We start from the raw sequence: 56,814 nt of genomic DNA on the forward strand, positions 1-56,814 counted from the left end.
AGCTCATGGTTGCAATCTCACTTTGGCGGTGGATAGTAGCTTTGATGCTAGCGCATCTAGGCCTCTTTTTCACCTGCTCTTTGATATTGCACTTCATGTGTTAATCTAAGAAGTAAAAAAGCGCCTATCTCATTAAATGAGATAGGCGCTTTTTATGGCACAGTTTTTACGAGTAAAACTATTTGCCGCTTACTTTTGCTATTACTTCTTCACGGCTTAGCATCTGCTTTTCTGTCTCACGGCGATTGACGTACTCGTATTTGTCCTCTGCAAGATTGCGATCAGAGACGACGATACGGTGCGGAATACCAATCAATTCAAGATCAGCAAACTTAACGCCTGGACGCTCGTTACGGTCATCGAGTAGCACGTTGATACCTTGAGCCTTTAACTCGTCATACAGGGCAGTAGCGGTCTGCATGACGGTCTCTTCTTTTGACTTCATCGGTATGATAGCGACTTCAAAAGGTGCAATCGAATCGTCAACGGTCGGCGTTTTTGGCCACATGATACCGTTTTCATCGTTATTCTGTTCGATAGCAGCAGCGATAATACGGCTGACACCAATACCGTAGCAACCCATCATTAGAGTGACTGGCTTGCCATCTTCACCAGATACGGTCGCATTCATCGCTTGCGAGTACTTATCACCGAGCTGGAAGATATGACCCACTTCGATACCGCGTTTGATTTTTAGACTGCCTTTACCATCAGGAGAAGGGTCGCCTTCTTGCACGTTACGCACATCAACAATACGCGTGATACGAGTGTCTCTTGCCCAGTTCATACCGATGGTGTGTTTATTGACTTCATTCGCACCGCAGACAAAATCTGATAGTGCTGCTGCCGAACGATCGACAAACACCGGCATATCTAAATCAACACCTATATAGCCTTTGTGCAGACCTGCGGCTTTTAGCTCTTCATCAGATGCCATGGTCAATGGGACGTTGGCTTCTTCGATTTTCTCCGCTTTGATCGTATTTAATTGATGATCACCGCGCAGTACGATCGCTATAAGCTGTGGCTCATCATTCTCATCATGACCATGAACGATTAACGTTTTAACCGTAGTGGCTAATGGGACATCCAGATGTTCCGCAACCATTTTACAACTGGTCATCTCCTCAGTTAACACGTCTTCGCGTTCCATTTTGGGTGGCTGACGCTCAGCAGTGCTTACAGATTCAGCTAGCTCAACGTTTGCTGCATAATCGGACGAGTCAGAGAAGGCGATATCATCTTCGCCACTGTCTGCTAAGACATGAAATTCATGCGACGCAAAACCACCGATAGAGCCAGTGTCTGCTTGTACCGCGCGAAAATCTAAACCCAAACGGGTAAAGATGCGCGTGTAAGCGTCATACATATCATGATAGGTCTTGGCCAATGAGGCCTGATCAACATGAAATGAATAGGCATCTTTCATAGTAAATTCGCGTGCGCGCATCACACCAAAGCGTGGACGAATCTCATCACGGAATTTGTTTTGAATTTGAAAGAAAGTAATCGGTAGCTGTTTATAACTACGTAGCTCGCCTTGCGCAAGATTAGTGATGACTTCTTCATGGGTCGGACCAAGCACAAAGTCGCGATCATGGCGGTCTTTAAAGCGCAATAGCTCAGGGCCGTAATCATTAAAACGACCGGTCGTTTGCCAGAGTTCTGCTGGCTGAGTCATTGGCATGAGCACTTCTTGCCCGCCAATATTCTGCATCTCTTCACGAACAATACGTTCGACTTTTTGCAAGACGCGTAGCCCCATGGGCAACCAAATATATAACCCAGAAGCGATTTTACGAATAAGACCGGCGCGCACCATTAATTGGCTTGAAGCGATATCGGCATCACTTGGGGTTTCTTTTAGAGTAGCAAACAAAAATTGACTGGCTTTCATAAATAAAGCGTAACCTTATCAACGATAAAAAATAAGAAGTAGTAGGATGTTGAGCATGTTGCTGAAAGTCTCAGAACCGCCGCAAGCTTACCTTTATTACTTGGTAATAGGCTAGGACATTGCCTAGCGAAAGAAGGCTTTCACAAAAAGCACTTTAGTAACCACATCCTGCACACAGCAGGGCGTAGTTGTAGTTGATGCATCAATATATCGGGCTATGCAAACACAAATATTCAGACTAAAAGCCTGAAGAATAAATATATGCTGGCATTTTGTTCATGCAATCTGACTATGTTAGGTAAAGTTTGCCTAAGACGCAATGACTTTTTGTTTTTTCAGAGCGAACATCGTAGAAACAGCTCAGTCTCACCTCAATCATCTGATGATTTACTGATTTTAAAGACATTTGTATAAAGATCTCTACTCTTTTTATGTAGGGATATTTGTCAACAATTATGTAGAGGATTGGTAGTTATTACTTGAAGTAATGGTTCAAAAACATCATCTAAGTCACACCATATTTACGGACTCTATTCATAAAAAGCTGATTAAGCGAATGATCAAACACAGTTTCTAGAAGAGGCTTTTATATAAGACGTGTCCATAAATAAAGCTTTTGATAAACATATGATAAAACTCTAACAATAAACGATGAAACCTTAAGGTGGCTTAAATGATCAATCCTGATAAACGTTCTTCTGCCAGCAATAACACCACTGCTCAGCCAGTAAAAAAGCCCATTGCTCTGATGTCGTGGCTGGTATTACTTATTGGTCTGGCCGCCATCGTTTTTGCGATTTATACTGTGCAAAATCTGAATAAAGAGGCGCCAATAGAGACCATTACTCGTGAGGGTGTGGTCACGCAAATCCAGCAGCTCAATCGGCTACAAACGGTCGCCTTTAGTGTAGATACCGTTATCACAAGCGAGCGCCCAGGGAGTTGGATGAAACTTTGGCAAGATGAACAAAAAGGGTTGTTTATCGCCCGCGGCCGCGTAGAAGCAGGGATTGATTTGAGCGACTTGACGCCTGAAATGGTGCAAGTGGTTCAACCTGATATTGAGATAGATGAAGCAAAGCAGGCCGATGTTAATACGCCAGTCTCAATGATGCCGCAGATTAATATTACCTTACCACCGTCAGAGATATTCTCTGTCTATCTAGACGACATCGAGATTTATGACTGGCAGACGGGCGCTTTTGGCATGATGCAAGTGGATCCTAAAATCTGGGAGCAAGCGCAAAGTATGGCAAAAAAAGAAGTGCTTGAGCGTGCTTGTCGCGGCGATGTCATGAACATGGCACTAAAAAACGCCCAGACCCAACTACAACAGCTGTTTGCGTTGACAGGAGCTGTGGTCACGGTCACCACGCAGGGCGCAGGGGCGTGCCAATTGCCAACAAGTACGTCGTAGATTTAGAGACCTAAATGCTTATTGAGGGCTCTAATCAGGGTGTATCTTCATTTTTAGCCTGCTTAGTTGCTTCTATTCAGATTTAGCACACGCCCTAACATTTTTAGTTCAAAATTATCGATAACCACGCTATCATAGTGGTATATAATGAATCTATTCTAAAAAAAGAATAAAGTACTGCTGAAACTGATTTTTCAAAGCCTACGTCTAAATTGCACATAGCAGACTAGGGCGTGTCATCAATTAGCACATGAATACATTTAGTGGTCTTAAAATGGCTAAATTTTGCCAAGTATCGTCAGAAATCTTGTCAATATGTTCATATTTACGGTAATTTCTTCCTTGTTTGGCTGCAATTTGCCTCACTCTACGCCTCACAATCTAAATGATGACATGCCCTAGAAAAATTTATACCAGTCTTATAAATATTGATGATAAGAAAGCTCATATAATATAAGAGGTAATGCATATGACAATTTTCAATAATCAACCTGCTACTAATGATAAGCGCGATAAATTAAATAAAAACCTCAAGCTAACAGAAAGACTTTCGTTTGCGACATGGATATTGTTAATTATTAGCTTCACCTTATTAGCATTTGCTTTATATAGCATCCTAACAAAAACATTAGAGACGCCCAATAACACTCACAATGTTGATGTTCCGGAAAGCACTATGACGGAAGTTAAGTAGCGAAACGGCTAATGGTTATGATTCTTTTACCTAATAGACCTTATTCTATGAATATTGGTCTCCTTATGACGGCCTAATCTTTATTTTTTAAATTCAGCAATCGCCAGTTGCCGTACCGCTTTGTGTTCGACCATCGGGACTGGGTAATCTAGCTTCGCAAACATACCGTCGGTGTTGATTGCTTTACGCAGTTTCTCTTCGCTATGCAAGATGCTGGCAGGCATATCCTTTAATTCAGGTAACCATTCCTTTATGAATTCCCCATCAGGGTCATGAGTTTTGGCTTGGCTAAAGGGATTCATAATACGGAAGTAGGGCGCAGAGTCCGTACCGGTCGAGGCGCTCCATTGCCAGCCACCATTATTTGAGGCAAAGTCACCGTCTATTAGCTGCTGCATAAAATAAAGCTCGCCTAAGCGCCAATCAATCAGTAAGTCCTTGGTCAAAAACATCGCGGTGACCATGCGTAAGCGATTGTGCATAAAGCCCGTCGCATTTAAGCAACGCATCGCGGCATCGACTAAAGGCACGCCAGTCCTACCTGTACACCACGCATCAAAATCATCCTCATTGTATGACCAATTAATCTTAATGTCGGTCTCGTGTTTATAAGCCTGATGCTGAATAAGCTCTGGTTTATCCGCTAAGACATGGCGATAAAAGTCTCGCCATGCCAGCTCACTGATCCAGCGATTGATGTCTTCATTGTCACCATTATTACCATGCAATTGTTCTTGTTCTTGTTCTTGTGCTTTAGCTGCTTGCAAATAGCAAAGTCTGGGACTGATGGCCCCAATTGTCAGATACGCTGACAACTGACTGGTGGCATGTAAGCTTGGCACATCGCGGCTCACATCATAGTTATGAATATCATCTGCAACGAATTGATCCAAGCGGTGACAAGCGGCCACTTCCCCAGCAGGATAGGCAGCACGTGCGTTAGTAAGCTGTGCCTCGCTATCAATATGACTGAGCTGGGTATTATTTGCTAATGACTGTTGATAATCTTTAACCACTTTTTGGCTTAATGCTTCTATCGTGTTGGCAGTATTGACGGTCTGTTTCGATATTTTTAAAGTAGCGTTATCACTATTGATTGCTAAAGCTTTATGCAGTTGTATGTTGCTAACTTCCAAGGTATGCCGCCATTTTTTATAAAATGGCGTAAATACTTGATACATACTGTCGTCATTGGTAGTGATGCTTTTCGGTGGTAAAATACATTGATCATGCCAGCGTATAAACTCGATGTCACTTTTTGCAAGCAGCTGGCTCAATTGTGCGTCGCGCTCAATCTCATTGCCCTCATATTCATGATTGGCCATGACGCAGCTAATATTATTGGCTGCACATAAGGCGTCTAATGAATCCACACAATCAGAGAAACTATCGCAAACCTGTACATGCAAGGTGATATTTAACTGTTTGTGCAAGTCATTTGCCAATATTGGCAAGGTACGGGCGATATGATCGAGTTGAACCAAGGACATGTCGTGCGTTTGCCATTGCTCAGGGGTGAGGAAGAACACAGCGCTTACTGATGCGTCATTATCACGGGCACGCTCACAAAGCGCTGCTAAAGCGGTGTTGTCATGTAGGCGTAGATCACGGCGAAACCACATCAAATAATGGGCAGAGGTTAGGCTGGTATTATCATCGTTGCTATTATTATTGCTATCGTTGTCATCAATGGTAGTGGTAGTTGCCGACGCAGTGTTAGACATTAAGTATCCTCATATTAATCAATCGCAATCATAAACAAAACTATGAATAAAAGTATGCTAGGATAAGTTTTTGGATGCAATTGATTTACTCATTGAGTAACAAATCCTCATCATTTTATGCTTAATCGCTATGACAGCCAATCTATGGCTGCTGTATTTTAAGGTCACACCATGCACGTGAAGTTTTGCGGGTTTACCGACGTAGCTGATATTCATACTGCCACCCAATTGGGTGTCGATGCGGTCGGCTTGGTATTTTATCCGCCCAGTCCACGTGCTGTGACCATGGAACAAGCCCAAACCTTAAGCATCGCCGTTCCTGCCTTTGTCAGCGTCGTCGCCTTGGTGGTTAATATGTCACACGAAGAGTTGGTTGAACTGGCGAACCATGTTGCATTTGATATCATTCAATTCCACGGTGATGAAAGCCCTGAGCAGTGCCAACAACTGGCAAATGCGGTCAATAAACGCTGGATAAAAGCCTTACGCATCAATGCGGAGAAAGATACCCTTGCTAGCGTAAGCGCGCGTATTGATAGCTTTGCAGCGGCAGGGGCGAGTAGTATTTTGCTCGATGCTTATCATCAGCATAAATATGGTGGTACAGGCGCGCGCTTTGATTGGAGCCTTATTCCTCACCATAGCTCGTTACCGATTGTCTTAGCGGGCGGTCTTGATGCTCAAAACGTCGCTGCGACGACAGAGTTACCCATTTACGCTGTTGATGTCAGCGGTGGTATCGAGGCGGCTAAAGGCAAAAAAGATGCTGCCAAAATGCGCGCCTTTATGAAAGCGGTCAAACGCGATCGATGGCAAAGCGTGACGGTCACTGACGCCATCTAAGCGATTCATAAAGCACCTTTATCCTTATTTGGTCGTTATTCCGATTTTCTGCTCAAATCTTATTTTTTCGTTCTCCACTATTTATATTAAAAAATACCACTTATTACAGTAGGAATTATCATGAGTCATGTCGCTAACAAAGATTTATCAGCCACGGCACAAGCCGTCAATACTTTTACCAATCCAGCTGATGTGCAAGACTTCAATCAGTATCCCGATGCTCGTGGGCACTTTGGTGTGCATGGCGGTCGTTTTGTTTCTGAAACATTGATGGCAGCACTAGAAGAGCTAGAAGCGTTATATACCAAAGTCAAAGCCGATCCTGCATTCTGGGAAGAGTACCATAACGATTTGGTCAATTACGTCGGTCGCCCAACACCGCTTTATCATGCCAAGCGTCTCAGTGATGAGATTGGTGGTGCGCAAATTTACTTTAAGCGTGAAGACCTTAACCATACTGGTGCGCATAAGGTAAATAACACTATTGGTCAGGCACTGCTTGCCAAGATGAGCGGCAAACAACGTATCATCGCTGAGACGGGCGCAGGGCAACATGGCGTAGCGACGGCGACGATTGCCGCACGTTTAGGGTTAGAATGTATCGTCTATATGGGTGCTGATGATGTCGAACGCCAAAAGATGAACGTCTACCGTATGCGTTTATTGGGTGCGACGGTGGTGCCAGTCACTTCTGGCTCACGTACCCTTAAAGATGCGATGAATGAAGCGATGCGTGATTGGGTTACCAATGTCGATAGCACTTATTACATTATCGGTACGGTCGCTGGTCCGCATCCTTATCCGCTACTCGTGCGTGATTTTCAAGCGATTATCGGTAAAGAAGCACGTATTCAGCATTTGCAAATAACTGGTAAATTACCTGATGCCTTGGTCGCTTGTGTCGGCGGTGGCTCAAATGCGATTGGTTTGTTCTTTGATTTCTTAAATGATACTGATGTCAAAATGTATGGTGTCGAAGCGACAGGTGATGGTATCGAAACGGGTCGTCATTCAGCGCCACTTGCTGCTGGTCGTATTGGCGTATTGCACGGCAATCGTACTTATCTAATGGCAGATGATGACGGACAGATTCAAGAGACGCATTCTATCTCTGCGGGTCTTGATTACCCTGGCGTTGGTCCTGAGCACAGCTTCTTAAAAGATATGAAACGTGTTGAATATGTAGGCTGTACCGATAAAGAATCGCTAGAAGGTTTCCATGAAGTGACGCGTAAAGAAGGCATCATCCCTGCGCTTGAGTCTGCTCATGCCGTTGCTTATGCGCTAAAGCTGGCTAAAACTATGACCCCTGATCAAACCATCATTGTGAATATGTCGGGTCGCGGTGATAAAGATTTGCATTCAGTGATGAAAGCGGAAGGAATTGAGTTGTAAAAGGACGTTTTTTTGAAGACAGATATGGTGGACTTAGTAAACTTAATAAACCATAGGTTTATTGAGTTTACAAGGGAGCAGGTATTTTCTAAAGAAACCGATGACTTTCTAGGCTTTGCTCAACAAAAATTTAAGCTAAATTCGAAAAATGATTGGAACGAAATTATTGCTTCTGAGGATATTTTAGAAGACTCTAATGAAGCCTTAAAAAGTTTTTTGAAGTTTGGTTTATCAGGTCCTACCAAATATAATGATTTGGGTGAGAAGTATCTGAGATTATATGGAGTTTTGAATGCTGTTTACCAACAGCAACAAGCTATTCTACATATATTTAAGCTATTCAATTGTCCAAATCCAAAATTTATAAAACAAGAATTCAATAATTTAACTATAACGCAAGCTCGTCATAAGCTAGGTGCTCATAGTATTAATTATACTATCCAAGGTGATTCTGAGACTGAAATGTTTGTACCTGTTAGATTACAGTTCGATGATTATGAGCTGACATATTTTAACCCTAAAAATGACGAAAGTAATAATATTGACTTTAAGTTAACTATTGAAGAGCATAGCAAACTAATCTGTAAGACTTATTTATTGATAGCTAATAAAGTTATTAAGACAGTCTACAAGGGTAATATCAGTAAGCAGGAACAGGTATTATCTGGTTTCAATAATCTAGAAAAGGTTATGAATGGAGCATGGTTAGTACAAGGTCAAAATGGCGACACTATTATCAATATAAAATTTAAATAATAACTTGTCTGAAGAGATAGATAACTAAAGAGAACACTATGACCCGAATTGAAAGCATTTTTAAAACGTTAAAAGCACAGAATAAAAAAGCCCTGATTCCGTATGTCATGGCAGGCGACCCCAATCCTAGCAGCACCGTTGGTTTGCTTCATGACTTAGTCAAGCATGGCGCAGATATGATTGAGTTGGGCTTACCATTCTCTGATCCGATGGCAGATGGTCCGACGGTTGCTTTAGCAGGCGAGCGCGCTTTAGCAGCAGGAACGAGTACGCGTGATGCGCTAAAAATGGTGGCTGAGTTTCGTCAGCAAGACAGCCAAACCCCAATCATTTTGATGGGCTATCTCAATCCCGTTGAAATCATCGGTTATGACAACTTTGTCGCATTATGCGAGCAGTGCGGCGTCGATGGTATTTTGATGGTTGATTTGCCACCAGCAGAGGCGGGCAGCTTCACCCAGCATTTGACTGACAACTCGATGAATGAGATTTTCTTATTATCGCCGACCACTTTGCCGGAGCGCCGCGAGCAAGTATTGACCCATTGTGGCGGCTATATTTATTACGTTTCGCTAAAAGGCGTCACCGGTTCAGCAACGCTCGATACAAATGATGTAGCGACTCAAGTGCAAGCGATTAAAGCCGAGACCGATTTGCCAGTATGCGTGGGTTTTGGTATTCGTGATGCGGCATCTGCCAAAGCAATCGGTGAGCATGCCGATGGTATTATTGTCGGTAGTGCGTTGGTGCAAAACTTTGCCGATATAGATGCAAGTGATGCGACTGCTGTTGCGGCGGCTCAGCAAAAAATCATGGCTAAGATGGACGAGCTACGCGGCGCGTTGGATAGCTTGAGCGCTTAGATTTATATAGTGATTGCCTGATATACTGATCGCTTATAAAAATTATCAGTAGAGTGAATCGTGGACTTGATTCGCGAAATGAACGTATTTAGCGTCGCTATCCATCCAATATCTATCATTTAACATCTGCTATCAATACTGTATGGGTTTTATGGTCTTAACTTGAGAAATGGTCAATAGCGTAGCCACCTTAATTTACGGTTTATAAAGACTTATTATTTATGAGCGCTTAGTGTTTATAAGCACTTAGTATTTATAAACACAAAGTTAAATGACTTTGCTAAATTTAGTTTACGAGTGTAAACTAATATAATTATAATAGTGGTTGTTAAAATAGCATTTATTGATCGTTCTATAGATTGCTTGATATCGATAAGCATAATAGGTATCAATAAGTACAATAGACTGTCATATATGTACCTAAAGATAGATACGTAAAGATAGGTACGTAAAGATAGGTACGTAAACGTGTCGCATAACGGCTCATGTTATGCTGGTATTTGACGTTTGGTCTAGACAACCATTAAACTCTCAAGGACAAGGGAATGAGCCAACTTGTCGATAAGCCTTTGATGATGGCAAATAATATGACTGATACAATAACAAAACCTGACATGACTACGCCGAACAATACTGAAAAAACCAATGCCGAGCCGAACGGGAACACCGCTGGGCAATCGTGGTTTAATCGCCCGATACCGGGTATCAAGCAGCAATTGACAGCGCCTTTGACAGCAGTAGAGACTGAGCCGTCAACCAAGTGCAGTAATTGTCATTCGATGATTACTAACACGGCGCTGATTTTTAACTGTTATGTGTGCCCGCACTGCGATCATCATTTACCGATGAGTGCTCGTGAGCGTCTGCATTGGATATTGGATCAAGTAGATGGTGAGCTTGGGCAAGAATTTACGGCAAAAGATCCGCTAAGATTCGTCGATAGTAAGCCATATCCAAAGCGCATGAGTGAAGCGCAAGAAAAAACAGGCGAATCTGAAGCGCTGATTGCTATGTATGGTAAGCTGCGCAATCTTGACGTCGTGGCTTGTGCTTTTGATTTCCGCTTTATGGGTGGCTCGATGGGCTCAGTCGTTGGCGATCGATTTGTTCAAGCGGCGGAAAAAGCCCTTGAAGAGAAAAAGCCGTTACTTTGCTTTGCAGCTTCCGGTGGTGCGCGTATGCAAGAAGGGCTATTGTCTTTGATGCAAATGGCTCGTACCGCAGCGGCGATTGAACGCTTAAGAATTGCTGGCGTGCCGTATATTGTGGTGCTGACCAATCCCGTTTATGGCGGTGTGACGGCATCGCTCGCTATGCTCGGTGATATTCATCTGGCAGAACCAAAAGCCATGATTGGCTTTGCTGGCAAGCGCGTGATTGAGCAAACGGTTCGTGAGACGCTAGAAGAGCCCTTCCAACGTGCCGAGTTCTTGTTAGAGCATGGCGTGGTCGATGAAGTGGTACATCGTCATCAGCTTATCGATACTATTTATCGCTTGCTAGCGAAATTATGTGGTGTTCCTAATGTTGATGCTTAGCACAGAATAATAAGCATGAGCAGCTGATTCAGTTTATAACTGGCTAGCAGCGTGCTAATATCTCTAAAATATGCAAAACTCCTTAATAGCATTTATCGTCATATAACGGTAAATGCTATTTTTGGTTTTAGTTAGCAAATATACGGTCTTTATTTTCATAAAATTATATATAGGTTTGCGCCATGTCTGATTCTCTAGCCCCTAATCCTGATAGCCCTAATGACAAAGCCAGCCTAACGGAATGGCTAGATTATATGCAGCAGATACACGTCTCGGCGATAGATATGGGTTTATCACGAGTATTGCCAGTCGCTGAAGCATTGGGTGTGGTAAAGTCAGCGCAAGATGATGCTTATGTATTTACTGTGGCAGGTACCAACGGTAAAGGCTCAACGACGGCAGTGATTGCACAGATGTGCCAAGCAGCGGGTTACAAGACAGCTCTCTATCAATCACCGCATCTGAGTGCTTTTAACGAGCGTGTACGTATCAATGGCGAAATGGTCAGCGATGAGATACTAATCAACGCTTTTTGCAAAGTAGAAGCGGCGCGATTACAGTGCGCTTTGACGTTGTCGTTTTTTGAGATGACCACATTGGCTGCATTATTGATATTTGCCGAAGCCGACTGTGATGTATGGGTGCTAGAAGTGGGACTCGGTGGTCGCTTAGATGTCGTCAATATTATTGACCCTGATATGGCAGTCATTACCAATATTGGCATCGATCATGTCGATTGGCTTGGTGACAATGTCGAAGATATTGGCCGCGAAAAAGCAGGTATCTTACGCAATGATATGCCTCTGATTTACGGCGCTACCGACATGCCAACCAGTGTGCAGCAGGCTATCGATAAGAATCAGGCGACTTGTTATCAAGTTGGCAAAGACTTCCATTATCGCGAGATCGATGCAATTACTTGGCAATATAGTAATGCTGCTGTTACTCTACAGTTGCCACGACCAGCACTGTCACTAACCAATACTGCCAATGCCTTATCAGCAGTGCTGGCCAGTTCATTGGCTGTCGATATCGCTGCTATTGAGCAGGCGCTACAGACCGTTAAGCTTGCAGGGCGCTTTGACTATCGAGAGTTAGAGAATCGTCACTGGTTGTTTGATGTGGCACATAATGAGCAAGGCGTTGAGTTTTTATTAGCGCAATTACTACCGCTCTGGCAGCAACATGTGGCGAAGCAAAATAGTGATGAACAAACCAATAGCGCACCTGCAACTATCAAAATGCTCTTTTCTATGCTGGCGGATAAAGATATCGACAAGGTCGTTCAACGTTTGACCGAATCAGGCTTGCCGATTAGCGACTGGTTCATCGCTGAGATTGACTATCCGCGTGCGGCGAGTACTGAGCAGCTGCAACGTATCTTGAGCAACTATGTGGATAGTGCGCAAATACATGAATTTAAACGTTTATCAGAAGCGACCGATGCCGTTATAAATGGCAGTCAGGCGCAAGACCTCATTGTCGTTTGTGGTTCGTTCCATACCATTGGTGAGGTATTGGCAGCGTTTGAAGAATGAGAAATTAAGTGAAAATATGACCAGTTTAATGTTAGGGTCTATTGAACATTCAAGTATTAGGACTGCCAGTGCCACATTTGAATGTTCAATAGACCCTTATCTTAACAGCAGCGTGAGAGCAGACAGCATGAAAAATATACTTTATAATCAAAGAGCTTTTGCAAACAAATAGATTTATTATAAGATGCTTTATAAAAGGTATTTTCATAAAAAAGCGTTTTCATAAAAACGTGCTGTTATAAATATGACATAATCTTTGAGAGATGATGGCAGTAACGGGCGGCAGCGGCTAATTATCAAAACCACTGGTAGGATATTAGCCGATAGGGTTTTAACAATAACCGTGCCGACCAATCAACCTTATTACCAACTAAGAGACGTAAACGGATGAACTTTTCGAGACAAGCCTTATTGGGCATTGGGATGATTATCGGCGGTAGCGTAATGCTATATGCCATGGTGCAACAAATTGGTGACGGTAATAAACCTGAGCCCGTGACCGCGATGGTCGATAAGCCCAGTACCGAGCAAGCGGCACCGCAGCCACTCACCACTGACATCGACACTGAAAAACGTATCCTAGCGCAAAAGCAAAAAGAACGGGCGGCGCGGGTAGCTGAGCAAGAAAAGCGGGCGCAGCAGTTTTTGACGGAGCAAGAGACCGCGGAGGCGCAAGCCTTGGCAAAATCGCGGGCGGAAAATCAGCAGTATATAGCCAATAGCGCGCCTGCTGCCGAAGATGACAATAGTTCAGCAGCTGCTCAAAATGTGGTTCAACCCTCAAGCGCACAGCCTAGTACCAATAATGAAGCAACTGTCGCTACGAGCGACAATGACAAGCAACAGGCCGCTCAAGCCCAGCAAAAAGAAGCCAAAAGACAGGCCGCGCTAAAAGAACAAGCCGCTGCCAAAAAAGAAGCGGAAGCAAAGCGACAGGCTGAAGCCAAACGCCAAGCGGAAGCAAAAAAGCAAGCTGAGGCTCAGACTATGGCTGAGAAAAAGAAACAAGCGGTTGAACAAGCAGCAGAAGCTGCCAAGAATGAACCACCAAAATCGCCTTCTGACTATCAAGTAAAAAGAGGTGATGGGTTGATAAAACTGGCGCGGCAATACAACATGCCTGTAGAAGTCTTAGCACAAGCGAATAATCTTTCGCCATCGACATCGTTACAACTGGGTCAGAGTATTACTATTCCATCGCGTAAGCAGGTAGATCGTTTAGCACGTGAAGCAGCAGCAGCCGAACAGGCTCGTGAAGAGAAGCGTCAAAAAGAAGAGGCGCTCGCCAAGAAGTCGACTGATGCCAAACGTGAAGCGCAGCAGAAACTCAGTGAAGCCCGTAAAGAAGTCAAAGAGACAGACGCTAAAGGTAGCTTTGGGGTACAAGTTGCCCTGGCGAATGACCAAGCCAAAGCCGATGAATTGGCCAAAAAATTCAAGTCAGCAGGCTATCAAGTGAAGACTAGCGCTACCAGTCGTGGCGTCCGAGTCGTCGTCGGTCCTGAACGTGGTAAAGTCGCTGCCTTGGCACTAAAAGACAAAATCAATAGTGATCCCAAGGTAAATACGACGAGCGCTTGGGTACTTTACTGGCGTTAAAATAGTGTGAAAATCACTATAATCGGATGACTATTGTTGCTAAATAAACAGCAGAGTCTTGGTTAGATTTTATTGTTTTATCTGAGTTTTATTCAAACACGACATTTATTGTCGTGTTTTTTGTTTTAGTGTTTGCTGATTGGCGCAAGCTTAGCTACGATGTGCGCCGATTGCCCCTGATTTTTTCTGTATAACGGGTCAGCCTATAAGGGCTGCCCTGTCGCAGTTGAGTATGTATGTCACTTTATGGAAGTCGTCATACATATTTGGCTGCCTTAATCATGTATAAGGTAAAACCATGTCATTTGGTGTTATATTTTTAATATTGGCCGTTGGGTTTTTAGGGCTGATTACCGTACCAAAGCTGTTGAAAAGACCTCCAGTTGTTGAGCCTGATCCAAAGCCAGTACGCGGTGATGAGTTGGCTATTTGGCCGTTTGCGCCGATGCCGATTATGACGGATACGGAAGTCATTTTCTTTAATAAGCTAAAAAGTGCGTTGCCGGAATATCATATTTTCGTTCAAGTTCAACTGTCACGCATTATCGAAGGCAATAGCAGTGAGGCGTCCGAGCGTAGCTTTTGGTTCAATCGTATCTGCCGTCAAAGCGTCGATTATGTGATTGTGGATATGGATGCTCAGACCACGCTGATTGCTATCGAGCTTGATGATTGGACGCATAGTAGTAAGGCACGGCAAAAGGCGGACGATAAAAAGGACAAAGCTTTAGCCAGTGCTGGCATTGCTATCGTGCGCTTTCACGCTGAGCGTATGCCCAGTGCCGATATGCTCAGATATGAGCTGATGCAGGTGCTTGAGACTTATTGAGCGTTAATATAGTCAGTGAAAAGTAATATCGAACCATCACGTACAGCTGATATTCATTTTTCTTGCTTGGTTGCTGTGCTTACCTAGACAGAGACGACAAAGAATGGATATCAGCAATACCATCAGGTCTTTAGGATATTTTGACTATAGATAAAACCTTTACGAGGAATGCTTCATCAGTCGCTTTTCTCATCGTGCTGCTTCGGATAAATGACGATGGGTCTATTACCTTCAAAGTATAATCCTGTTTTTAAGATACCGTTTTCAGAATGGATAAGTGCCGACGGACGTCCATCATAAAAGTCGCGTTTGCTAAACCATTCAATATAATGGGCGGCGCGCAATGCGCTGATATCAAGTATCGCGAGAGTGCTCGTGTCGTACTTATCGCACCATTCGTGCATGGGAAAGCTTGGTGCTAGCCAAGATGGATAGACGAGATTATTGAGGCCCATTGGTAAAAAGAATCGCCCTTTGATCAAGCCATAACGCTTATCAATTTTAACCTGACCTTTATCCTTGGTATCTACCCACACTGTCCGAAATTGCTTGGTCTGCATATGTGTCATCTTGCGCTGTAAATTGTCATTGGCATTAATCCCCACCCAGTTCACAGGCTCAAACGGCGCTGACCCCATAAAAAACTTGATGGCCAGCTCCCAATGCTCGACCAGATTCTCATCATGATTATACAAAATCAAATCAAGCTCACCGATGGTCTGCTTGCCATTATATAGCTGCACATTATTCGCAAGTGTCTCATACGGATGCAGCTCGCGCGCAAACCCATCCTCTAACCAAAATGACAGTAACCCTTCAAAGTGAAAACCCAAACGATTGGGGCTAGGACGCATCAGTAAATAGCGGGTCAGCGCCTGATAAGCATTGGTGCTATCTAGCTCTTTTAAACGCTGCTGATACGCTGCAAACTGCATTTGCCAAAAGTGTGCGCTATGTACCGATACGGCATGTGTATTCTGATGCGGTGCAAAGTCCAGCCATTCGGTTAAGACGTTAGGGCACGCCAGCACATATGCCAAATCACGTACATAAGGCCGCTGGTACATTTCCCAAGGTGCGTTATTTGTGACATGAGTAGATAAGGGCTGGGCTATAATTTTGGACATATGATAAGTCATCATAACGGTGTAGCATTTACCCTAGCTGCTCGCTTGCCAAAAGTCTATAGATGACAAGTATCGGTTAGGGTAGTGCTTGATTGTGCTATTACTAAAGCATGATATTCATCATATAAAAATTAAGTTGAATAGCGCTTCTCAATAATGCCTTACTATTAAAACTAAGATGATAACCTATGATAAATAACCATCTATACCATACTTCATGCATGACAATTCCACTACTTGTCGCTGCCTGTGCGTCTATGTCTATGGTAATAACTTTGGCTATGATAAAAAACCCTACTTTGCCATAAGAACCTATCTTAAAAGGTATTTGACAAGCAATTAATAGTGCATGGCTCCTATCAAATTGAGAAAATAAACGGTATTTATGAAGTATCAAGTTCTGAGAAAAAAAAGCAGTTATACATATAATAAAATCAAGCAACAGTTTGAATTGTTTGAATAGATAAAGATGATCGTTATGAGAGGTAATATATTATGAAAGCATGGCTAGTTACTGCTGTTCTGATGGGTGTTACATTCGCTACCAATGCCAATGCCAGTGCTTTTGATGCTATGGATAAGTATTTTAAAGAGTTTGAGGTCGTAGATGAAAACTACCGTTACGTAGACTTAGAAGCCGCGTCTACTTTTTTTGACTTAATGGATCATATGTTTAATAAAAAGATTAAAAATGAGCAACCTGATTTTAAATTGGGTGGTAAAAATCACTTGATGAGCTGGCATGTCGACCTATACTCAAGCTCACTCGCTTTTAAGAACATGGAGCCTAGTTTCCAAGAGTCGGGTATGACTGAGCTTTGTAATGATTTTTATGGCGCAAAATACCAAGCTGCTAATAATGTTGTGGTTAAGCTATCTAGTTATGACAATCAGGATAATTTGGTAGAAACAGTGGTTTTGAACAAAGATGTCTGTGCAGGGGCTAGTAATCTGTAGATTTGTCATCAAAGTAATTTAAATGTCATACCTACACCTACTAAAAGTAACAACTGTAAGGCATTGCCCAAATTTTAATCAAAAAAAAGCCAACCATTGAAAACAATGATTGGCTTTTTTTCTTTACTACTATGTTTGGTCGGAACGGCAGGATTTGAACCTGCGACCACTACACCCCCAGTGTAGTGCGCTACCAGACTGCGCTACGCCCCGAATGACTGACTATTTTACGCAAAATCGTACGTATTGCAAGAGCTATTTATTTTGCTCGATTTTTACAACACCATTCTACGTATCATAGTCAGCATAACTACTTCGCCGTTCACTTTAACCCAATAGTTCTTTTAGGATTTGGTTTACTTGCTGAGGGTTAGCACTACCGCGGCTGGCTTTCATCACTTGTCCGACGAGACCATTAAAGGCTTTTTCTTTACCGCCGCGATATTCTTCCACCATGGCTTGATTCTTAGCAATGACTTCTTCTACCATGGCTTTGATAGCGCCAGTATCCGTTTCTTGCTTAAGACCTTTTTCTTCAATGATTTTATCTGCTGCATCATCATCGTTGCCGCCTTCGCGCTCATACAGAGCGCTAAAGACTTTCTTAGCCAATTTACCAGACAGCGTATCGTCTTTGATACGCGCTAGCATGCCAGCCAATTGCTTGGCGCTGATAGGGGAGTCGATGATGTCTTTATCATCTTTATTCAGTGCACCGAGTAAGTCGCCCATGACCCAGTTAGCCGCCATCTTCGCATCTTGTTGCCCCACTTCAGCGACGACATCTTCAAAGTAATCAGCAAGCTGACGGCTACCAGTTAGGATACGAGCGTCATACTCTGACAGACCAAGAGCCTCTTCAAAATGTGCACGACGGGCAACAGGTAGCTCAGGCATGGCTGCTTTAATCGCATCAACAGTATGCTGCTCGATACGTACGGGGAGCAGGTCAGGATCAGGGAAGTAGCGATAGTCGTTGGCGTCTTCTTTGGTACGCATGGTACGGGTTTCGTCGCGCTCTGGGTCATAGAGCATCGTTGCTTGCACAACTTTACCACCGTCCTCAATGATGTCGATTTGACGCTCGATTTCACGATTGATGGCGCGTTCGATAAAGCGGAACGAGTTTAAGTTTTTGAGCTCAGTACGCGTGCCCAATTCTGCACCCGGCTTACGAATAGAGACGTTACAGTCACAGCGGAATGAACCTTCTGCCATAACCGCATCAGAGATACCAAGCCATGTGACCAGCTGGTGAATGGCTTTAATATAGGCCAGTGCTTCGTGAGCTGAGCGCATATCAGGCTCAGAGACGATTTCGATTAACGGCGTACCAGCGCGGTTCAAATCCACGCCAGTCATACCATCGACAGCATCGTGTACTGACTTACCAGCGTCTTCTTCTAAATGCGCACGGGTGATGCCCATACGTTTTGGATATTCGTTCTTTTCACCTTCATTGACCACGACATCGATATAGCCTTCGCCAACGATAGGATTGGCCATTTGGGTGATTTGATAGCCTTTCGGTAAGTCAGGATAAAAGTAGTTTTTGCGGTCAAAGGTATTAAATAAACCCAGCTCAGCGTTGACGCCGATACCGAATTTTAGCGCACGATCGACCACGCCAGCATTTAGAACTGGTAGGACACCGGGCAAGCCTAAATCTACGATACTGGCTTGGCTGTTTGGCTCATGACCAAAGTCAGTCGGTGCGCTAGAAAATATCTTACTTTCCGTATTCAACTGGCAGTGAATTTCAATACCGATGACCACTTCATAACCATCGACGAACAGCTCTTTACGAACAGGATGTTTGCGGGCGGCATTATTATCAGTAGTAGTTGCTGTGTTCATTATACCGTCTCCTTCGCGATGGTAGAGTGTTGCAAATGATGGTCGGTGTGCTGCTGGAATAGATGCGCAGTGGCCAACAGCTTGCTTTCTTGCCAATACTGACCGATCAATTGTAAGCCAACAGGCAAGCCTTCAGACGTCAGACCAACAGGCTGACTGAGCGCTGGTAGACCGGCTAAGTTAACACCGATGGTATAGACATCGCCCAAATACATCGTTGCAGGGTCAAGATCTTCAGCGAGCTTATAAGCAGCGGTTGGTGCCGTTGGGCTGGCGATGACATCACAGTTGGCAAAGGCGTCTTCGAAGTCTTTGACGATTAAGCGACGTATTTTTTGTGCTTTAGTATAATAAGCATCAAAATAACCAGCAGATAGCGCGTAAGTACCGGTCAAGATACGGCGCTGTACTTCAGGGCCAAAGCCTTCAGAGCGTGAGCGCGTATACAGATCGATGAGATCGGTTGGGTTTTCACAGCGATAGCCAAAGCGTACACCATCGAAGCGTGATAGGTTTGAAGAGGCTTCAGCAGGGGCGAGCATATAATAAGTCGCCAGCGTGATATCAGGGTCAGTGATATTCACTTCCACAATCGTCGCGCCCAACTCTTCATATTTCTTTAGCGCAGCACGTATGGTGGTTTCTACTTCAGCGTCAAGCCCTTTGCTAAAGTATTCTTTAGCGACACCAATGCGTAGACCAGCAAATGGCTTATCACCAGCAGCGGCTTCTGCGTCATTGAGATCTTGCACGTAGTCAGGCATATCATACTTAATAGAGGTCGCATCACGCGGATCGTGACCAATCATCGGCTGCAATAGATAGGCACAATCTTTAGCGCTACGACCCATGCTACCAGCTTGGTCAAGGCTTGAAGCATAGGCAATCATACCGAAGCGCGAGACGCGACCATAAGTGGGCTTGATACCGGTTAAGCCGCAAAATGAGGCAGGTTGACGAATAGAGCCACCAGTATCACTACCGGTTGCAACTGGCACAAAACCTGCGGCGACGGCAGCAGCACTACCACCCGATGAGCCACCAGGGACATGGTTAAGGTTCCAAGGGTTGTGCACCGCGCCATAATATGAGCTCTCATTATCCGAGCCCATCGCAAACTCATCCATATTGAGCTTGCCCAAGCTAATCATCCCCGCTTTATCGATGTTTGACACGATAGTGGCGTCATAAGGTGAGACAAAGTTATGTAGCATCTTTGAGCCACAAGTGGTCAGCACCCCTTGGGTACAAAAGATATCTTTGTGCGCCATCGGTACACCAAGCAGAGGACGCTTGTCGCCTTGAGCACGCATCTCGTCAGCTGCTTGCGCCTGTGCGCGGGCAGTTTCAGAAGTATTAGTGATAAAGCTGTTGATCTTGCTATCTAAGGCGTTGATGCGCTTGATATAGTGTTCGGTTAATTCCGCGCTGCTAAATTGTTTGTCTTGCAAGCCCGTAATAAGCTGCTGGGTACTCAATAGATGAAGTTCAGACATAAGGTGTCGTCCGTCAAAATGTTAATAGCATTAAATAGAATAAAATAAAGGCAGAAGTAAATAGAATAAATTATTCAATCACTTGTGGTACCAGATACAAGCCGTCTTCAACGGCTGGTGCGACCGATTGATTACGTTCGCGGTTGATATCGTGTTTGGCAACATCAGCGCGTAACTCTTGGCAAGCTTCATGGATGTTCGATAATGGTTTGATATCAGTGGTATCCACGTTAGCAAGCGTATGCATAAGCTTTAAGACTTTACTGATTTCATCGGCATAGCTATTGGCTGTCGTCTCATCGACACCTAAGCGCGCAAGGCTGGCAACTTCTAGGATTTCTTCACGGCTGACGTTGCTGTCAGACGTTGCTGGTTGCTGTGACATAGTTTCTCCAGTGCAGGACAGTTTTTGTTATAGTCAGAGCACTTTTAAACCGCTAGGGTGTTACACGCCCTAGATGTACTCAATGTACTATCTGCGGTCGGTCGCCTTGTAGCGATTCTAAAATTCCTTGACTATAGAGTAAATAGGTTCAAAAGTAGCGGTTAAAACGAGCGATTAATAAAGCCGCTAGTAATACCAATTATTAAAATAAAATAGCTATGAAAAGTAACGGTTATAACTAGCTACTAACATTGGTTACTGAAATTGGTTACTAAAACAAGAGTGTGATTATGAGCTTATTATAAAGCATCTGACCCAAGTTTACAGAGCTTGACGCTTGATTGCTGCACAATCTCAACCAAGTCGCGGGCATTTGTACAGACAGCATGATGATAGCCCAGACAATCATGGTAAAATTGACCGTATAGTTATGCAATCATTGGCAATCGCTCACCCGTTACAGTCAGAAATACGTTACAGTAGGCACTCGCTGCTGAGCAAAATTACTATATGCCTGTCGAGCCTTGTTATTGAATTAGACGGTGTTTCATTAAATGGATAGCTATGTGCCACTATTTCAAACTTTGTAACAACTTTTAGCGTTTAAGACCAAAATCCTGACTTACTGATGCAAATATCTGTGTTTTTTTTGAGCTAAATCGGTATAATTTAGCTCAGTTTTGTCATTGCATCATTATTGCTTAGGTTTGACTTGTCGCGATACCTCACTTTCGCCGTAAGTAATGTCTAACGACGACCTGCTCAACACTGACGAGTAACCCCTCAGTCAATCTCATTCGCCTCATTTGCCTTATTTGTAAAGCGCTGGATATATTAGTCATGAACCTGTTTGGATTTTTATCAAATAATATCGCAATCGACCTTGGTACTGCGAACACTCTTATTTTCATTCCTGGTAAAGGCGTGGTGCTCGATGAGCCTACGGTGGTCGCGCTACGAAGCAATCGTACCCACAACCCTACCGTCGCTGCAGTTGGCCTCGATGCCAAGCAGATGCTGGGTCGTACCCCTGCCAATATCACGGCGATTCGCCCGCTAAAAGACGGCGTGATTGCTGACTTTGAAGTGACCCAAAAAATGCTTAAGCACTTTATCGGCAAGGTAAAGGCGAAGCGTTTTATGGCACAGCCTAACGTCGTGGTTTGTGTGCCTTGCAAATCAACCCTCGTTGAGCGCAAAGCCATCCGTGAAGCGGTATCATCAGCGGGCGCGAGCAAAGTGCTCTTGCTAGAAGAGCCGATGGCAGCTGCGATTGGTGCCGGCATGCCAGTGCACGAAGCGAGTGGCTCAATGGTGGTTGATATCGGTGGTGGTACGACTGAGATCGCCGTTATTGCGCTATCAGGCTGCGTTTATGCCGAGTCGATTCGTATCGGTGGCGACATATTTGATGAAGCCATTATCACTCACGTACGCCGTACGCATGGTTGTGTGATTGGTGAAACGACGGCTGAGCGTATCAAGCAAGAAGTAGGCTCAGCGCTGAACGAAGACAGCCAGCTAGAAGTTGAAGTACGCGGACGTAGCATGGCAGAAGGCGTACCAAAAACCTTTACTGTCAATTCAGAAGAAGTGCAAAAAGCCCTGAGCGATCCACTAAGCGGTATCGTTAGCGCGGTAAAAGCAGCACTTGAGCAAACACCACCTGAGCTATCATCAGATATTGCTGAGCGTGGTATTGTTTTGACTGGTGGCGGTGCGCTATTGCGTGACTTAGACAAACTTATTTCAAGAGAAACTGGTTTGCCAGTGACGGTCGCTGAAGACCCATTGACTTGTGTCAGTCGTGGTGGTGGTATCGCTCTCGACTTTATCAATAATAAAAGCTTAAACATGATTTTTGTTTAAACAGTTTTTATTGTTGATGTTCGTTGTTGATTGTGTCGATATTACTTTTCACTGACTATATTGATGTTCCAATGACCATTAAAACTAGCAGTGAACAGTCGCTGCAACGATAAAAGTAAAAAACGATAAATTAAAGGTAGCCAGTTGTGCTGCCTTTAATCGCATTAATGAATGCCAGCTACAAGCATTGTCCGTAAATGCTGATAACAATGTGATTGTTATCACTAGCGCTGGCTACTGCTCACATTAGAAACCCTTAATTAGATGACTTATGACGCCAAGTATTTTTGCACGCCAGCCACTTGCACTTCGTAAGGCTGCTATTGTATTGATAGTAGCGTTAATACTGATGTGGTTCGATAGCAAAAATCCAGAATGGTTCAATCCAGTGCGCAACACCAGCCACGCCGCTATGCAGCCTATCTATGAGTTGTCCTTATTGCCCAGCTATGCCAAACATTGGGCAAGTGGCAGCTTACAATCAAAAGAAGCGCTACGCCGCGAAAACATGCAGTTAAAGTCACAATTGATCCACGCGCAAGCCAAGCTTCAGCAGCAAGACTATATCTTGGCACAAAATGCGCGCTTACAGGGTATCTTGTCGACCACCAAGCCTGAACAGTTTGAGCTAAATTTGGCACAGGTTATCGGTACCGACACCAACTTACTCCGCCAAATCGTCGTGCTTAATAAAGGTGCGCAAGATGGCGTGCAAGTCGGACAGACAGTCATCGACGAAGACGGTATATTGGGACAGATTATCAATGTCTATCCCAATACCAGTCGCTTACTGCTCATTACTGATGAGCAGCAATCGGTAGCGGTCACGGTCAAGCGTACGGGTCAGCGGGCGATTGTGACTGGTCAAGGCATACCCACCTCGTTAAGTCTTAATTATGTATTCAAAACCTCAGACGTGCGCGTGGGTGACGAGCTGGTTTCTTCAGGTCTAGGCGGGCGTATTCCAGCAGGCTATCGAGTTGGTCGTATCGCTCATATCAAAGATACCCAAGCTGATAATTTTAGAAGTATTGAAGTCACGCCAGCGGCCAACTTTATCGATAATGCGTACGTATTAGTGCTACAAGACAAACTAATAGGCAAAAACAACCTCGGTACTAATGGCAATGGCAGCTGACACTCACATCATACCTAGTGAGCCATTTATGCACTTAGCCACTTGGCCTTGCTTGACCAATAGCATGTCCGTCCATACCTTTTTAGCCCTATTCTTCCGCTAAATAGACGTTCAAATAGCCGCCGCCAAACATTCTTAAAGGTAAGTATTCATGGCGTATTCTGACTCTAAGCACCCAATTGGGCTCTTGCTCTTTGCCATTGTTGCAAGCTTTATCGTTGCCTCATCGCTCAATGTCTATCCATTAAGTCCTAGTATGGCTACCTTGCGTCCCATGGTAATGGTCATGGTGCTGATTTTTTGGTTGCTGTTTCAACCGCGTTACGTTGGTATCTTTACCGCGTTTACCATTGGTTTAGTCGCAGATCTCTTGATGGATACCCATTTAGGTCAGCAAGCCTTTGCGGCGGTCATGGTGGCACTGGTCATCAAAATCAGTAGTATCTATGTCAGACAATTAAATACTGTCAATGCATGGCTTATCGCCTCATTAAGCTTGCTGCTGTTTCAGCTGAGCTTGTGGATGCTACAGATGTTTATTCAAGATATCTTTGTGGCGCAGTCGGCCTTGTCTTTATTGATGAGCATAGTAAGCTGGCCGCTAGTGCTATTAGCGTTACGCAAATTTGCGCGTTAACCCATTAAGTGTCTATATCAATAATTATCGTTGAGTGCCTTTCTGGAATATCTTTATCAATAAGATAATAGCAATCATAAAATAAGAGAATAGCGATGGATATTATTTTAGCATCTGGTTCGCCGCGTCGTCGTGAGCTGCTAGCCAGAGCGCAGCTAGATTTTACGATTATGAGCGTCGATATCGATGAAACGCCACAAAGTAATGAGTCGCCTACAGAGTATATCGAGCGCATGGTCGCTACCAAAGCTGCCGCCGCAGTACAACAGCTAAATGACACACTTAAAACGAGCAAGGCCAATCTCGCTGAGCAGCTTATCATTTTGACCTCAGACACCATTGGTGTACTGCCAGATGGTCAGACGGTACTGGTAAAACCAACTGACCGTGAGCACGCCTATCGCATGTGGCAGCAAATGTCAGATAATACCCATGAAGTATGGACAGCGGTACAAGCTACTCACGTATCTCGTGTGCCTTTAGCTTCCAAGGGTGCCAATACAGCAGACCATGAGACAGTATTCCAAATCATCAAACAACAGAAAATCACCGAGCGCACAGCAGTCACCTTTATCCCGCTGACGATGGAGATGATGAGCCGTTATTGGGAAAGTGGCGAACCTGCTGATAAAGCAGGTGGTTATGGTATTCAAGGGTTGGGCGCGGCTTGGGTGAGTCGTATTAACGGTAGCTATACCAATGTCGTGGGCTTGCCACTGCCGCAAACGCTGGCATTGATTAAAAATATCACCGAGAGTGGCATTCATTAGATAGTCAGAAGGGCAGGGACAATTTTATTAATACGCTACAAGCCCTTAACTGCTTGTCTGCACATAACGACACGCTAGGGTAATGGGCAAGAACAAGTCGCATTTGTTACACTATAAAGCCAGTAGGCGATGAACGCCCAATAAGAAAGCTGAAAGATAAGAGAAAAAATTATGTCCGAAGAGCTGCTGATTAATATTAGTCCAATGGAGTCACGTGTCGCCGTGTTAGACAACGGTGTCCTAGGCGAAATCTATATTGAGCGCCATCATAAATTGGGTCTGGTCGGCAATATCTATTTGGGTACCGTCGTGCGTGTCCTGCCGGGTATGCAAGCGGCCTTTGTCGATATCGGTCAGTCACGGACAGCGTTTTTACACGTCAATGATATGCAGCGTGAACCGCGTCCAGTCACCGAAAATAAGAATAAAATAGCTGAAGAGCGCAATAAGAACCCTGATGCTGGTACAGACAACACTGTGGTAGAAAATGGTATTGATGGCCTAGAAGTTAGCCCACCAGTGGTCAGTGCGCAAAGTACAGATGTCGTTCCTGTGTCTAAAACCCTTATCCAACACCGCTTACACGAAAGCCAACGTATCTTGGTACAAGTGACCAAAGACCAGCTGGGTAGCAAGGGCGCACGCTTAACCACCAATGTCTCTCTACCATCGCGCTATCTGGTATATCTGCCATCGAGCGATCATATCGGTATCTCGCAGCGTATCGATGGCGAAGAAGAGCGCAACCGTCTCAAAACTGAGCTGAATAGTTTGATGCAGACCGTCAACTTAAAAGGTGGGCTGATTGCCCGTACGGCTGCCGAGCGCGTGCCTGTCGATAAGTTGGAAGAAGATATTTATTATTTATTACAGCTATGGCGTACCATCTGCGCGCGGCGTCAAGAGATCAATCATCATCAAAGCTCAGAGCTTATTTACCAAGAGCTGGCTCTGCCACTACGCTCGATTCGTGACTTGGTCCATGCCGATACCGAAAAGGTGATCGTTGATAATGTGCAAATCTATGAGCAAGTCAGATCCTTTGCCAAAGAATTCGTGCCTTTTGTCTATGATCGAATCGTGCACTACACTGCAGAACAGTCTCTCTTTGATGTGCACCGTGTTGAGGATGATTTACGTGATGCGTTAAAACGCCGCGTTGATCTAAAGTCGGGTGGTTACCTGATTATTGATCAGACCGAAGCGATGACCACGATTGATGTTAATACGGGCTCTTTCGTTGGGGGGCGTTCATTAGAAGATACCGTTTATAAGACCAACTTAGAAGCCACGCATGCTATTGCTCGGCAGCTGCGTTTACGTAATCTGGGCGGCATTATTATCTTAGACTTTATTGATATGCTGGAGCAGCAGCATAAAGATGACGTGCTGGAGAGTTTGCAGTCGCAACTGGCACAAGACTATGCCAAGACTAAGATTACTCAAGTCAGTGAGCTTGGCTTGGTAGAGATGACTCGTAAGCGTACCCGTGAATCATTGGGGCAGCAGCTGTGTGAACCCTGCTCAACCTGTCAAGGGCGCGGCTTTGTCAAAACCGCTGAGACCGTTTGCTTTGAGATATTCCGCGAAATCATGCGCTGCGCGCGCACCTACAATTCACCGAAGAAGTTTACGGTGGTTGCTCATGCTGCGGTCATTGATTTACTACTCACCTCAGAGTCGGACACGGTAGCAGATTTAGAGTATCTGTTGGGTAGAGTCATTACTTTTGATGTCGAAAATCTCTATACCCAAGAGCAGTACGATATTGTATTAGACTGATAATTTGCACATTCGTAGGGCATTTAACACCTATTATTGAGTATAAATGGTGTTGTTTATAAAGCGTAATATCTTTAAATGCCGTGGATATTGCTCTTGCAATGAATAAAATACTATGTATAATATACACCACTGAATTATATATGCGCAGCCAATAAAAAAGCTGGCGCTATGACAGCTAGAGCATCGTTTCTAGCACTATTTCATTATGCCTTTGCTGACATCCTATTATGGAAGGGTCGGCGGGGCTTTAAACTATTTTACTTTTGGCACGCTACAAGTTCAGATAAAGAACTCATTCTGGTTAAGAACAGAAGGCCGCTTTAAGTGAATATTTAACCAAACGGCTTTTGGTCATATCTTTGCAAAGCAAGAATGACGAAAGCACATATTAGGAGCTTGCTGGCATGGCTAACCAGAGAATCCGTATCCGTCTTAAGTCTTTTGATCATCGTCTGATTGATCAATCTGCACAAGAGATTGTTGATACTGCAAAGCGCACCGGTGCGCAAGTTTGTGGTCCTGTACCGTTGCCGACTCGCATTGAGCGCTTCAACGTTCTAACCTCACCACACGTTAACAAAGACGCTCGTGATCAGTACGAAATCCGTACTCATAAGCGTATGGTTGATATCGTTCAACCTACTGACAAAACTGTGGATGCGCTAATGAAGTTAGATTTAGCGGCGGGTGTTGACGTTCAAATTGCTTTGGGTTAATGCACACTACACACCCAACCCATTAATATAAGATATAAAGAGGTCTAAAATGGCGATCGGTTTAGTCGGTAAAAAATGCGGCATGACCCGTGTCTTCACTGAAACAGGCGCATCTATCCCTGTAACAGTGGTTGAGGTCAATGCAAACCGCATTACTCAAGTAAAAAATACTGATGTAGATGGCTATCAAGCCATCCAAATCACCACAGGTACCCGTCGTGACAGCCGCGTAACTGCTGCACAAAAAGGTCACTTCGCTAAAGCTGGTGTTGCAGCTGGTCGTGGTGTTTGGGAATTTCGTGCCAATGATAGCGATCTTGAAGGTCGTGAGATTGGCGGTGAGATCCTAGCTGACTTGTTCGAACAAGGTCAGATGGTTGATGTCACAGGACAGAGTAAAGGTAAAGGCTTTCAAGGCGGCGTAAAGCGTCATAACTTTAGCATGCAAGATGCCACTCACGGTAACTCAGTATCACATCGTGCTATCGGTTCAACTGGTCAAAACCAGTCACCAGGTAAAGTCTTCAAAGGCAAAAAAATGCCAGGTCAGATGGGTAACAAACGCGTTACCGTTCAAGGCCTAGAAGTGATATCGGTTGATGTTGAAAATGGGTTAATTGTCATCAAGGGTGCTATCCCTGGTGCCACCGGTGGCGATGTCATCGTACGTCCGTCAGTCAAAGCCTAAGCAAGGGGATTAACGTGGATTTAAAAACAGTTACAGGTGCGGCGGTTGAGCTTTCTGATACGGCTTTTGGTCGTGAATTCAACGAAGCATTAGTGCATCAAGTCGTCACCGCATATCTTGCTGGTGCTCGCCAAGGTACACGTGCACAAAAAACCCGTGCCGAAGTTTCTGGCGGTGGCATTAAGCCATGGCGCCAAAAAGGTACTGGTCGCGCTCGTGCAGGCTCTATTCGTAGCCCTATCTGGCGTGGGGGCGGTCGTGCATTTGCGGCCAAACCACAAGATTGGTCACAGAAAGTTAACCGTAAGATGTATCGCGGTGCTATGCAGTGTATCCTAGCCGAATTGATTCGCCAAGAGCGTCTGATTTTGGTTGAAGAGTTGAGCGTTTCTGGGCCTAAGACCAAAGAGCTTATCGCCAAGTTAAATGATTTGGGCGCACCTCGTGCACTAATCGTTACCAAAGACGTTGACGAAAACTTATACTTAGCCGCTCGCAACATTCCACACGTCAATGTACTTGGTACAAACGAAGTGGACCCAGTGAGTTTGATCGCTTTTGATAAAGTGATCATGTCAGTTGAAGCTGCGAAACAATTTGAGGAAGCACTAGCATGAATAACGCAAGACTTTATCAGATCCTAAGAGGACCTGTATTCTCAGAGAAATCTCAAATGCTTGGCGACTCATTTGGTGTGCAAGTATTTAAAATTGACTCTAACGCTACTAAGCTTGAAGTTAAAAAAGCAGTTGAGATGATGTTTGAAGGTGTTGAAGTTTTAAAAGTAAACACTTTGAACGTTAAAGGTAAGACAAAGCGTTTTGGTAAAAGCATCGGCCGTCGTAATGACTACAAAAAAGCCTATGTTACCTTAAAAGCTGGTCAAGATGTACAAATGGCTGATGCTGGTGAAGAGGTCGCGAATACGACTGCTTCTACTAGTGAAACAGCGAATAACGAATAAGGATTACACTCATGCCTATCGTAAGAGCAAAGCCAACATCACCAGGCCGTCGTTTTGTTGAAAAAGTGGTGCATCCACACCTTTATAAAGGTCGTCCTTATGCAGCGCTTCTCGAATCAAAAAGTAAGTCAGGTGGTCGTAACAATAATGGTCGCATAACGACTCGTCACATCGGTGGTGGTCATAAGCAACATTATCGTATTATCGATTTTAAACGCACCAAAGACAATATCCCAGCTACTGTAGAGCGTATTGAATACGATCCTAACCGTACTGCACATATTGCCTTACTTAAGTATGCTGATGGTGAGCGTCGCTATATCATTGCTGCTAAAAAACAAGCAGTTGGTGATACCGTGATGTCAGGTGAAACTTCACCTATCCGTCCAGGTAACTGTTTACCGTTGAAAAACATCCCATTGGGTACTGTGATTCACAATATCGAGCTTAAAATCGGTAAAGGTGCACAGATGGCTCGTTCTGCGGGTGCTAGTGTTCAATTACTAGGTCGTGACGGTATTTATGCTATTCTACGTATGCGTTCTGGCGAAACTCGCCGCGTTCATGTGAATTGCCGTGCTGTTATTGGTGAAGTATCGAACACTGAAAACAACTTGAAATCACTTGGTAAAGCCGGTGCTTCACGTTGGCGCGGTATTCGTCCTTCTGTTCGTGGTGTCGCTATGAACCCGGTTGATCACCCACACGGTGGTGGTGAAGGTCGTAACAAAGGTCGCCATCCAACCAGCCCTTGGGGTCAGAAGTCTAAAGGACTTAAAACGCGTCATAATAAGCGTACTGACAACATGATCATCCGCCGTCGCGCCAAGAAGAAATAAAGGAAGAATTTCATGCCTCGTTCATTGAAAAAAGGTCCATTCATAGACGCGCACTTGTTTGCTAAAGTTGAGAATGCATTAGACACCAACTCACGCAAGCCAATTAAGACTTGGTCGCGCCGCTCGATGATTCTGCCACAAATGGTTGGCCTAACTTTATCTGTTCACAACGGCCGTACTCATGTACCGGTTATCGTGAGCGAACAGATGGTTGGTCATAAACTAGGTGAATTTGCCCCGACTCGTACGTATCGTGGTCATGGCATTGACAGAAAAGCTAAGAAATAAGGTGCTTACCATGGAAGTAACTGCAAAATTACGCGGTGCCGCCATATCGGCACAAAAAGTTAGACTCGTTGCTGATGAAGTTCGTGGCAAATCTATCGAGCGTGCTTTGGATATCCTAACGTATAGTAATAAAAAAGGCGCTGTGTTTGTTAAGAAATGTCTTAACTCAGCCATCGCCAATGCCGAAAACAACAACGGTTTAGACATTGATACGCTTAAAGTATCAACTATATACGTTGATGAAGGCATTACGCTAAAACGTATCCTACCACGTGCTAAAGGTCGCGCTGATCGTATCAGTAAGCGTACCTGTCACATCACTATAAAGGTAGGAGAATAAGTTATGGGTCAAAAAGTACATCCAATCGGAATTCGTCTTGGTGTTGTCAAAAAGCATAACGCAAACTGGTATGCTAACCCTAAACAATACTCAGAATACCTCATCAACGACATTCAAGTTCGTGAGTATCTACGCAAAAAGCTAGACAACGCTATGATCAGCAACATCATGATCGAGCGTCCTACTGGCGCCGCTAAGATTACCATCGCCACTGCGCGTCCTGGTATTGTTATCGGCAAAAAAGGCGAAGATATCGAAAGACTTCAAAAAGAATTGACCAAAATTATGGGCGTACCTGCTCAGGTCAACATTGAAGAAATCACGTCACCTGATCTTGATGCACGTTTGGTAGCAGACGGTATCGGAAGTCAGCTTGAGCGTCGTGTTATGTTCCGCCGTGCGATGAAACGCGCCGTACAGAACAGCATGCGTTCTGGTGCTAAAGGCATTAAAGTTGAGCTGTCTGGCCGTCTTGGTGGTGCTGAGATTGCTCGTAGTGAATGGTATCGTGAAGGCCGTGTGCCATTACATACACTTCGCGCTGATATTGACTATGCGTCAGTACGTGCAGAGACAACTTACGGCACCATCGGTGTAAAAGTTTGGATCTTCCGCGGAGAAATCCTTGACGGTATGAACAGTGTTTATAATCCGGTCAAAGAAGAGCAGACTCGTGCGCCAAAACGCCGTGGTCGTGGAAACGGAAACCGTCGAAACTCAGACAGAGGTTAAACTATGTTACAGCCAAAACGTACCAAGTTTCGTAAAATGCACAAAGGTCGTAACACTGGGCTAGCTCATCGTGGAAGCACCGTTGCATTCGGACAAATTGGTCTAAAATCATTGACGCGCGGTCGTATGACAGCCCGTCAAATTGAAGCGGCACGTCGTACCATCACTCGTAAGATTAAGCGTGGTGGTAAGATTTGGATTCGTGTATTCCCAGACAAACCAATTACTAATAAACCACTAGAAGTACGTATGGGTAAAGGTAAAGGTCCTGTAGAGTATTGGGTATGCGAAATCAAACCTGGTAAAGTGCTATATGAAATTGAAGGGGTACCAGAAGAGCTTGCACGTGAAGCTTTCACGCTTGCTGCAGCAAAACTGCCCTTTAAAACTACCATTGTTAAGCGGACGATAATGTAATGAAGATCAGTGAATTACGTGATAAATCATTAGAAGAACTGACCCAGTTACTTGATGAAAAGCAACTTGATGCTTTCCGTATTCGTATGGCTAAAGCAACTGGTCAGTTGGGTAATACCCATGAAGTCAGAGGCAATCGTCGCACGATTGCTCAGATTCAGACTTTGATTAACGAGAAACAACGAGGCGACTCATGAGCGATAACAATCAAACAGCTAATGCTAGCGTATTGACAGGAAGAGTTGTCAGCGACAAGATGGACAAGTCCATCACAGTTTTGATTGAACGTCTTGTACGTCATCCTTTGTATGGCAAGCAGCTTCGTCGTTCTACAAAAATCAAAGCTCATGATGAGAATAACGTTTGCCAACAAGGCGACCTTGTCCGCATCAAAGAAACGCGTCCAATCTCAAAAACCAAGTCTTGGACTTTGGTTGATGTGGTTGAAAAAGTAGAAAAAATCTAAGTAAATTGCATTAAAAGCCAGAAGCTGTTAAAATAGCCGCCTTTTTAAGGATGCTGATTGCGCCGAGCGTATATCACTCACATTAAGAGTAGCAGCGGTTATTTATATTAAAATGCCGACTACTCATACTGTGCTAGCGGCAGCAACTGGTTTTTATTGCTCATACGTGTGGAGTAACGCTATGATTCAGGTTGAGTCAATGCTGGAAGTTGCAGACAATAGCGGTGCAAGGCGAGTTCAGTGCATTAAAGTACTGGGTGGCTCTCATCGTCGTTATGCATCAGTTGGCGACATTATTAAAGTAACGGTTAAAGAAGCCATTCCTCGCGGTCGTGTTAAAAAAGGCGACGTGATGAATGCGGTAGTTGTACGTACCAAAAAAGGCGTTCGTCGTCCTGATGGTTCTGTTCTGCGTTTTGATGACAATGCTGCGGTATTGTTGAACCAAAACAAAGCACCGATTGCAACTCGTATTTTTGGACCGGTAACTCGTGAACTACGTGGTGATCAGTTTATGAAAATTGTATCCCTAGCACCAGAAGTATTGTGAGGTAATCCATGTCAAAATTACGTAAAGGCGATACAGTTATCGTGATTGCTGGTAAAGATAAAGGCAAACAAGGTACTGTACAAGCTGTAAAAAATGATCGTATTAAAGTAGAAGGCATTAATATTGTTACTAAACATCAGAAGCCAAATCAGGCGACTGGCGTTGAAGGTGGCATTCTTAAGCAAGAAGCTTTTCTGCATATTTCAAATGTCGCAATATTAAATGCGCAAACCCAAAAAGCTGATCGTATTACTTATCAGTTCGGCGAAGACGGCAATAAACAACGCGTCTATCGTTCGAACGGTGAAGTAGTGGCGACTGCGTAAGACACTAAGGGTGTAATGGTAATGGCAAGATTAAAATCTTTATATAACGATGAACTAAAGCAGCAAATCAAAGAAGACCTTGGTTTAGCGAACGTGATGCAAGTGCCTAAAATCACTAAAATCACACTTAACATGGGTGTAGGCGGCGCGTCTCAAGACAAGAAATTGCTTGAAGGTGCAGTAGCCGACATGACCGCTATTGCTGGTCAAAAACCTGTGGTCACTAAAGCGCGTAAATCAGTTGCTGGCTTTAAGATTCGTGAAGAATGGCCAATTGGCTGTAAAGTAACGCTACGCGGTGAGCAAATGTACGAATTTTTAGATCGTCTCATTGCCATTGCAATTCCTCGTATTCGTGATTTCCGTGGTTTTTCACCTAAAGCCTTTGACGGACGTGGTAACTACTCATTGGGTATCAAAGAACAAATCGTATTCCCAGAAGTAGACTTTGACAAGATTGATCGTATCCGCGGTATGGATGTAACAATCACCACGTCAGCTCAATCTGATGAAGAAGGTCGCGCGTTGCTTAAAGCATTCGGCTTCCCATTTAAATAAGGTAAAGACGTTATGGCAAAGAAGAGCATGATTAACCGCGAATTGAAGCGCGAAAAAATGGTTGCTAAATATGCTGAAAAGCGTATCAAGCTAAAAGAAACTATCAGTGATATGACTGCAAGTGACGAAACTCGTATGGAAGCGATGCTAGAGCTACAAGCTCTTCCACGTAACTCATCACCAGTACGTCTGCGCAATCGTTGTGCTATCACCGGTCGTCCTCACGGTTACTTCCGCAAGTTTGGCTTATCACGCAATATGCTGCGTGAGCGTGTCATGCAAGGCGATGTGCCCGGTGTTCGTAAAGCAAGCTGGTAAGGAGTAACTATATGAGTATGCAAGATACCGTTGGGGATATGCTAACCCGTATTCGTAACGCACAAATGGCTAACAAAGTATCGGTAGCAATGCCGAGCTCTAAACTACGTAAATCAATTGCTGATTTACTGGTTAGCGAAGGTTATGTAGCGAACGCTGTTGTCACTGAACAAGACAACAATAAAGCCACACTAACTATCGAACTAAAATACTTCGAAGGTAAAGCTGTTATCGAAACGATTCAACGTTTCAGCCGTCCTGGTTTACGCCAGCATCGCGGTAAAGACGCTATCCCTACTGTTAAACAAGGTATGGGTGTTGCTATCGTATCAACCAGTCAAGGTATCATGAGCGATCGTGCTGCACGCGCTGCTGGTATCGGTGGTGAAATCGTTGCATTTGTAGCGTAAGCTACACGACGATAAAGTCTATTTGATGCTTGTTAGACTTCTATCAATTGAGTAATTATAAATTATTTCAAATTGATAGGTGTCTAACGCCATCAATTATGCTAAACTAACACGCTTTTTAGCCTGTTAGTTTTTTCGCTAATAGAAGTAAGTTAATTTTTTAAGGAATATTCCTATGTCTCGTGTGGCTAAAGCCCCAGTAGCACTGCCTAACGGCGTAAGTGTTACTTTGAACGATCGGCAGGTCGAAGTTAAAGGCAAGAACGGCAATTTGTCTTTACGCCTGCATGAATTGGTCGAGCTGAAACAGGAAGATGATGCAATCATTTTCTCACCTACAGTCGATTCAAAAGAAGCCATGATGCACACTGGCACCATGCGCGCTTTGCTTAACAACTATGTTACAGGCGTGAATGAAGGCTTTGAAAGACGTCTTCAACTAATTGGTGTTGGTTATCGTGCTCAAGCTACTGGTAATAAAGTAACGCTAAACGTTGGTTACTCACATCCAGTAGAATATACGCTACCTGAAGGTGTGTCGGCTGAAACCCCAACGCAAACTGAAATTGTTTTGAAATCAAACAATAAACAGCAGCTTGGTCAAGCAGCGGCTAATATCCGCGCTTTCCGTCCACCAGAGCCTTATAAAGGTAAAGGTATTCGTTATAGTGACGAGCATGTGATTCGCAAAGAAGCCAAGAAAAAATAAGGTGAGTTGAAATGTTTGATAAAAAAGCAGCTCGTCTACGTCGAGCAAAGAAAACCCGCGCACATATCCGTCATTTAGGCGCACATCGTCTAACGGTTAACCGTACGCCGAAACATATTTATGCCCAGATTATCTCTCCGAACGGTGGTGAAGTGATTGCTCAGGCATCTACCTTAGACAGCAGCTTGCGTTCAGGCGCGACTGGTAATGCTGATGCAGCGACGTCTGTAGGCCAATTAATCGCAGAACGCGCAAAAGCAGCTGGTATTACTAAAGTTGCCTTTGACCGTAGTGGTTTTAAATATCATGGTCGAGTAAAAGCTTTAGCTGAAGCGGCTCGCGAAAACGGATTGGAGTTTTAATCATGGCTAGAAATGATAAAAATGATAAAAATGAACAGACTGACGGTCTAGTAGAACGCTTAGTTACCGTTGATCGCGTTGCAAAAGTAGTTAAAGGTGGTCGTATTTTCTCTTTCACTGCGTTAACCGTAGTGGGCGATGGCAATGGCCGCGTTGGCTTTGGTCGTGGTAAAGCACGTGAAGTGCCGGCTGCTATTCAAAAAGCACTAGAAGCTGCTAAACGCAATATGATTACTGTTGAGCTCAACGATGCAACTTTGTATCATCCGATCAAAGCACGTCATGGTGCTAGTAAAGTCTACATGCAGCCTGCATCTGAAGGTACTGGCGTAATCGCTGGTGGCGCAATGCGTGCTGTGTTAGAAGTTGCTGGTGTCAAAGATGTTTTGACTAAATGTTATGGTTCTACCAATACTGCTAACGTGGTTCGCGCTACGTTTAACGGTTTACGTGATATGTCAACTCCAGAGAAGATGGCAGCGAAACGTGGTAAATCTGTAGACGAAATCTTGGGTTAACTTAGACTAGGTGAGTTACGATGAAAAAAATGAAAGTCACTCAATTGAAATCGGGTGCCCATCGCCTAAAGAGCCACAAAGCATGCTTGAAAGGATTGGGTTTACGCCGTATTAATCATTCTGTTGTAGTAGAAGATACTCCTTCAACTCGTGGTATGGTCAATCGCGTTAACTACTTGGTAAAAGTGGAGGAAGCGTAATGGGTCTTAGATTAAATGAATTATCACCAGGTGTTGGCGCAAAGAAAACTGCCCAACGTCGTGGTCGTGGTATCGGTTCAGGTCTTGGTAAGACTGGTGGTCGTGGTGTAAAAGGTCAGAAATCTCGTTCAGGTTCTAGCATACGCTCAGGATTTGAAGGTGGTCAAATGCCTTTATATCGCCGTCTACCAAAATTTGGTTTTACCAGTAGAATGGCAATGACGACTGCTGAAGTTCGTCTGTCTGAATTGAACAAAATTGAAGGCGATGTTGTCAGCATTGAAACACTTAAAGCTGCCAACCTTATCCGTCATGATATGAAGCGTGCTCGTGTAATGTTATCAGGCGAAGTGACCAAAGCTTATACCTTTAAAGGTATCAAAGTGACTAAAGGCGCTAAGCAAGCAATCGAAGCTGCTGGTGGTAGCATCGAGGAGTAGTAACGTGTCAAAACAATCAATGTCATCGGCTGGTATACCGCTCAATCCATTCGCTTTTATACGTAAGTATGACGAGCTATGGACGCGTTTATTATTCTTAATCGGCGCATTGATTGTTTATCGTTTAGGGTCACACATTCCGGTACCGGGTATTAACCCCGTTAATTTGGCTGATCTGTTTTCGCGCAACGAAAATACCATTCTGAGCATGTTTAACATGTTCTCAGGTGGTGCGCTAGAGCGTATGTCCATCATGGCACTTGGCATCATGCCATATATCTCTGCATCTATTATCGTACAGATGATGTCTGCAGTGTTGCCATCGCTTGAAGCCCTCAAAAAAGAAGGTGAAGCAGGACGACGTAAGCTAAATAAGTATACCCGTCAAGGGACACTTGCTTTAGCCCTAGTACAGTCATTAGGAATGTGTGCTGGCTTAATCAGCCAAAATCTTACCCTATCTTCTGGTTTGACTTTTTATATTCCAGCCGTGACTTCATTGGTCGCAGGCGCTATGTTCTTGATGTGGCTTGGTGAGCAGATTACAGAGCGTGGTGTAGGTAATGGTATTTCAATGCTGATTTTTGCCAGTATTGTGGCTGGTACGCCAGGTATGATTTCGCAATCTATTGAACAGGTCAATCAAGGTCAAATGAACTTGATTGTGCTCTTTATTTTTGTACTGCTAGGTATCGCGGTTACCGCGGGTATCGTCTATATTGAACGTGCCCAGCGTCGTGTACCAGTAAACTATGCACAGAAGCAACAGCAAGGTCGTAAGATCTATGCGCAGCAGCAATCACATTTGCCGTTGAAGCTTAACATGGCAGGGGTTATCCCAGCCATTTTTGCCAGTTCGCTATTGTTATTTCCAGCAAGTTTAGGGCAGTGGGTTGGTCAATCAACTGATCCTACCTTTGTACAAAAAATATTGCAAAATATGGCATTGGTATTGTCCCCAGGGCAACCGCTATATTTGGTACTGTTCGGTGCAATGATTATTTTCTTCTGTTATTTCTACACGGCTTTGGTATTTAGTCCGCGTGAAGTGGCAGAAAACCTTAAACGTAGTGGTGCGTATATCCCAGGTATTCGCCCAGGACAACAAACTCAGCGTTATCTCGATCATGTATTAAACCGACTGACCTTTATTGGCGCGATGTATATGACGGTTATTTGTTTAATGCCAATGGTCGTCCAGTCATCGTTTGGTGTACCGTTTCAACTTGGTGGTACGTCGCTACTGATTATGGTGGTTGTGGTAATGGACTTCATCTCGCAAATTCAAGCGCATTTGATGACCCATCAATATCATGATCAGACGTTAATTCAATCGCCCACTCAACCTTAAATGAGCGGTACGATATCTCAAAGGAGTATGCTATGAAAGTTCAAGCATCAGTTAAAAAGATTTGTGGTAGCTGTAAAGTTGTACGCCGTAAAGGCCGTGTACATATTATTTGTACAGCAGAACCGCGCCACAAGCAACGTCAAGGTTAATATTTGAGTAGGGTAAAGCAACACGCTCAACCTACTAGTTAAATTAATACTTGAAAAACAACGGCGGATGCGATATCATCCGCCACTTGCCGTAGTTTATGCAAAAACTTTTATAATAGCGTCAATGAACGGACTTGTTCGCAAGTTAAAACAGCGATAATAATTATAGAAGCTTTAGTATTGACAGCAAAAAATCTGAAAATTAAAGCCTTATTGATAAATAAAGCTTATTTTTCTTTAATGGAGAGAAATCAATGGCTCGTATTGCCGGCGTAAACATTCCGGATAATAAGCATGCTGTTATTTCATTAACTTACATCTTTGGTGTAGGCCGTACCACTGCTCAGAAAATCTTAGAAGCAGTTGGCATTGCCCCTACTACTAAAGTCAGTCAGTTAGATGATACACAGTTAGATGCTATCCGTGCACAAGTTGCAAATTACATGACGGAAGGTGATCTTCGTCGTGAAGTGTCAATGAATATCAAGCGTTTAGTTGATCTCGGTTGTTACCGTGGCATCCGCCATCGTCGTAACCTACCAGTTAGAGGTCAGAACACCAAAAACAACGCTCGTACTCGTAAGGGTCCGACACGCCCTCTCAAAAGATAATTAACTTAGGAAGCTAAAAGATGGCAAAAGACACTCGCAGTCGCAAAAAGGTGGCTCGTCGTTCAGTATCGGAGGGCATAGCCCATATCCATGCGTCTTTTAATAACACCATTGTTACGATTACCGATCGTCAGGGTAATGCATTGGCTTGGGCCACTTCAGGTGGACAAGGCTTCCGTGGTTCACGTAAATCTACACCATTTGCAGCGCAGGTTGCAGCTGAAGTCGCTGGTAAAGCGGCTCAAGAATATGGTGTTAAGAATATCGACGTTTTGGTCAAAGGACCAGGACCGGGTCGTGAGTCTGCGGTAAGAGCACTAGGTGCATTGGGTTATAAAGTCAACAGCATCTCTGATGTAACCCCAATCCCACACAATGGTTGCCGTGCGCCGAAAAAGCGCCGCGTCTAATATTAAAGACGAAGCTTTTTATCCCAAAAGCTTATAGGAGACATAACAATGGCCCGCTATATTGGACCAAAACTAAAATTATCACGTCGTGAAGGTACGGACTTAGGTCTTAAGTCTGGCGTTAAACCATACGACGTTAAAACTAAGAAAGCTGGTCGTCCACCAGGTCAACATGGTGTAAGCCGTAACAAGACCTCAGAATATGCTCTACAGCTGCGTGAAAAGCAGAAAGTTAAGCGTATCTATGGTGTACTTGAGCGTCAGTTCGCTAACTACTATAAAGAAGCTGCTCGTAAGCGTGGCGCTACAGGTGAAAACCTACTAGCAATGCTTGAGAGTCGTCTAGATAACGTGGTATATCGCATGGGCTTTGGCTCAACGCGCGCTGAAGCACGTCAGCTAGTCAGTCATCGTACTGTTATGGTAAAAAAAGCTGGCCGTGATGAGTTTGTTCGTGTGAACATTCCATCAATTCAGCTACAAGATGGTGATGTCATCGCTATCCAAGAGAAGTCTCGCGAACAACTACGTATCAAAAACGCTATTGAACTGGCGACACAACGTGGTATTCCAGAATGGCTAGATGTTGATCACAGCAAACTACAAGGTACTTTTAAACAAGCACCTGATCGTATTGATCTACCTGCTGAAATCAACGAAAGCTTGATCGTTGAGCTATACTCTAAATAACTGACGTATTAATCAATGTTATAATAATAACATTGATTAAATAGCGTTAATTAAACCAGTTAAATAAATCGAGGTGACATCATGATGCTAAATGCAACTGAGTTTCTAACGCCGAATGCCATTAACGTGGACACGGTTAACGAAACGATTGCGAAAGTCACGCTCGAACCGTTAGAACGCGGCTTTGGGCATACCCTAGGTAATGCCTTACGTCGCATCTTGTTATCTTCATTACCTGGTGCTGCAGTCATTGAAGCTGAGATTGATGGTGTTGACCATGAATACTCAACGCTTGAAGGATTGCAAGAAGACGTGCTTGACCTGCTTTTGAACTTAAAAGGCCTGGCCATCACGCTTCATGACCAAAATGAAGTATTTTTGACCTTGGATAAACAAGGTCCAGGCACTATTACTGCCGCAGACATCGCGTTACCGCATAATGTAGATATTATCAATCCAGAATTGGTATTAGGTACATTAAGCGACCGTGGTCATCTTAAGATGCGTTTGCGTGTAGTAATGGGTCGTGGATATGAGCCAGCAAACCAGCGCCGTGAAGATGGTGATACGAAAGCAATTGGCCGCTTAAAACTTGATGCAAGTTTTAGTCCTGTGCTTCGTGTTGCTTATCAGGTTGAGAACGCACGTGTAGAACAACGTACTGATCTCGATCGTCTTATCATTGAGCTTGAAACTAATGGCACTATAGATCCAGAAGAAGCAATTCGTAAAGCAGCCACTATTTTACAACAACAGATTTCTATCTTTGTTGACCTAGAAGCTGAAGAAGCGCCTGAGCCTGTGAAAGAAAAAGAAGAGGTTGATCCGGTGCTATTACGCCCTGTGGACGATCTTGAACTAACGGTTCGCTCAGCCAACTGCTTGAAAGCTGAAAACATTTACTATATCGGTGATTTGGTACAGCGTTCAGAGACTGAACTACTTAAAACCCCAAATCTTGGTAAGAAATCATTAACGGAAATCAAGGACGTGTTAGCGTCTAAAGATTTGGAGCTTGGTATGCGCCTAGATAACTGGCCACCAGCTGATTTACGTGTTGATGATCGCTTTTCTTATCGTAGCCGTTAAACTTTAAGGATTTTTGACTATGCGCCATCGTAAGAGTGGAGTCAAGCTGGGTCGTACCGGCAGTCATCGTAAGGCAATGTTTCAGAACATGACCAACTCATTATTTGAGCATGAACTGATCAAAACAACTTTACCAAAAGCAAAAGAGTTACGTCGCGTTGCCGAGCCATTAATCACTATGGCTAAAGAAGACAGCGTTGCTAATCGTCGTTTAGCGTTTAGCCGTATGCGTAGCAAAGCTATGGTAGGCAAATTATTTGGCACGTTAGGTCCTCGTTACCAAGCGCGTCCAGGTGGTTATTTGCGTATCGTAAAATGCGGTCACCGTGATGGTGATAATGCGCCAATGGCTTATGTAGAATTGGTTGATCGCGACTAATTTTATACGCTACTCGTAAGATAAAAAAAGCTCCAATTAATTGGAGCTTTTTTTTATGTCTTAAATTTGGTTAATCACATTATTCATTTATTAGAGCAGTAATGAATCGACGTTGGCAGCGCCTTGTCTGATAACTTCAGGTTTGCCGCTAGTCATATCAACGATAGTGGTAAGTTTGGTCGTTTTGATACCAGCATTAATGAGACCATCTATTTGGTTGCCCAGTAAGTCCTCAATCTCGAATGGATCATCAAGTATGTCATCACGATTCGGTAATATTAATGAGCTGGTTAAAATAGGCTCATCCATGGCTTCTAAAAGCGCTTGAGCGATAGGGTTGCTCGGTACGCGGATACCAATGGTTTTTTTCTTCGCGTGTGCTAACTTCTTCGGCACATCTTTGGTGGCATTTAAAATGAATGTGATAGGGGCAGGGGTGTGTGCCTTGAGCTGTTTGAATTGTACATTGTCTACAGCAGCGTAATTGGCAATCTCACTTAGGTCACGACATAGCAAGGTAAATTGATGCTTTTCATCAAGCGCGCGTATTTGCTTGAGCTTTTCTAGCGCATCTTTGGCACCTAGACGACACCCAAAAGCATAGCTGGTATCGGTTGGATAGATAATCAACTGATCCTTACGCAATAAGTCAGCGGCTTGCTCAATAAGACGTGGCTGCGGATTTTCTGGATGGATATAGAGTACTTGCATAACAATTCCTTATTTTATAATTATGAGTTATAGGCTTTTAGAATGGTCGATCAATTATTTTTATTAAAATATCTTTAGTAATAAATTAAAATTTTATCAACTTAACATACTGTTGAGACTGAAATAGAAACTCTTTATCTAACAGTATAGCCTAAAGCCCATATAAGTTTATTGGCAAGGCGTTACGATGGGTAGGAAATCGTTAACGGATTAGAATTATGCCCGTAAGGGAAGGTATAGAAATTTATAGTGGCTAGGTACTGGTTGATTTATCGTTACAAACTTGCAGTAATATGCACAGTAAAGTTTTAGCATCCCGCGGTAGTGTATGAGGGTCAGTAATATAAGCTTCAACTTGTAGATAAACGTCCCGAGCAAAAGTGCTACCGCTGGTATCGAAGTCGGCAAACAAATTATCTTGAGAGACTTGAAAGCGGCGGCCACAGACAAGAGTGAATAAGCATTCAAGGGCTTGTGGTTTAATCTCTACACGCTCAAACGCTTGCTGCTGAGCGGCCGTACGTCCATCAGGTGCATACCAGTAGCCAAAGTCGCTTAAGCCTCTACGTTCTTTACCAGCGACACACCAATGGCTCATTTCATGCAGCGCACTGGCAAAAAATCCATGCGCGAATTCAATTCGTGCTGGCTGCTGGTCTTGAGCAGGGAAGTATTCTGGTTCACCATCACCGCGAGCTAATATCACTTGCTGTTCGGCAAATAAGGTATTAAATAGATCAATAAGCCAGCTAGTCGCTGCTTGTTCGCTATCTTCTGTAGAATCAACTCTCTTAGAGATATTTTGCCATTGCACTGCCAACTCTTTTAGGTTTTCGTTTGTCTTATCATTGGGTATGCTAGGTTTTGACGTACTACAACAGGATTTTAACGCTTCATCTTCTAAATTCATCAGACACTGGAGCAGAAGATCTTTGTCAATAGACGACCATAATTCAGAAAAATTAGGATTAGTAGCAGGCGATATCATAAATAAAAGGGTGACCAAATAAGACAAAAGAGAGTACTAGGGCTCTATAGATGTAAGCGAGTAATAGGCAATATAAAGATAGACGTAAACTGAGAACTAAAGCGTGCCTTCAATTCACTCGATAGTCATTTAAATGGGTTAAAAATGGCTAAATCTTGCCAAACATCGTCAAATAGCTGGTTAATGTCCTGATATTATCTGTGCTATTTTTCTTGTTTAACGGCAATTTATCTCATTTTTACCACCATTTCTGAAATGAAGACATGCCCTAGCACTAAAATTAGTACCAAAAATCTTAACATACTAGCGCTAGCGCTATTCGGTGCTTTCCGTTAGTATGGCAGGCAATATTATACACCGTTTTTGATGAATGAGGCCGCGTATGTCAAGCACCCTAGATAGTAAACCGTCAGTGGTTAACGCTGACAATATACAAACGCCGATATCGACCAGCATGCCCGAACACATCTTCCTCAATAAATGGGAAGACACTGGCTTTGAATGGGAAGGGGAGATAGCCCCTGCTACTTTTGAGCGTCTTTCCGCAATATTGACGACCGAGCATGAACAGGCAAACATTCAGCTTAGTATCAATCTATATCGTCGTAGCAATGTCTTACACTTAGCATTTCAATTGGCAGGTGATGTATGGCTGACTTGTCAGCGCTGCTTGCAGCCGGTAGATATTAATTTGACCGATGATTATGATATCGCTCTACTCGATGATGAGAGCCAAGTGCGTCTAATCAACGAAGAGCAAGATTATCTATTGCTTGATGAAGTGGTCACTGAGCAATCGCCTGAGCGTTTATTGCCTTTAAAGAAACTGATTGAAGATGAGATATTGCTTAAAACACCCATGGCGCCGAAGCATGATGACTGTGAAATGACTGTTGAGCAGTTTGGTGAAATACCAGAAGAGGAAGAAAATGAGAATCCTTTTGCTGCTTTAGCGTCGTTAAAAGGCAAACTATAAGTGTAAAGTTCTGCATTTAGCGGATTTAGGACACCTTTTATCGGCTTTGTGCAGAAGAGTGGCAAGCAGGGCTTTATTAATCGATGAAACATGCGTATAATGTCCCGTTTATTGCATTCTAGCAACACGTTACTTGCAGATAAAAACTGACTAGGCAAATTGACTATAGATTTTAGACGTAGTTAGCATTTTAATGCACGTGGCAATCTATTTAACTAATGATGCGTAAGACTTAGGTTGTTGTGATTATATAGCCTCTGTCAGTATCGACTAAAGCTGAATTTTAAGCTTATCCCTTTTAAGTATAGGAGCTATATCATGGCTGTTCAAAAAAGTCGTAAAAGCCGTTCTCGTCGTGACATGCGCCGTTCACACCATCGTATGGAAGTGGCTGAGCTGAGCGTAGATGCTACCACCGGTGAAAAACATCGTCGTCATCACATGACTAAAGATGGTTTTTACCGTGGCCGTCAGCTGTTCAAGGTCAGTCAAGACGCTTAATTGATTGACTATTTAATCAGTGATGCAACGATACGATAGTGCTGATGGCACTCTACGATTTTTTGCACTGCTATTATTAGGCAATACATTTTGAGCTAACGAAAGCCAAGTTATTCCGCTACCCTTTATTAGGTGTTGGGATAACTTGGCTTTTTGCTATTAAATTTTTATCCTGTCGTTTTTATAAATTGGTATGCCTAAAAACTATCGAAAGTTAAACGCCAAAAGATATCTTACTTCAACGCCTCATTTTTCCATCAGCTATGATAATAGTAGTGGTCAGTGTATAGTTTACTTATATTGAGCTGTCTGAGTGCTCCAATCAAAAATATAACTCTAGACTGCCTCTAATTCTACAATACTCCCCATTTTCTTTAGGGATGTTTCCAATTACATAAGGAATATTGGTTATGGCCTCTGTACCCGATATGATAAAAAAACAGCCAGCCCGCATTGCGATACTTTTCCCCGGACAAGGCTCACAAGCCCTCGGGATGACCAGCGAGCTTGCTGAAATTTATCCAGAGATTCGTGATACTTTCGCTGAAGCTAGTGCTGCGCTTGGTGAAGACTTATGGGCAATTTGTCAGGATGAAGAAAAGCTCAACCAAACGCAATATACTCAGCCAGCCTTATTGACAGCTAGTATTGCTATTTGGCGCATTCTACAACCAAAATTCAAAAAAGCGCCTTGCTACCTGGCGGGTCATTCTTTAGGTGAGTACAGCGCCCTTTGTGCCGCTGGAGTGATATCGCTTGCTGATGCGGTGAAATTGGTACATACGCGTGGTCAACTAATGCAAGAGGCCGTAGTAGGTATCGATACAGCGATGGCAGCAGTGTTGGGACTAGAAGATCATCGCGTGGAAAACTTGTGTGAGCAGGCAACCGAGCATGTTGATGGGGCGGTTGTTGGCGCGGCAAATTTCAATAGCCCAGGACAGGTTGTGGTTTCAGGAAATGCGGCAGGCGTTACAGCTGTTATTGATAAAGTACAAAATACTGGCAAAAAAGCCATTCCGCTAAAAGTAAGCGTGCCATCGCATTGTGCATTGATGGAACCAGCGAGTAGTGCCTTAGCGGAAGCTTTAGCTGCCATTAAGTTTGATCAAGCGACGATTCCGGTCATTCAAAACCGTCATGCGCGCGTTGAAAGCAGTGCCGTGGGTATCAAGCAGGCATTAACCGAGCAGCTAAGTGAGCCAGTACTGTGGTCGAAAACCATGCAAGAGCTGGCTGATAAACAAATTAATATTTTAATCGAGTGTGGCAGCGGTAATGTACTGAGTAATTTGGCCAAGCGTCAAGCGCAACCGATTACCAGCTATCCTACTGACAAACCCGCCCGTCTTGATAAATTAATGGAGGTATTATCATGAGCCGTACGATCACTCTAGTGACTGGCGCCAGTCGTGGTATTGGCAAGGCCGTCGCCAAACGTTTTGCAAAAGAAGGACATTTTGTTATTGGCACAGCGACCACTGAAAAAGGCGCTGAACTCATTGACGGTTATCTACATGATAGTGGTGGTATTGGCCGTGTGTTAGATGTGCGTGATACCGCACAGGTTGATAAGCTATTTGAAGAGATCGAAAGCGTCTATGGTGCAGTGCAAGTATTGGTCAATAATGCTGGTATTACCCAAGATGGTTTGTTAATGCGTATGAAAGATGAAGATTGGGAAAATGTGATTGATACCAATTTGACATCAGTTTATCGCATGAGTAAACGTGCGGTACGCGGTATGATGAAAGCGCGCCGTGGTCGTATTATTAATATCACCTCTGTGGTCGCACAGATGGGTAATGCGGGTCAATCTAACTATGCTGCTACTAAAGCGGGCGTCGAAGGTTTTAGCCGTACGCTGGCACGTGAGATTGGCTCACGCCAAGTCACGATCAACTGTGTGGCGCCCGGTTTGATTGAGACCGATATGACTGATGAGTTGGATGAGCGCCTACTAAACTCGATGTTAGACGCAGTGCCAATTAGCCGTCTCGGTCAGCCAGAAGACATCGCAGCTGCTGTACATTTCTTAGCCAGTGACGAAGCCAGCTATATTACTGGTGCGGTTATTCCTGTCAACGGCGGCATGTATATGTAGTTTGATAAACTGCGTTACATACTTATAATAAAAAACTGTGTGAACGAGTGTAAACTATAATAAAGGGTGTTATAATGACGAATACTTTTACGTCAAAGCCCTGTATGATAGCAGGGCTTTACTAGACATTAGACAGAACGTATAACGTGTCATAGAGTACTCAGACGGCAATGCTGATCTGGCAAATTCCATTTTATATACTAGGCGCTAGCGTTTAATTATCACGCTAGCGCAGTTTATTAAAAATAATAGATGATAAAGGAGTAATCTATATGAGTAATGATACCGAGCTAAGAGTAAAAGCGGCAGTAGCTGAGCAACTGGGTATGAACGTTGAAGACATCAATAACGATGCTTCGTTTATGGAAGATTTAGGCGCTGATTCATTGGATCTCGTTGAGTTGGTTATGTCATTCGAAAGCGATTTTGGCATTACTATTCCTGATGAAGATTCAGCTGAATTGACGACGGTTCAAAAAGCAATCGACTACGTACAAGCTCAGCTATAATTCGCTATTCACTTAGCAAGTTTTACAATACCGTTTATCTTGATAGATAGGCGGTTTTTTTATGGCTGTCATTTAGTATAACAAAGCCAATATACCATTAACATAAGCTTGACTCATTTAACATTACTCAACATACTCTTACTATTCAAATGGAACATCTTTGCTATACTCAGAACGCTAGCAATAGCAAATGATGGTAATAATTAAAAAATTATCGTTAAAATAATAATGAATAGAAATACTTCAAGGAGCAATTATATGGGTATGTTTAGTTTTGCAAAAGACATCGGTGATAAGATTTTTAACCGTGATGATGACAAGCATGATGCTAAATCAGAAACCAAAGCAGATGCTAGTACACCAGTCGCCAGTGGCGAGCCTTCAGCGCAATCGGTTGCCAACATTTTGCTGCGTCGCATTCAGCAGCAGAATCTCAATATCAGTAACCTAAAAATTAAATATAATGGTTCGACGGATACTGCCGAAATCAGTGGTAATGCTAAAACTCAGGCTGACCGTGAAAAAGCCATTATCGCTATTGGTAACGTTCAGAACGTCGCTAAAGTGATTGATAATATCGATATCGAAGAGGATGCCCCTGAATCTACGATGTATACCGTAAAATCTGGTGACAGCCTCTCTAAAATTGCTAAAGAAGTTTATGGTTCAGCGGGTGATTATACAAAAATCTTTGAAGCCAATAAGCCTATGCTTTCTGACCCAGACAAAATCTATCCTGGTCAAGTATTGCGTATTCCTAAGCCGTAATGATGCAGTTAAAGCTCCTAATCCATAATGCTTAAGTTTAATTAGCATTAGCATATTTAATAGACATAAAAATGCCTCTTATTAAAGAGGCATTTTTGTGTCTAGCATGAGCAAATTTAGCACATTTAGAGGTTTATCTATTGAATTAAGGACACGCTCTAGTATTCAATTTCTCAGTTTGTTCGCTAAGTGCCCAATCAATATGTTCATCCAGCATGTCGTTATGCAAGCCTAACTTCGATCGTAGGTGAGTGACGATTTCTATACTGGGGTTAGCATTGCCAAGTCCAATGGCGATATTGCGCAAAAAGTTCACATAGCCTGTACGCCTGAGGGGACTGCCTTCAGTTTTTTTCATAAACTCTGCTTCTTGCCATTGCCATAGCTCAAGCAAACTGCTGTTATCAAGCTGATGCCGTGGTGTGAAGTCTTCTACGGTTGTAAGGTTGGCGTAGCGATTCCACGGACAAATAAGCTGACAGTCATCACAGCCAAAGACACGGTTGCCAATTGCGCGTCGATATTTGGTATCAATCACCCCATCATGCTCAATCGTTAAATAAGAGATACAGGCAGAAGCATTGAGCTCATAGGGGGCGACAATCGCTTGGGTTGGACAGATGTCAATACAGGCGCTGCAACTGCCGCAGTGCTCTTTTACTGGCTCATCATCTGGCAGCTCAAGACTCATAAACAACTCACCCAGCACAAAGAACGAGCCCGCTTGTTTGTTTAGCAGTAGCGTATGCTTGCCCGTCCAGCCAAGCCCTGCTGCATCTGCAATAGGACGCTCAAAGATAGGGGCAGAGTCACTAAAAGGTCTAAAAATAAATTCCGAGTCAGCGCCAATATCCAGATGCTGCCATTCGGCAAGCATCGCTTCTATTTTTAAAGCCAATTGCTTTAAGCGGCTGCGCATCGTTTTATGATAATCGCGACCTCTGGCATAGCGCGCAATGATACCTTGGTTGGGATGATCGTTATCAGTGACTGCACGCGGAGTGGGTGTCTGAGTGAGATAATCCATACGCACGCTGATGATGGTTTTTGCCCCTTCTACCAGTTGTGCAGGATGCGCACGCAGGTGGTGATTGTTATGCATAAACTGCAATTGGCCTTCATAACCTTTATCCAGCCACCGTTGCAATTGTTCAATTTGTTGAGTAAATAAAGGATGATGTACGGATAAGAAGCCACAGTCGGCAAATCCTAAAGACTGTGCTTGGGCCTTAATCCATTGCTTTACCTCTGCGGTAGTGGCAAACGTTGGGCTATTATTCACATTAATTTTTTTTTCGGGCGCAGGGTTAGGCTGAGCTGATATCTGCTGAGTTGCAGAGATATGCAAGTTTGCTTTAGAAGGATTATTCATGTGTGATAGCAGGTGATAGAGTGAATACCGATATGATAAGCCAGTGAGCTAGGAGCGCAAGCATAAAAGCAAATAAACTCACATTTCATATTGATACATACGTCAAAGTGAGCTTTTGCTAAGCTGAGACAAGCGAGTAACCAGCAAGTTTTAATATGATAAAACACCAATAAAAATAATAGAGGACATTATGAAAGCTCAATCTAAAGTATTCTTAGCAGACACAACCAGACCGATAGCACTCTATAGTAGCGAGCAGGTCTACGCTATGGAGCAAGCGTGGTTCGCAGAAGGTTATAATAGCTTAGGACTAATGAAGCAAGCTGCTTGGCAAATGGCGCAGCATATCGAGCAGCTCTATGAGCAAAAATGTCTACAAGCTCGTGTCTCAGCTAATCATAAAGTTTATCGACGTAATAGTTGTCAGCAACGAGCGAGTATCTGGGTAGGAAAGGGCAACAATGGTGGCGATGGTTGGCTTATTGCCTACTACCTGCAACAGGCAGGCTGGCAAGTACACCTCCTCACAGTCGGCTATACTGCCGATGATCTGGAAACAGACAATCTAATGAATGCCTTCAACAAAGCAGACAAGCACGACGTTGTATCTGATGCTAAGCAAGCGCAACAAATAGCCCTATCTGCCAAGGTGCCTTACCAACGCTTTGAGGATAGTAGGGCCAGTCAAAGTGAGATAAGAGAAACGGACTGGCCAGCTGATATTTATATCGATGCATTGTTTGGTATTGGACTTGACCGTGCACCTGAAGGTGTTTATGAGCAGGCTATTAGCGCCTTTAACAAGATAACGCAACTAAATGATGCTTTAGCAATTGCCGTTGATATCCCGAGTGGCTTAGTGGCTTCTACTGGTCAAGTATTTGAGCGTATTGCTATACATGCTGACGTAACGTTGTGTTTGATTGCCCGTAAATTCGGCTTACATACCAAAGATGGTATGGACTATAGCGGAAAAGTGATTGATATACCGTTAATACCGACTCAGCTCAGCAACTCAGCCGCCACACTGGTAACTGTGGCTCATGCTTTAAATACTCGTCGACAGAACAGCTACAAAGGTAGCTATGGTCACGTCTTGGTCATTGGTGGTAATCGAATTAATGGCTCACAAGGTATGGGCGGCGCAGCCATTCTATCTGCTAGCAGTGTCATGGCGACCGGTGCGGGCAAAATTACTGTGGCTTGTCACGACGCCTTTCATGGCGCCCTATTAACATCATTACCAGATGCAATGACAATCGATTTGCATGATAAAGAAGGGGTGAGGAAATTAATTAAGGAAGCTAGCGTCGTTACCATTGGTATGGGACTGGGACGTGATGAAAAGGCACAAGCACTTTTCATTCATTATGTTCAGGCTGCCATAACAGAGAAGAAGCCACTGGTCATTGATGCTGACGGCCTTTATCATCTGGCATCGTTACAGATGGAGAGTCAGGAGCACGAACTCATCGCTCAGCTGCGACAACACAGTATAGATCATCAGGTTTGTTTGACACCGCATAGCGGTGAAGCGGCTAGATTGCTTGATAAGAAAGTTAGTATTGTAGAAGATGATCGATTGGCAGCTATAAAACAATGTGCTAACACTTATGGCGGTGATTGGGTGCTAAAGGGCGCAGGTTCATTGGTACTGGAGCAAAGCATATTAGAGCAGAAGGGTTCGCAAGCGCATGTTTATGTTTGCGGCTTGGGTAATGCAGGTATGGCAAGCGCTGGCATGGGCGATGTATTGTCTGGGGTGATTGCTGGGATGTTGGCACAACAAGATCTAGAAGACGAAGCGCGCTGCTTGCACCAAGCGGTTCTTCTGCATGCGCTAGCAGGAGACGCTTTGGTGAATGATACTGACCATTACCAGCATAATAGCTCACTACTGATTGGACAGCGCGGGCTACAAGCGCAAGATATGCCAGCAGCCGTTCGTCATGTCATGCAATTGATTACCAATAAAAATTAAGTAGGGTAGTGTGCCGTATTAAATAAAAACTAGGTCGTAGAGCCATTACAATACTGAGTGATGGCTTGTTGCACGCGCTCACGCTTAAGCTCGATTTCGCGACCATCTAAGTATTCACGTTTGCCATCACTATCCATCTCATAGATACGCCCGCCAACGTTTAGATTGGTTAGGTTATTACGCAGTGATTGGCAGCGCTGCGCATTAGCCTGCGCTTCTTGATCCTTAATACGTGCTTCTAGCTGGGCAACGCGCTGTTCTTCTGCACTTTGAGTAGGTGTATTTTGGTTAGCCTCTGTTTTACCCGCTAGCTGACCTGCGTTGTTCTGTCTACCATCGCTACGAAATTCGATCACTTCAATATTTCTACCATCTTGCGGCGAGTGCTGGCTGTACTTCACTTCGCCATGCGTACCAATCGATTTATACACTTGGATAGCATGACTGGCATTCATTGACAGCATTATCATACACGCAGTACTGATACTGATAAGCAGCTTGGCAGGGGTATGTATGGTAGACGTGTATGCCATAGTAGCAATCCTCTTAAGGGGTAAAAAATGAAGGTAGACATTTATTTAAGGGTAGTATTTACATTGATAAATAACAATATGAATACAGTAGCGTTTGATTTTAGCAAATAATGCTTATGAATGTACATTATTTAATAACTAATAGTTAGGGGTGGGTTTTAGAAGTTTTTCTTGACAATAGGACTCAAACCATTGAATATAATAGCAGTTGATTGGTCAGTGAGCGGCTTTTATGATATTGCCGTGGCACTTGAGAATGAGAACTACGGGTTACTTATCGGTAGCTTACGTCGTTTTATTTTCTTTGTGATAATGATATGGCAAAAATGATGATCATAGCGATTATTATTAATAACTGTATATGTTGTCTCCGGACTTATCTGTCTACAATGACTAAGATAAACTTATTATTTGAAATACGCTAAGTGTGGATTTTTGCGGTTGTATTGCTTGCATTAAATGCAAGACAATATTCGGTTATGATATTTTTTATTAGCTTATTATAAGATCGGATGATCTTATGACATAGTATTGGCTATTAGAATTATTTCATGACTTTAGCTATAGCAGCGCCTCTTTTATAAACACTATCGCTCATAAGTAATAAGCCTCTTTTATAGATGCACTCGCATCTTGTCATAGTATATCGATAAACTCCTGTCACAAAACTGACCCCAAATACATTGCTGTGTTTGAGTATTCTCTTGCGTTGTACAATGCAATTACTTAAATATAGTGGGCACACATTCTTGATATGGACAAGGATTGGCAATCATTTTTATAAGACTTAAAATAACGCCCAAACGTGGTTGTTTTCTTTTATAAAATAACGCAAATTCTCGCCGCAAAAAAAGGTGATGACAGTGACGCAAACCACGCAAAGTCCGAATATGACGGGACATACCCAAACAGGTAATGCCGCCAAAAATTTTGAAGAAAAGCAACAACGTCTTGCCGAAGGTAGCAAGCAGCCTGTGATGCTATCTGGTGCTGAGATGCTGGTGCAATCGCTGACGGATGAGGGTGTCAAATATATTTTTGGCTATCCAGGCGGCGCAGTGCTGCACATTTATGACGCGTTGTTTCAGCAAGACAACATCGAACATATTTTAGTGCGTCATGAGCAAGCAGCTGGCCATATGGCTGATGCTTATTCGCGAGTGACCGGCAACACAGGTGTCGTGCTGGCCACGTCAGGTCCTGGTGCTACCAATACAGTAACCGCTATTGCCACCGCCTTCATGGACTCAGTGCCGATGGTCGTGATTTCAGGTCAGGTGCCAAGCAGCCTAATCGGTGAAGATGCGTTCCAAGAAACCGATATGATCGGGGTCTCTCGTCCTATCGTGAAGCATAGCTTTCAAGTACGCCATGCTAGCGAAATCCCAATGATCGTCAAAAAAGCCTTTTTTATTGCGCAGTCTGGTCGTCCAGGTCCTGTCGTCATTGACGTACCAAAAGATATGACCGCGCCTAGCGAAAAATATGCCTACGAGTACCCAGATGAGGTGTTTATACGTTCGTACCAGCCTTCAGTGAAAGGGCATGGCGGCCAAATTAAAAAAGCGGTTGAGACCTTATTATCAGCGCAGCGTCCTGTTATCTATGCTGGCGGTGGCGTGATTTGGAGTAAAGCCCACAAAGAGCTGACCGAACTTGCACATCGTCTAAACTTGCCAGTGACCAATACGCTAATGGGTTTGGGAACATTCCCTGGCTCTGATCGTCAGTTCTTGGGCATGCTTGGTATGCATGGTACTTATGAAGCCAACATGAGCATGCATCATGCAGATGTTATTTTGGCAGTTGGTGCGCGTTTTGATGACCGTGTCACTAATAATGTCAAAAAATTCTGCCCGAATGCGACCATCATTCATATCGATATCGATCCAGCTTCTATCTCCAAGACTATTTTTGCCCATATTCCTATCGTTGGTGACGTAAAATCAGTACTTACAGATATGTTGGAAATTATCGGCGAAGATAAAGAGTTGGAGCAGCATGCCTTACTAGACTGGTGGGCACAGATTAATGAATGGCGTAAGCGTCATGGTCTGCGTTATGACACCAGCACTGACAATGGCATCAAGCCCCAAGCGGTCGTTCAAGCACTAGATAAAGTGACCAACAGCAACGCTATTATCACCAGTGACGTTGGTCAGCATCAGATGTTTGCCGCGCTTTACTACACCTATTTAGAGCCGGGTCAATGGCTCAATTCGGGTGGTTTAGGTACGATGGGTGTTGGCTTACCGTATGCGATGGCAGCCAAACTTGCCAATCCAGATCGCGATGTGGTTTGTATTACTGGCGAAGGCTCTATTCAGATGAATATCCAAGAGCTATCGACGTGCTTACAGTACAATCTACCGGTCAAAATATTGAACCTAAATAACGCGCAGTTGGGTATGGTGAAACAGTGGCAAGACATGCTGTATGAGGGTCGTCATGCGTCATCTTATATGAATTCATTACCAGACTTTGTCAAGCTAGCTGAAAGTTATGGTCATGTTGGTATCAAGATTACTGATCCTACCACCATGGAAGCACAGATTGCAGAAGCCATGGCAATGAAAGACAAGCTGGTATTTATTGACGTTTATGTCGATCGTAATGAGCATGTATATCCAATGCAAATCGCTGGACAGACGATGCGTGATATGTGGTTAACCAAAGGGGAGCGTACCTAATGCAACAACAACATCTGATTTCGGTATTGATGGAAAACGAAGCGGGTTCGTTGTCGCGGTTAGTCGGCTTGTTCTCACAACGTGGCTATAATATCGAAACCTTAAACGTCGCCCCAACAGAAGATCCGAGTATTTCGCGTCTGACGTTAACCACCATTACTTCCCCTGAAAGAATTGAGCAGATCACCAAGCAATTGCATAAATTGATTGAAGTGGTTAAAGTGCTTAATCTATCAGACACCGTTCACGTTGAGCGTGAGTTAATGCTAGTCAAAGTTCGCGCAACGGGTAGCGTACGTGAAGAGATCAAACGCAGCGCAGATATTTTCCGTGCACAAATTGTTGACGTCAATGCCAATCTCTATACGATTCAGATCGTTGGCGATACGGCTAAGCTGGATGGTTTTATCGATACTATCGGCCGAGAACGTGTCTTAGAAGTGGTACGTTCGGGTGTGATTGGTATTGCACGTGGAGAAAAAACACTGAGTATTTAATACGCTTAGTGGCTGAGCAACGGAATAGTTAATCAAAATCATTTTAGTTATAATCTATCTACCATTAACATAACGCTTATGTTAGTGACCATTTTACGATAATGGCTACTGCATAAGCGTTTACTATCCATGGCACGCCATGATTGAGGAAAAGGACTCTATTTATGAACGTTTATTATGATAAAGATTGCGATCTATCGATTATCCAAGGCAAAAAAGTTGCGATTATTGGTTACGGTTCACAAGGCCATGCACACGCACTTAACCTACAAGATTCAGACGTCGATGTGACTGTTGGTCTACGCGCGAACTCAAGCTCATGGAAAAAGGCGGAAAACGCTGGTCTAAAAGTTGCTGAAGTGGCTGATGCAGTTAAAGCTGCTGACGTGGTTATGATTTTGACCCCTGATGAGTTCCAAAAAGAGCTTTATAACAACGAGATTGAGCCTAACATCAAAGAAGGGGCTACGTTAGCTTTTGCTCATGGTTTCGCGATTCATTATAACCAAGTCGTTCCTCGCAGCGATCTTAACGTTATCATGGTTGCGCCTAAAGCACCTGGTCACACCGTTCGTAACGAATTCACCAAAGGCGGCGGTATTCCAGATTTGATCGCTATCTATCAAGATGCTTCAGGTCAAGCCAAGCAATTAGCTTTGTCTTACGCAGCTGGTGTTGGTGGTGGTCGTTCAGGTATCATCGAAACCACGTTCAAAGATGAAACTGAAACCGATCTATTTGGCGAGCAGGCCGTTCTTTGTGGTGGTGCTGTTGAGCTAGTAAAAATGGGTTTTGAAACGCTAACAGAAGCGGGCTATGCGCCAGAAATGGCTTACTTTGAGTGTTTGCACGAGCTTAAGCTTATCGTAGACCTCATGTATGAAGGCGGTATCGCTGACATGAACTACTCAATCAGTAACAACGCTGAATATGGCGAATATGTGACTGGTCCTGAAGTCATCAATGAGCAATCACGTGAAGCTATGCGTAATGCGCTAAAACGCATCCAATCTGGCGAATACGCAAAAATGTTCATCAGTGAAGGCGCAACCAACTATCCATCAATGACGGCTCGTCGTCGTAACAACGCTGAGCATCAAATCGAAGTGACTGGTGCTAAATTGCGCGGCATGATGCCTTGGATTGGCGGCAACAAAATCATCGATAAAGACAAAAACTAAGTCAATACTTATGATGGTAAGGCTTAATAAGTCTTAACAGACCCCGTGTTATCAAGTGATAGCACGGGGTTTTTATTGCTATCAGCAGTGCGTGATGGTTCGATATTACCTTTCACTCATTATAGCGGTTGAAAACCAGTAACCCACACCCAATGTAGGCAAGCGTCGGTTCAGTTACCTGACTATGTCGGTGACTATTTCTCTTCTTATTTTTTCCATAGATTACAGGTTGTATGTTGTGCAAATATCTTTTCCAGACTGGCTAACGCCGCAATTCGTGTATATTACTCTTAGTGCTGTCGTGGCTGTTTTGATTTGGATCGAAGGTGAGATGCTCAAAGGCACCGATGGCAAGCTGCCACAATCTAA

Annotated in this window: 66 protein-coding genes and 1 tRNA gene (1 of these 67 only partly in view); 56 read left to right on the forward strand and 11 right to left on the reverse strand. The window is 43.8% G+C overall.

Translation table 11 applies throughout. The features are described from left to right. Positions 1–178: 178 nt before the first annotated feature. Positions 179–1,897: a proline--tRNA ligase gene (locus HQR03_RS10945; protein ID WP_173240203.1), complete on the reverse strand. Its 1,719-nt coding sequence runs from the start codon at positions 1,895–1,897 to the stop codon at positions 179–181. A gap of 673 nt (positions 1,898–2,570) precedes the next feature. Between HQR03_RS10945 and HQR03_RS10950 the strand changes: the two genes are divergently transcribed. Further along, entirely contained in the window at positions 2,571–3,314 is a 744-nt protein-coding gene (locus tag HQR03_RS10950) for a DUF4230 domain-containing protein (protein WP_173240204.1), read from the forward strand. 469 nt (positions 3,315–3,783) lie between these two features. Continuing rightward, a complete protein-coding gene (locus HQR03_RS10955; protein ID WP_173240205.1) occupies positions 3,784–4,008 on the forward strand; it encodes a hypothetical protein in 225 nt (74 codons plus the stop codon). A gap of 80 nt (positions 4,009–4,088) precedes the next feature. On the opposite strand, the gene HQR03_RS10960 is transcribed toward HQR03_RS10955, so the two are convergent. Beyond that, positions 4,089–5,732 (reverse strand): cryptochrome/photolyase family protein, encoded by a 1,644-nt coding sequence (locus HQR03_RS10960; RefSeq protein WP_173240206.1) that lies wholly within the window; start codon positions 5,730–5,732, stop codon positions 4,089–4,091. 171 nt (positions 5,733–5,903) lie between these two features. On the opposite strand from HQR03_RS10960, the gene HQR03_RS10965 reads away from it, so the two are divergent. The 8 genes from HQR03_RS10965 (at position 5,904) to HQR03_RS11000 (ending at position 15,093) form a co-directional block, all read left to right on the forward strand. After that, a complete protein-coding gene (locus tag HQR03_RS10965; protein WP_025652165.1) occupies positions 5,904–6,575 on the forward strand; it encodes a phosphoribosylanthranilate isomerase in 672 nt (223 codons plus the stop codon). Between the two features lie 192 nt (positions 6,576–6,767). Continuing rightward, complete coding sequence (trpB, locus tag HQR03_RS10970) at positions 6,768–7,970, forward strand: tryptophan synthase subunit beta (RefSeq protein ID WP_173240231.1); 1,203 nt, start codon at positions 6,768–6,770, stop codon at positions 7,968–7,970. A gap of 12 nt (positions 7,971–7,982) precedes the next feature. Then, a complete protein-coding gene (locus HQR03_RS10975; RefSeq protein ID WP_173240207.1) occupies positions 7,983–8,726 on the forward strand; it encodes a hypothetical protein in 744 nt (247 codons plus the stop codon). A 38-nt stretch (positions 8,727–8,764) separates the two neighbouring features. Next, a complete protein-coding gene (gene trpA, locus HQR03_RS10980; protein ID WP_173240208.1) occupies positions 8,765–9,589 on the forward strand; it encodes a tryptophan synthase subunit alpha in 825 nt (274 codons plus the stop codon). Positions 9,590–10,164: 575 nt separating this feature from the next. After that, complete coding sequence (gene accD, locus HQR03_RS10985) at positions 10,165–11,127, forward strand: acetyl-CoA carboxylase, carboxyltransferase subunit beta (RefSeq protein ID WP_025652170.1); 963 nt, start codon at positions 10,165–10,167, stop codon at positions 11,125–11,127. Positions 11,128–11,309: 182 nt separating this feature from the next. Next, positions 11,310–12,665, forward strand: coding sequence for a bifunctional tetrahydrofolate synthase/dihydrofolate synthase (gene folC / locus HQR03_RS10990; protein WP_173240209.1), 1,356 nt, complete (start codon positions 11,310–11,312; stop codon positions 12,663–12,665). Between the two features lie 387 nt (positions 12,666–13,052). Continuing rightward, entirely contained in the window at positions 13,053–14,264 is a 1,212-nt protein-coding gene (locus tag HQR03_RS10995) for an SPOR and LysM peptidoglycan-binding domain-containing protein (RefSeq protein WP_173240210.1), read from the forward strand. Between the two features lie 298 nt (positions 14,265–14,562). Beyond that, positions 14,563–15,093 (forward strand): DUF2726 domain-containing protein, encoded by a 531-nt coding sequence (locus HQR03_RS11000; RefSeq protein ID WP_173240211.1) that lies wholly within the window; start codon positions 14,563–14,565, stop codon positions 15,091–15,093. Between the two features lie 176 nt (positions 15,094–15,269). Here the strand turns inward: HQR03_RS11000 and HQR03_RS11005 are convergent, their stop codons facing one another. After that, positions 15,270–16,220 (reverse strand): DUF1853 family protein, encoded by a 951-nt coding sequence (locus HQR03_RS11005; RefSeq protein WP_173240212.1) that lies wholly within the window; start codon positions 16,218–16,220, stop codon positions 15,270–15,272. 495 nt (positions 16,221–16,715) lie between these two features. Between HQR03_RS11005 and HQR03_RS11010 the strand changes: the two genes are divergently transcribed. Beyond that, positions 16,716–17,177 (forward strand): hypothetical protein, encoded by a 462-nt coding sequence (locus tag HQR03_RS11010; protein WP_087814674.1) that lies wholly within the window; start codon positions 16,716–16,718, stop codon positions 17,175–17,177. A 136-nt stretch (positions 17,178–17,313) separates the two neighbouring features. On the opposite strand, the gene HQR03_RS11015 is transcribed toward HQR03_RS11010, so the two are convergent. The 4 genes from HQR03_RS11015 to gatC form a co-directional block, all read right to left on the reverse strand. Continuing rightward, positions 17,314–17,390: transfer RNA gene (locus tag HQR03_RS11015), tRNA-Pro, on the reverse strand. A gap of 114 nt (positions 17,391–17,504) precedes the next feature. Then, positions 17,505–19,034: an Asp-tRNA(Asn)/Glu-tRNA(Gln) amidotransferase subunit GatB gene (gatB, locus tag HQR03_RS11020; protein WP_173240213.1), complete on the reverse strand. Its 1,530-nt coding sequence runs from the start codon at positions 19,032–19,034 to the stop codon at positions 17,505–17,507. After that, positions 19,034–20,530 (reverse strand): Asp-tRNA(Asn)/Glu-tRNA(Gln) amidotransferase subunit GatA, encoded by a 1,497-nt coding sequence (gene gatA, locus HQR03_RS11025; RefSeq protein WP_173240214.1) that lies wholly within the window; start codon positions 20,528–20,530, stop codon positions 19,034–19,036. Before gatA ends, gatB begins: the two co-directional genes overlap by 1 nt. 70 nt (positions 20,531–20,600) lie before the next feature. Continuing rightward, complete coding sequence (gene gatC / locus HQR03_RS11030; protein WP_173240215.1) at positions 20,601–20,915, reverse strand: Asp-tRNA(Asn)/Glu-tRNA(Gln) amidotransferase subunit GatC; 315 nt, start codon at positions 20,913–20,915, stop codon at positions 20,601–20,603. 831 nt (positions 20,916–21,746) lie between these two features. Here gatC and HQR03_RS11035 point away from each other — a divergent pair. From HQR03_RS11035 to rplQ, 33 genes are all read left to right on the forward strand, one after another. Continuing rightward, complete coding sequence (locus HQR03_RS11035) at positions 21,747–22,784, forward strand: rod shape-determining protein (protein WP_025652179.1); 1,038 nt, start codon at positions 21,747–21,749, stop codon at positions 22,782–22,784. A gap of 271 nt (positions 22,785–23,055) precedes the next feature. Then, positions 23,056–23,922 carry a rod shape-determining protein MreC gene (mreC, locus tag HQR03_RS11040; protein WP_025652180.1) on the forward strand — a complete coding sequence of 289 codons (867 nt, stop codon included), beginning with the start codon at positions 23,056–23,058 and terminating at the stop codon, positions 23,920–23,922. 151 nt (positions 23,923–24,073) lie between these two features. Further along, positions 24,074–24,559 (forward strand): rod shape-determining protein MreD, encoded by a 486-nt coding sequence (mreD, locus tag HQR03_RS11045; RefSeq protein WP_025652181.1) that lies wholly within the window; start codon positions 24,074–24,076, stop codon positions 24,557–24,559. Positions 24,560–24,654: 95 nt separating this feature from the next. Further along, positions 24,655–25,329, forward strand: a complete 675-nt coding sequence (locus tag HQR03_RS11050; protein WP_173240216.1) for a Maf family protein — start codon at positions 24,655–24,657, stop codon at positions 25,327–25,329. 171 nt (positions 25,330–25,500) lie between these two features. Then, positions 25,501–27,111 (forward strand): Rne/Rng family ribonuclease, encoded by a 1,611-nt coding sequence (locus HQR03_RS11055; protein WP_173240217.1) that lies wholly within the window; start codon positions 25,501–25,503, stop codon positions 27,109–27,111. 407 nt (positions 27,112–27,518) lie between these two features. After that, positions 27,519–27,830: a 30S ribosomal protein S10 gene (rpsJ, locus tag HQR03_RS11060; RefSeq protein ID WP_010196670.1), complete on the forward strand. Its 312-nt coding sequence runs from the start codon at positions 27,519–27,521 to the stop codon at positions 27,828–27,830. Between the two features lie 49 nt (positions 27,831–27,879). Continuing rightward, complete coding sequence (gene rplC / locus HQR03_RS11065; protein ID WP_025652184.1) at positions 27,880–28,518, forward strand: 50S ribosomal protein L3; 639 nt, start codon at positions 27,880–27,882, stop codon at positions 28,516–28,518. A 14-nt stretch (positions 28,519–28,532) separates the two neighbouring features. Then, a complete protein-coding gene (gene rplD / locus HQR03_RS11070; RefSeq protein ID WP_025652185.1) occupies positions 28,533–29,135 on the forward strand; it encodes a 50S ribosomal protein L4 in 603 nt (200 codons plus the stop codon). Next, on the forward strand, positions 29,132–29,482 hold the full coding sequence (gene rplW, locus HQR03_RS11075; protein ID WP_025652186.1) for a 50S ribosomal protein L23: 351 nt from the start codon (positions 29,132–29,134) through the stop codon (positions 29,480–29,482). Before rplD ends, rplW begins: the two co-directional genes overlap by 4 nt. 11 nt (positions 29,483–29,493) lie before the next feature. Beyond that, positions 29,494–30,321 carry a 50S ribosomal protein L2 gene (gene rplB, locus HQR03_RS11080; RefSeq protein ID WP_025652187.1) on the forward strand — a complete coding sequence of 276 codons (828 nt, stop codon included), beginning with the start codon at positions 29,494–29,496 and terminating at the stop codon, positions 30,319–30,321. Positions 30,322–30,333: 12 nt separating this feature from the next. Continuing rightward, complete coding sequence (gene rpsS, locus HQR03_RS11085) at positions 30,334–30,609, forward strand: 30S ribosomal protein S19 (RefSeq protein WP_021813372.1); 276 nt, start codon at positions 30,334–30,336, stop codon at positions 30,607–30,609. Between the two features lie 10 nt (positions 30,610–30,619). Then, positions 30,620–30,949 (forward strand): 50S ribosomal protein L22, encoded by a 330-nt coding sequence (gene rplV / locus HQR03_RS11090; RefSeq protein WP_010196689.1) that lies wholly within the window; start codon positions 30,620–30,622, stop codon positions 30,947–30,949. A 3-nt stretch (positions 30,950–30,952) separates the two neighbouring features. Further along, positions 30,953–31,681, forward strand: a complete 729-nt coding sequence (gene rpsC / locus HQR03_RS11095) for a 30S ribosomal protein S3 (RefSeq protein WP_010196691.1) — start codon at positions 30,953–30,955, stop codon at positions 31,679–31,681. 3 nt (positions 31,682–31,684) lie between these two features. Beyond that, positions 31,685–32,098: a 50S ribosomal protein L16 gene (gene rplP / locus HQR03_RS11100; protein WP_010196693.1), complete on the forward strand. Its 414-nt coding sequence runs from the start codon at positions 31,685–31,687 to the stop codon at positions 32,096–32,098. After that, the gene (gene rpmC / locus HQR03_RS11105) at positions 32,098–32,295 is read left to right on the forward strand and encodes a 50S ribosomal protein L29 (protein WP_010196696.1); all 198 of its coding nucleotides are present in this window, start codon (positions 32,098–32,100) and stop codon (positions 32,293–32,295) included. The genes rplP and rpmC overlap by 1 nt, the downstream gene beginning before the upstream one ends. After that, on the forward strand, positions 32,292–32,564 hold the full coding sequence (rpsQ, locus tag HQR03_RS11110; RefSeq protein ID WP_010196699.1) for a 30S ribosomal protein S17: 273 nt from the start codon (positions 32,292–32,294) through the stop codon (positions 32,562–32,564). Before rpmC ends, rpsQ begins: the two co-directional genes overlap by 4 nt. A gap of 181 nt (positions 32,565–32,745) precedes the next feature. Continuing rightward, a complete protein-coding gene (rplN, locus tag HQR03_RS11115; protein ID WP_010196702.1) occupies positions 32,746–33,114 on the forward strand; it encodes a 50S ribosomal protein L14 in 369 nt (122 codons plus the stop codon). A gap of 8 nt (positions 33,115–33,122) precedes the next feature. Continuing rightward, on the forward strand, positions 33,123–33,440 hold the full coding sequence (gene rplX, locus HQR03_RS11120; RefSeq protein WP_010196703.1) for a 50S ribosomal protein L24: 318 nt from the start codon (positions 33,123–33,125) through the stop codon (positions 33,438–33,440). A 21-nt stretch (positions 33,441–33,461) separates the two neighbouring features. Continuing rightward, positions 33,462–33,998: a 50S ribosomal protein L5 gene (gene rplE, locus HQR03_RS11125; RefSeq protein ID WP_025652189.1), complete on the forward strand. Its 537-nt coding sequence runs from the start codon at positions 33,462–33,464 to the stop codon at positions 33,996–33,998. Positions 33,999–34,010: 12 nt separating this feature from the next. Next, entirely contained in the window at positions 34,011–34,316 is a 306-nt protein-coding gene (gene rpsN / locus HQR03_RS11130) for a 30S ribosomal protein S14 (RefSeq protein WP_010196705.1), read from the forward strand. Positions 34,317–34,327: 11 nt separating this feature from the next. Continuing rightward, on the forward strand, positions 34,328–34,726 hold the full coding sequence (rpsH, locus tag HQR03_RS11135) for a 30S ribosomal protein S8 (RefSeq protein ID WP_010196706.1): 399 nt from the start codon (positions 34,328–34,330) through the stop codon (positions 34,724–34,726). A gap of 175 nt (positions 34,727–34,901) precedes the next feature. Further along, positions 34,902–35,435 (forward strand): 50S ribosomal protein L6, encoded by a 534-nt coding sequence (gene rplF, locus HQR03_RS11140; protein WP_025652190.1) that lies wholly within the window; start codon positions 34,902–34,904, stop codon positions 35,433–35,435. A gap of 11 nt (positions 35,436–35,446) precedes the next feature. Next, positions 35,447–35,797 (forward strand): 50S ribosomal protein L18, encoded by a 351-nt coding sequence (gene rplR / locus HQR03_RS11145; RefSeq protein WP_025652191.1) that lies wholly within the window; start codon positions 35,447–35,449, stop codon positions 35,795–35,797. Positions 35,798–35,799: 2 nt separating this feature from the next. Then, positions 35,800–36,315: a 30S ribosomal protein S5 gene (rpsE, locus tag HQR03_RS11150; protein ID WP_010196711.1), complete on the forward strand. Its 516-nt coding sequence runs from the start codon at positions 35,800–35,802 to the stop codon at positions 36,313–36,315. Positions 36,316–36,335: 20 nt separating this feature from the next. Continuing rightward, positions 36,336–36,515, forward strand: coding sequence for a 50S ribosomal protein L30 (gene rpmD, locus HQR03_RS11155; RefSeq protein WP_025652192.1), 180 nt, complete (start codon positions 36,336–36,338; stop codon positions 36,513–36,515). Continuing rightward, on the forward strand, positions 36,515–36,955 hold the full coding sequence (gene rplO, locus HQR03_RS11160) for a 50S ribosomal protein L15 (protein WP_010196716.1): 441 nt from the start codon (positions 36,515–36,517) through the stop codon (positions 36,953–36,955). Before rpmD ends, rplO begins: the two co-directional genes overlap by 1 nt. Before the next feature lie 19 nt (positions 36,956–36,974). Beyond that, entirely contained in the window at positions 36,975–38,306 is a 1,332-nt protein-coding gene (gene secY, locus HQR03_RS11165; protein ID WP_173240232.1) for a preprotein translocase subunit SecY, read from the forward strand. Positions 38,307–38,338: 32 nt separating this feature from the next. Further along, positions 38,339–38,455 carry a 50S ribosomal protein L36 gene (gene rpmJ / locus HQR03_RS11170; protein ID WP_010196721.1) on the forward strand — a complete coding sequence of 39 codons (117 nt, stop codon included), beginning with the start codon at positions 38,339–38,341 and terminating at the stop codon, positions 38,453–38,455. A gap of 254 nt (positions 38,456–38,709) precedes the next feature. Next, the gene (gene rpsM / locus HQR03_RS11175; protein ID WP_021813384.1) at positions 38,710–39,066 is read left to right on the forward strand and encodes a 30S ribosomal protein S13; all 357 of its coding nucleotides are present in this window, start codon (positions 38,710–38,712) and stop codon (positions 39,064–39,066) included. A gap of 20 nt (positions 39,067–39,086) precedes the next feature. Continuing rightward, on the forward strand, positions 39,087–39,476 hold the full coding sequence (gene rpsK, locus HQR03_RS11180; protein ID WP_010196728.1) for a 30S ribosomal protein S11: 390 nt from the start codon (positions 39,087–39,089) through the stop codon (positions 39,474–39,476). Positions 39,477–39,524: 48 nt separating this feature from the next. Next, complete coding sequence (rpsD, locus tag HQR03_RS11185; protein ID WP_010196731.1) at positions 39,525–40,166, forward strand: 30S ribosomal protein S4; 642 nt, start codon at positions 39,525–39,527, stop codon at positions 40,164–40,166. Positions 40,167–40,247: 81 nt separating this feature from the next. Beyond that, positions 40,248–41,255: a DNA-directed RNA polymerase subunit alpha gene (locus HQR03_RS11190; RefSeq protein WP_021813386.1), complete on the forward strand. Its 1,008-nt coding sequence runs from the start codon at positions 40,248–40,250 to the stop codon at positions 41,253–41,255. Positions 41,256–41,274: 19 nt separating this feature from the next. Continuing rightward, entirely contained in the window at positions 41,275–41,634 is a 360-nt protein-coding gene (rplQ, locus tag HQR03_RS11195; protein ID WP_025652195.1) for a 50S ribosomal protein L17, read from the forward strand. Between the two features lie 90 nt (positions 41,635–41,724). Here the strand turns inward: rplQ and HQR03_RS11200 are convergent, their stop codons facing one another. Together HQR03_RS11200 and HQR03_RS11205 are read right to left on the reverse strand one after the other, a co-directional pair. After that, a complete protein-coding gene (locus HQR03_RS11200) occupies positions 41,725–42,345 on the reverse strand; it encodes an L-threonylcarbamoyladenylate synthase (protein WP_025652196.1) in 621 nt (206 codons plus the stop codon). A 253-nt stretch (positions 42,346–42,598) separates the two neighbouring features. Next, positions 42,599–43,333, reverse strand: coding sequence for an elongation factor P hydroxylase (locus HQR03_RS11205; protein WP_173240218.1), 735 nt, complete (start codon positions 43,331–43,333; stop codon positions 42,599–42,601). A 382-nt stretch (positions 43,334–43,715) separates the two neighbouring features. On the opposite strand from HQR03_RS11205, the gene HQR03_RS11210 reads away from it, so the two are divergent. The 6 genes from HQR03_RS11210 (at position 43,716) to lysM (ending at position 48,191) form a co-directional block, all read left to right on the forward strand. Further along, positions 43,716–44,309, forward strand: coding sequence for a YceD family protein (locus tag HQR03_RS11210; RefSeq protein ID WP_173240219.1), 594 nt, complete (start codon positions 43,716–43,718; stop codon positions 44,307–44,309). A 318-nt stretch (positions 44,310–44,627) separates the two neighbouring features. Beyond that, on the forward strand, positions 44,628–44,810 hold the full coding sequence (rpmF, locus tag HQR03_RS11215; protein WP_010196743.1) for a 50S ribosomal protein L32: 183 nt from the start codon (positions 44,628–44,630) through the stop codon (positions 44,808–44,810). Positions 44,811–45,220: 410 nt separating this feature from the next. Next, the gene (fabD, locus tag HQR03_RS11220; protein ID WP_025652199.1) at positions 45,221–46,189 is read left to right on the forward strand and encodes an ACP S-malonyltransferase; all 969 of its coding nucleotides are present in this window, start codon (positions 45,221–45,223) and stop codon (positions 46,187–46,189) included. Next, the gene (fabG, locus tag HQR03_RS11225) at positions 46,180–46,914 is read left to right on the forward strand and encodes a 3-oxoacyl-ACP reductase FabG (protein ID WP_240990841.1); all 735 of its coding nucleotides are present in this window, start codon (positions 46,180–46,182) and stop codon (positions 46,912–46,914) included. Before fabD ends, fabG begins: the two co-directional genes overlap by 10 nt. Positions 46,915–47,186: 272 nt before the next feature. Beyond that, complete coding sequence (gene acpP / locus HQR03_RS11230) at positions 47,187–47,423, forward strand: acyl carrier protein (protein ID WP_025652201.1); 237 nt, start codon at positions 47,187–47,189, stop codon at positions 47,421–47,423. A 258-nt stretch (positions 47,424–47,681) separates the two neighbouring features. Further along, on the forward strand, positions 47,682–48,191 hold the full coding sequence (gene lysM, locus HQR03_RS11235) for a peptidoglycan-binding protein LysM (RefSeq protein ID WP_025652202.1): 510 nt from the start codon (positions 47,682–47,684) through the stop codon (positions 48,189–48,191). Positions 48,192–48,336: 145 nt separating this feature from the next. Here the strand turns inward: lysM and queG are convergent, their stop codons facing one another. Next, positions 48,337–49,563, reverse strand: coding sequence for a tRNA epoxyqueuosine(34) reductase QueG (queG, locus tag HQR03_RS11240; protein ID WP_173240220.1), 1,227 nt, complete (start codon positions 49,561–49,563; stop codon positions 48,337–48,339). 190 nt (positions 49,564–49,753) lie between these two features. On the opposite strand from queG, the gene HQR03_RS11245 reads away from it, so the two are divergent. Then, a complete protein-coding gene (locus tag HQR03_RS11245; protein ID WP_173240221.1) occupies positions 49,754–51,544 on the forward strand; it encodes an NAD(P)H-hydrate dehydratase in 1,791 nt (596 codons plus the stop codon). 29 nt (positions 51,545–51,573) lie between these two features. On the opposite strand, the gene HQR03_RS11250 is transcribed toward HQR03_RS11245, so the two are convergent. Then, the gene (locus HQR03_RS11250; RefSeq protein ID WP_173240222.1) at positions 51,574–52,077 is read right to left on the reverse strand and encodes a DUF4124 domain-containing protein; all 504 of its coding nucleotides are present in this window, start codon (positions 52,075–52,077) and stop codon (positions 51,574–51,576) included. 192 nt (positions 52,078–52,269) lie between these two features. Between HQR03_RS11250 and HQR03_RS11255 the strand changes: the two genes are divergently transcribed. The 5 genes from HQR03_RS11255 to HQR03_RS11275 form a co-directional block, all read left to right on the forward strand. Continuing rightward, on the forward strand, positions 52,270–52,407 hold the full coding sequence (locus tag HQR03_RS11255) for a hypothetical protein (RefSeq protein WP_157824073.1): 138 nt from the start codon (positions 52,270–52,272) through the stop codon (positions 52,405–52,407). A 647-nt stretch (positions 52,408–53,054) separates the two neighbouring features. After that, entirely contained in the window at positions 53,055–54,767 is a 1,713-nt protein-coding gene (locus HQR03_RS11260) for an acetolactate synthase 3 large subunit (RefSeq protein WP_201577114.1), read from the forward strand. Beyond that, positions 54,767–55,264 carry an acetolactate synthase small subunit gene (ilvN, locus tag HQR03_RS11265; protein ID WP_025652207.1) on the forward strand — a complete coding sequence of 166 codons (498 nt, stop codon included), beginning with the start codon at positions 54,767–54,769 and terminating at the stop codon, positions 55,262–55,264. Before HQR03_RS11260 ends, ilvN begins: the two co-directional genes overlap by 1 nt. Before the next feature lie 164 nt (positions 55,265–55,428). Then, on the forward strand, positions 55,429–56,445 hold the full coding sequence (gene ilvC, locus HQR03_RS11270; RefSeq protein WP_010196778.1) for a ketol-acid reductoisomerase: 1,017 nt from the start codon (positions 55,429–55,431) through the stop codon (positions 56,443–56,445). A 238-nt stretch (positions 56,446–56,683) separates the two neighbouring features. Beyond that, positions 56,684–56,814, forward strand: partial view of a hypothetical protein gene (locus HQR03_RS11275; RefSeq protein ID WP_173240224.1) — the start only. The gene runs 295 nt beyond the window's last position; only the first 131 of its 426 coding nucleotides appear in the window; its start codon is at positions 56,684–56,686; the stop codon falls past the right edge of the window.

The organism is Psychrobacter okhotskensis (genome assembly GCF_013248965.1).
Taxonomy (GTDB): Bacteria; Pseudomonadota; Gammaproteobacteria; order Pseudomonadales; family Moraxellaceae; genus Psychrobacter; species Psychrobacter okhotskensis.

Coding starts and splice junctions, on each gene's coding strand:
- HQR03_RS10945 (WP_173240203.1), bottom strand. CDS start 1,897: ATGAAAGCCAGTCAATTTTTGTTTGCTACTCTAAAAGAAACCCCAAGT.
- HQR03_RS10950 (WP_173240204.1), top strand. CDS start 2,571: ATGATCAATCCTGATAAACGTTCTTCTGCCAGCAATAACACCACTGCT.
- HQR03_RS10955 (WP_173240205.1), top strand. CDS start 3,784: ATGACAATTTTCAATAATCAACCTGCTACTAATGATAAGCGCGATAAA.
- HQR03_RS10960 (WP_173240206.1), bottom strand. CDS start 5,732: ATGTCTAACACTGCGTCGGCAACTACCACTACCATTGATGACAACGAT.
- HQR03_RS10965 (WP_025652165.1), top strand. CDS start 5,904: ATGCACGTGAAGTTTTGCGGGTTTACCGACGTAGCTGATATTCATACT.
- trpA (WP_173240208.1), top strand. CDS start 8,765: ATGACCCGAATTGAAAGCATTTTTAAAACGTTAAAAGCACAGAATAAA.
- accD (WP_025652170.1), top strand. CDS start 10,165: ATGGCAAATAATATGACTGATACAATAACAAAACCTGACATGACTACG.
- folC (WP_173240209.1), top strand. CDS start 11,310: ATGTCTGATTCTCTAGCCCCTAATCCTGATAGCCCTAATGACAAAGCC.
- HQR03_RS10995 (WP_173240210.1), top strand. CDS start 13,053: ATGAACTTTTCGAGACAAGCCTTATTGGGCATTGGGATGATTATCGGC.
- HQR03_RS11000 (WP_173240211.1), top strand. CDS start 14,563: ATGTCATTTGGTGTTATATTTTTAATATTGGCCGTTGGGTTTTTAGGG.
- HQR03_RS11005 (WP_173240212.1), bottom strand. CDS start 16,220: ATGTCCAAAATTATAGCCCAGCCCTTATCTACTCATGTCACAAATAAC.
- HQR03_RS11010 (WP_087814674.1), top strand. CDS start 16,716: ATGAAAGCATGGCTAGTTACTGCTGTTCTGATGGGTGTTACATTCGCT.
- gatB (WP_173240213.1), bottom strand. CDS start 19,034: ATGAACACAGCAACTACTACTGATAATAATGCCGCCCGCAAACATCCT.
- gatA (WP_173240214.1), bottom strand. CDS start 20,530: ATGTCTGAACTTCATCTATTGAGTACCCAGCAGCTTATTACGGGCTTG.
- gatC (WP_173240215.1), bottom strand. CDS start 20,915: ATGTCACAGCAACCAGCAACGTCTGACAGCAACGTCAGCCGTGAAGAA.
- mreC (WP_025652180.1), top strand. CDS start 23,056: ATGACGCCAAGTATTTTTGCACGCCAGCCACTTGCACTTCGTAAGGCT.
- mreD (WP_025652181.1), top strand. CDS start 24,074: ATGGCGTATTCTGACTCTAAGCACCCAATTGGGCTCTTGCTCTTTGCC.
- HQR03_RS11050 (WP_173240216.1), top strand. CDS start 24,655: ATGGATATTATTTTAGCATCTGGTTCGCCGCGTCGTCGTGAGCTGCTA.
- HQR03_RS11055 (WP_173240217.1), top strand. CDS start 25,501: ATGTCCGAAGAGCTGCTGATTAATATTAGTCCAATGGAGTCACGTGTC.
- rpsJ (WP_010196670.1), top strand. CDS start 27,519: ATGGCTAACCAGAGAATCCGTATCCGTCTTAAGTCTTTTGATCATCGT.
- rplC (WP_025652184.1), top strand. CDS start 27,880: ATGGCGATCGGTTTAGTCGGTAAAAAATGCGGCATGACCCGTGTCTTC.
- rplW (WP_025652186.1), top strand. CDS start 29,132: ATGAATAACGCAAGACTTTATCAGATCCTAAGAGGACCTGTATTCTCA.
- rplB (WP_025652187.1), top strand. CDS start 29,494: ATGCCTATCGTAAGAGCAAAGCCAACATCACCAGGCCGTCGTTTTGTT.
- rpsS (WP_021813372.1), top strand. CDS start 30,334: ATGCCTCGTTCATTGAAAAAAGGTCCATTCATAGACGCGCACTTGTTT.
- rplV (WP_010196689.1), top strand. CDS start 30,620: ATGGAAGTAACTGCAAAATTACGCGGTGCCGCCATATCGGCACAAAAA.
- rpsC (WP_010196691.1), top strand. CDS start 30,953: ATGGGTCAAAAAGTACATCCAATCGGAATTCGTCTTGGTGTTGTCAAA.
- rplP (WP_010196693.1), top strand. CDS start 31,685: ATGTTACAGCCAAAACGTACCAAGTTTCGTAAAATGCACAAAGGTCGT.
- rpmC (WP_010196696.1), top strand. CDS start 32,098: ATGAAGATCAGTGAATTACGTGATAAATCATTAGAAGAACTGACCCAG.
- rpsQ (WP_010196699.1), top strand. CDS start 32,292: ATGAGCGATAACAATCAAACAGCTAATGCTAGCGTATTGACAGGAAGA.
- rplN (WP_010196702.1), top strand. CDS start 32,746: ATGATTCAGGTTGAGTCAATGCTGGAAGTTGCAGACAATAGCGGTGCA.
- rplX (WP_010196703.1), top strand. CDS start 33,123: ATGTCAAAATTACGTAAAGGCGATACAGTTATCGTGATTGCTGGTAAA.
- rplE (WP_025652189.1), top strand. CDS start 33,462: ATGGCAAGATTAAAATCTTTATATAACGATGAACTAAAGCAGCAAATC.
- rpsN (WP_010196705.1), top strand. CDS start 34,011: ATGGCAAAGAAGAGCATGATTAACCGCGAATTGAAGCGCGAAAAAATG.
- rpsH (WP_010196706.1), top strand. CDS start 34,328: ATGAGTATGCAAGATACCGTTGGGGATATGCTAACCCGTATTCGTAAC.
- rplF (WP_025652190.1), top strand. CDS start 34,902: ATGTCTCGTGTGGCTAAAGCCCCAGTAGCACTGCCTAACGGCGTAAGT.
- rplR (WP_025652191.1), top strand. CDS start 35,447: ATGTTTGATAAAAAAGCAGCTCGTCTACGTCGAGCAAAGAAAACCCGC.
- rpsE (WP_010196711.1), top strand. CDS start 35,800: ATGGCTAGAAATGATAAAAATGATAAAAATGAACAGACTGACGGTCTA.
- rpmD (WP_025652192.1), top strand. CDS start 36,336: ATGAAAAAAATGAAAGTCACTCAATTGAAATCGGGTGCCCATCGCCTA.
- rplO (WP_010196716.1), top strand. CDS start 36,515: ATGGGTCTTAGATTAAATGAATTATCACCAGGTGTTGGCGCAAAGAAA.
- secY (WP_173240232.1), top strand. CDS start 36,975: ATGTCATCGGCTGGTATACCGCTCAATCCATTCGCTTTTATACGTAAG.
- rpmJ (WP_010196721.1), top strand. CDS start 38,339: ATGAAAGTTCAAGCATCAGTTAAAAAGATTTGTGGTAGCTGTAAAGTT.
- rpsM (WP_021813384.1), top strand. CDS start 38,710: ATGGCTCGTATTGCCGGCGTAAACATTCCGGATAATAAGCATGCTGTT.
- rpsK (WP_010196728.1), top strand. CDS start 39,087: ATGGCAAAAGACACTCGCAGTCGCAAAAAGGTGGCTCGTCGTTCAGTA.
- rpsD (WP_010196731.1), top strand. CDS start 39,525: ATGGCCCGCTATATTGGACCAAAACTAAAATTATCACGTCGTGAAGGT.
- HQR03_RS11190 (WP_021813386.1), top strand. CDS start 40,248: ATGATGCTAAATGCAACTGAGTTTCTAACGCCGAATGCCATTAACGTG.
- rplQ (WP_025652195.1), top strand. CDS start 41,275: ATGCGCCATCGTAAGAGTGGAGTCAAGCTGGGTCGTACCGGCAGTCAT.
- HQR03_RS11200 (WP_025652196.1), bottom strand. CDS start 42,345: ATGCAAGTACTCTATATCCATCCAGAAAATCCGCAGCCACGTCTTATT.
- HQR03_RS11205 (WP_173240218.1), bottom strand. CDS start 43,333: ATGATATCGCCTGCTACTAATCCTAATTTTTCTGAATTATGGTCGTCT.
- HQR03_RS11210 (WP_173240219.1), top strand. CDS start 43,716: ATGTCAAGCACCCTAGATAGTAAACCGTCAGTGGTTAACGCTGACAAT.
- rpmF (WP_010196743.1), top strand. CDS start 44,628: ATGGCTGTTCAAAAAAGTCGTAAAAGCCGTTCTCGTCGTGACATGCGC.
- fabD (WP_025652199.1), top strand. CDS start 45,221: ATGGCCTCTGTACCCGATATGATAAAAAAACAGCCAGCCCGCATTGCG.
- acpP (WP_025652201.1), top strand. CDS start 47,187: ATGAGTAATGATACCGAGCTAAGAGTAAAAGCGGCAGTAGCTGAGCAA.
- lysM (WP_025652202.1), top strand. CDS start 47,682: ATGGGTATGTTTAGTTTTGCAAAAGACATCGGTGATAAGATTTTTAAC.
- queG (WP_173240220.1), bottom strand. CDS start 49,563: ATGAATAATCCTTCTAAAGCAAACTTGCATATCTCTGCAACTCAGCAG.
- HQR03_RS11245 (WP_173240221.1), top strand. CDS start 49,754: ATGAAAGCTCAATCTAAAGTATTCTTAGCAGACACAACCAGACCGATA.
- HQR03_RS11250 (WP_173240222.1), bottom strand. CDS start 52,077: ATGGCATACACGTCTACCATACATACCCCTGCCAAGCTGCTTATCAGT.
- HQR03_RS11260 (WP_201577114.1), top strand. CDS start 53,055: ATGCTATCTGGTGCTGAGATGCTGGTGCAATCGCTGACGGATGAGGGT.
- ilvN (WP_025652207.1), top strand. CDS start 54,767: ATGCAACAACAACATCTGATTTCGGTATTGATGGAAAACGAAGCGGGT.
- ilvC (WP_010196778.1), top strand. CDS start 55,429: ATGAACGTTTATTATGATAAAGATTGCGATCTATCGATTATCCAAGGC.